At 68.4% G+C, this 47815-nt stretch carries 44 protein-coding genes and 8 pseudogenes; 25 read left to right on the forward strand and 27 right to left on the reverse strand.

The annotated features are described in order from the left end of the window. Positions 1–102: 102 nt before the first annotated feature. Positions 103–612, reverse strand: a pseudogene (locus ABZZ74_RS40460) (transposase); the annotation flags it as partial. A gap of 259 nt (positions 613–871) precedes the next feature. On the opposite strand from ABZZ74_RS40460, the gene ABZZ74_RS40465 reads away from it, so the two are divergent. Then, a complete protein-coding gene (locus ABZZ74_RS40465) occupies positions 872–1939 on the forward strand; it encodes a hypothetical protein (RefSeq protein WP_356949144.1) in 1068 nt (355 codons plus the stop codon). A 472-nt stretch (positions 1940–2411) separates the two neighbouring features. On the opposite strand, the gene ABZZ74_RS40470 is transcribed toward ABZZ74_RS40465, so the two are convergent. Further along, the gene (locus ABZZ74_RS40470; protein ID WP_356949145.1) at positions 2412–3002 is read right to left on the reverse strand and encodes a hypothetical protein; all 591 of its coding nucleotides are present in this window, start codon (positions 3000–3002) and stop codon (positions 2412–2414) included. Between the two features lie 92 nt (positions 3003–3094). After that, entirely contained in the window at positions 3095–3217 is a 123-nt protein-coding gene (locus ABZZ74_RS40475) for a hypothetical protein (RefSeq protein WP_356949146.1), read from the reverse strand. Positions 3218–3723: 506 nt separating this feature from the next. Here ABZZ74_RS40475 and ABZZ74_RS40480 point away from each other — a divergent pair. Beyond that, positions 3724–4071, forward strand: coding sequence for a hypothetical protein (locus ABZZ74_RS40480; RefSeq protein ID WP_356949147.1), 348 nt, complete (start codon positions 3724–3726; stop codon positions 4069–4071). A 1369-nt stretch (positions 4072–5440) separates the two neighbouring features. Here the strand turns inward: ABZZ74_RS40480 and ABZZ74_RS40485 are convergent. Continuing rightward, positions 5441–5860: a nuclear transport factor 2 family protein gene (locus tag ABZZ74_RS40485; RefSeq protein ID WP_356949148.1), complete on the reverse strand. Its 420-nt coding sequence runs from the start codon at positions 5858–5860 to the stop codon at positions 5441–5443. Positions 5861–6051: 191 nt separating this feature from the next. Here ABZZ74_RS40485 and ABZZ74_RS40490 point away from each other — a divergent pair. Then, positions 6052–6357 (forward strand): annotated as a pseudogene (locus ABZZ74_RS40490) (transposase); the annotation flags it as partial. An 8-nt stretch (positions 6358–6365) separates the two neighbouring features. Here ABZZ74_RS40490 and ABZZ74_RS40495 read toward each other — a convergent pair. Further along, on the reverse strand, positions 6366–6563 hold the full coding sequence (locus tag ABZZ74_RS40495) for a hypothetical protein (RefSeq protein WP_356949149.1): 198 nt from the start codon (positions 6561–6563) through the stop codon (positions 6366–6368). A gap of 711 nt (positions 6564–7274) precedes the next feature. Here ABZZ74_RS40495 and ABZZ74_RS40500 point away from each other — a divergent pair. Both ABZZ74_RS40500 and ABZZ74_RS40505 read left to right on the forward strand, forming a co-directional pair. Next, positions 7275–7544: a hypothetical protein gene (locus ABZZ74_RS40500; RefSeq protein WP_356949150.1), complete on the forward strand. Its 270-nt coding sequence runs from the start codon at positions 7275–7277 to the stop codon at positions 7542–7544. A gap of 122 nt (positions 7545–7666) precedes the next feature. After that, complete coding sequence (locus ABZZ74_RS40505) at positions 7667–8176, forward strand: hypothetical protein (RefSeq protein WP_356949151.1); 510 nt, start codon at positions 7667–7669, stop codon at positions 8174–8176. A gap of 37 nt (positions 8177–8213) precedes the next feature. Here the strand turns inward: ABZZ74_RS40505 and ABZZ74_RS40510 are convergent, their stop codons facing one another. From ABZZ74_RS40510 to ABZZ74_RS40520, 3 genes are all read right to left on the reverse strand, one after another. Then, positions 8214–10361, reverse strand: a complete 2148-nt coding sequence (locus ABZZ74_RS40510) for an MMPL family transporter (RefSeq protein WP_356949152.1) — start codon at positions 10359–10361, stop codon at positions 8214–8216. Positions 10362–10423: 62 nt separating this feature from the next. Continuing rightward, complete coding sequence (locus tag ABZZ74_RS40515; protein ID WP_356949153.1) at positions 10424–10744, reverse strand: hypothetical protein; 321 nt, start codon at positions 10742–10744, stop codon at positions 10424–10426. Between the two features lie 235 nt (positions 10745–10979). After that, positions 10980–11207, reverse strand: a complete 228-nt coding sequence (locus ABZZ74_RS40520) for a hypothetical protein (protein ID WP_356949154.1) — start codon at positions 11205–11207, stop codon at positions 10980–10982. Here ABZZ74_RS40520 and ABZZ74_RS40525 point away from each other — a divergent pair. Together ABZZ74_RS40525 and ABZZ74_RS40530 are read left to right on the forward strand one after the other, a co-directional pair. Next, the gene (locus tag ABZZ74_RS40525; RefSeq protein ID WP_356949155.1) at positions 11206–12087 is read left to right on the forward strand and encodes an SDR family oxidoreductase; all 882 of its coding nucleotides are present in this window, start codon (positions 11206–11208) and stop codon (positions 12085–12087) included. The genes ABZZ74_RS40520 and ABZZ74_RS40525 overlap by 2 nt on opposite strands. Before the next feature lie 134 nt (positions 12088–12221). Next, the gene (locus ABZZ74_RS40530) at positions 12222–13031 is read left to right on the forward strand and encodes an NAD(P)H-binding protein (protein ID WP_356949156.1); all 810 of its coding nucleotides are present in this window, start codon (positions 12222–12224) and stop codon (positions 13029–13031) included. A 268-nt stretch (positions 13032–13299) separates the two neighbouring features. Here ABZZ74_RS40530 and ABZZ74_RS40535 read toward each other — a convergent pair whose 3' ends face one another. The 5 genes from ABZZ74_RS40535 to ABZZ74_RS40555 all read right to left on the reverse strand — a co-directional run bounded on the left by ABZZ74_RS40535 (position 13300) and on the right by ABZZ74_RS40555 (position 17983). Next, positions 13300–13845 carry a DoxX family protein gene (locus tag ABZZ74_RS40535; protein ID WP_356949157.1) on the reverse strand — a complete coding sequence of 182 codons (546 nt, stop codon included), beginning with the start codon at positions 13843–13845 and terminating at the stop codon, positions 13300–13302. A gap of 146 nt (positions 13846–13991) precedes the next feature. After that, entirely contained in the window at positions 13992–14762 is a 771-nt protein-coding gene (locus tag ABZZ74_RS40540; protein ID WP_356949158.1) for an SDR family oxidoreductase, read from the reverse strand. Beyond that, the gene (gene hisD, locus ABZZ74_RS40545) at positions 14759–16060 is read right to left on the reverse strand and encodes a histidinol dehydrogenase (RefSeq protein WP_356949159.1); all 1302 of its coding nucleotides are present in this window, start codon (positions 16058–16060) and stop codon (positions 14759–14761) included. Before hisD ends, ABZZ74_RS40540 begins: the two co-directional genes overlap by 4 nt. Before the next feature lie 28 nt (positions 16061–16088). Continuing rightward, entirely contained in the window at positions 16089–17024 is a 936-nt protein-coding gene (locus ABZZ74_RS40550) for a VOC family protein (RefSeq protein WP_356949160.1), read from the reverse strand. Then, a complete protein-coding gene (locus tag ABZZ74_RS40555) occupies positions 17021–17983 on the reverse strand; it encodes a fumarylacetoacetate hydrolase family protein (RefSeq protein WP_356949161.1) in 963 nt (320 codons plus the stop codon). The genes ABZZ74_RS40550 and ABZZ74_RS40555 overlap by 4 nt, the downstream gene beginning before the upstream one ends. A gap of 252 nt (positions 17984–18235) precedes the next feature. Here ABZZ74_RS40555 and ABZZ74_RS40560 point away from each other — a divergent pair, with 252 nt between their 5' ends. From ABZZ74_RS40560 to ABZZ74_RS40595, 8 genes are all read left to right on the forward strand, one after another. Continuing rightward, positions 18236–18541, forward strand: a complete 306-nt coding sequence (locus ABZZ74_RS40560) for an antibiotic biosynthesis monooxygenase (RefSeq protein ID WP_356949162.1) — start codon at positions 18236–18238, stop codon at positions 18539–18541. A 37-nt stretch (positions 18542–18578) separates the two neighbouring features. Beyond that, entirely contained in the window at positions 18579–19703 is a 1125-nt protein-coding gene (locus ABZZ74_RS40565) for an FAD-dependent monooxygenase (protein ID WP_356949163.1), read from the forward strand. Continuing rightward, positions 19700–20713 carry an amidohydrolase family protein gene (locus ABZZ74_RS40570; RefSeq protein ID WP_356949164.1) on the forward strand — a complete coding sequence of 338 codons (1014 nt, stop codon included), beginning with the start codon at positions 19700–19702 and terminating at the stop codon, positions 20711–20713. Before ABZZ74_RS40565 ends, ABZZ74_RS40570 begins: the two co-directional genes overlap by 4 nt. Next, complete coding sequence (locus ABZZ74_RS40575) at positions 20710–21678, forward strand: cyclase family protein (RefSeq protein WP_356949165.1); 969 nt, start codon at positions 20710–20712, stop codon at positions 21676–21678. Before ABZZ74_RS40570 ends, ABZZ74_RS40575 begins: the two co-directional genes overlap by 4 nt. After that, entirely contained in the window at positions 21675–23057 is a 1383-nt protein-coding gene (locus tag ABZZ74_RS40580; RefSeq protein ID WP_356949166.1) for an FAD-binding oxidoreductase, read from the forward strand. Before ABZZ74_RS40575 ends, ABZZ74_RS40580 begins: the two co-directional genes overlap by 4 nt. A 3-nt stretch (positions 23058–23060) precedes the next feature. Beyond that, complete coding sequence (locus ABZZ74_RS40585; RefSeq protein WP_356949167.1) at positions 23061–24017, forward strand: fumarylacetoacetate hydrolase family protein; 957 nt, start codon at positions 23061–23063, stop codon at positions 24015–24017. Positions 24018–24207: 190 nt separating this feature from the next. Then, positions 24208–25191: a LysR family transcriptional regulator gene (locus tag ABZZ74_RS40590; protein WP_356949168.1), complete on the forward strand. Its 984-nt coding sequence runs from the start codon at positions 24208–24210 to the stop codon at positions 25189–25191. Positions 25192–25229: 38 nt separating this feature from the next. After that, the gene (locus ABZZ74_RS40595) at positions 25230–26000 is read left to right on the forward strand and encodes an SDR family oxidoreductase (RefSeq protein ID WP_356949169.1); all 771 of its coding nucleotides are present in this window, start codon (positions 25230–25232) and stop codon (positions 25998–26000) included. A 414-nt stretch (positions 26001–26414) separates the two neighbouring features. Here ABZZ74_RS40595 and ABZZ74_RS40600 read toward each other — a convergent pair whose 3' ends face one another. Genes ABZZ74_RS40600 through ABZZ74_RS40610 form a run of 3 tightly spaced genes read right to left on the reverse strand, consistent with a single transcriptional unit; the run spans position 26415 to position 29173 of the window. Next, positions 26415–27950 (reverse strand): MFS transporter, encoded by a 1536-nt coding sequence (locus ABZZ74_RS40600; RefSeq protein ID WP_356949170.1) that lies wholly within the window; start codon positions 27948–27950, stop codon positions 26415–26417. Continuing rightward, positions 27947–28396, reverse strand: coding sequence for a VOC family protein (locus ABZZ74_RS40605; RefSeq protein ID WP_356949171.1), 450 nt, complete (start codon positions 28394–28396; stop codon positions 27947–27949). Before ABZZ74_RS40605 ends, ABZZ74_RS40600 begins: the two co-directional genes overlap by 4 nt. Before the next feature lie 6 nt (positions 28397–28402). Then, complete coding sequence (locus tag ABZZ74_RS40610) at positions 28403–29173, reverse strand: SDR family NAD(P)-dependent oxidoreductase (RefSeq protein ID WP_356949172.1); 771 nt, start codon at positions 29171–29173, stop codon at positions 28403–28405. A gap of 495 nt (positions 29174–29668) precedes the next feature. Here ABZZ74_RS40610 and ABZZ74_RS40615 point away from each other — a divergent pair, with 495 nt between their 5' ends. Further along, the gene (locus tag ABZZ74_RS40615) at positions 29669–29917 is read left to right on the forward strand and encodes an integrase core domain-containing protein (RefSeq protein ID WP_356949173.1); all 249 of its coding nucleotides are present in this window, start codon (positions 29669–29671) and stop codon (positions 29915–29917) included. A 353-nt stretch (positions 29918–30270) separates the two neighbouring features. Here ABZZ74_RS40615 and ABZZ74_RS40620 read toward each other — a convergent pair whose 3' ends face one another. Continuing rightward, a complete protein-coding gene (locus ABZZ74_RS40620) occupies positions 30271–31407 on the reverse strand; it encodes an ABC transporter substrate-binding protein (RefSeq protein WP_356949174.1) in 1137 nt (378 codons plus the stop codon). A gap of 90 nt (positions 31408–31497) precedes the next feature. On the opposite strand from ABZZ74_RS40620, the gene ABZZ74_RS40625 reads away from it, so the two are divergent. From ABZZ74_RS40625 to ABZZ74_RS40640, 4 genes and pseudogenes are all read left to right on the forward strand, one after another. Next, a complete protein-coding gene (locus ABZZ74_RS40625) occupies positions 31498–31992 on the forward strand; it encodes a MarR family transcriptional regulator (RefSeq protein WP_356949175.1) in 495 nt (164 codons plus the stop codon). Between the two features lie 756 nt (positions 31993–32748). Beyond that, positions 32749–32907, forward strand: a pseudogene (locus ABZZ74_RS40630) (aminoglycoside phosphotransferase family protein); the annotation flags it as partial. A 190-nt stretch (positions 32908–33097) separates the two neighbouring features. After that, complete coding sequence (locus ABZZ74_RS40635) at positions 33098–34432, forward strand: vanadium-dependent haloperoxidase (RefSeq protein ID WP_356949176.1); 1335 nt, start codon at positions 33098–33100, stop codon at positions 34430–34432. Positions 34433–35009: 577 nt separating this feature from the next. Further along, entirely contained in the window at positions 35010–35396 is a 387-nt protein-coding gene (locus tag ABZZ74_RS40640) for a hypothetical protein (RefSeq protein WP_356949177.1), read from the forward strand. 3 nt (positions 35397–35399) lie between these two features. On the opposite strand, the pseudogene ABZZ74_RS40645 reads toward ABZZ74_RS40640, so the two are convergent. Next, a pseudogene (locus ABZZ74_RS40645) lies at positions 35400–36023 on the reverse strand (NAD(P)H-dependent oxidoreductase); the annotation flags it as partial. A 29-nt stretch (positions 36024–36052) separates the two neighbouring features. Here ABZZ74_RS40645 and ABZZ74_RS40650 point away from each other — a divergent pair. Together ABZZ74_RS40650 and ABZZ74_RS40655 are read left to right on the forward strand one after the other, a co-directional pair. Further along, positions 36053–36202 (forward strand): luciferase family protein, encoded by a 150-nt coding sequence (locus ABZZ74_RS40650; RefSeq protein ID WP_356949187.1) that lies wholly within the window; start codon positions 36053–36055, stop codon positions 36200–36202. Between the two features lie 1022 nt (positions 36203–37224). Beyond that, positions 37225–37545 (forward strand): hypothetical protein, encoded by a 321-nt coding sequence (locus ABZZ74_RS40655; RefSeq protein ID WP_356949178.1) that lies wholly within the window; start codon positions 37225–37227, stop codon positions 37543–37545. 60 nt (positions 37546–37605) lie between these two features. Here ABZZ74_RS40655 and ABZZ74_RS40660 read toward each other — a convergent pair whose 3' ends face one another. Further along, positions 37606–38151, reverse strand: coding sequence for a hypothetical protein (locus ABZZ74_RS40660; protein ID WP_356949179.1), 546 nt, complete (start codon positions 38149–38151; stop codon positions 37606–37608). Between the two features lie 293 nt (positions 38152–38444). On the opposite strand from ABZZ74_RS40660, the gene ABZZ74_RS40665 reads away from it, so the two are divergent. From ABZZ74_RS40665 to ABZZ74_RS40675, 3 genes and pseudogenes are all read left to right on the forward strand, one after another. Beyond that, positions 38445–39008, forward strand: a complete 564-nt coding sequence (locus ABZZ74_RS40665) for a hypothetical protein (protein WP_356949180.1) — start codon at positions 38445–38447, stop codon at positions 39006–39008. A gap of 909 nt (positions 39009–39917) precedes the next feature. Next, positions 39918–40208 (forward strand): annotated as a pseudogene (locus tag ABZZ74_RS40670) (helix-turn-helix domain-containing protein); the annotation flags it as partial. 126 nt (positions 40209–40334) lie between these two features. Continuing rightward, positions 40335–40619 (forward strand): annotated as a pseudogene (locus ABZZ74_RS40675) (IS256 family transposase); the annotation flags it as partial. Positions 40620–40713: 94 nt separating this feature from the next. On the opposite strand, the gene ABZZ74_RS40680 reads toward ABZZ74_RS40675, so the two are convergent. The 8 genes and pseudogenes from ABZZ74_RS40680 to ABZZ74_RS40715 all read right to left on the reverse strand — a co-directional run. Next, positions 40714–43353: an ABC transporter permease gene (locus ABZZ74_RS40680; protein WP_356949181.1), complete on the reverse strand. Its 2640-nt coding sequence runs from the start codon at positions 43351–43353 to the stop codon at positions 40714–40716. Beyond that, on the reverse strand, positions 43350–44093 hold the full coding sequence (locus ABZZ74_RS40685) for an ABC transporter ATP-binding protein (RefSeq protein ID WP_356949182.1): 744 nt from the start codon (positions 44091–44093) through the stop codon (positions 43350–43352). The genes ABZZ74_RS40680 and ABZZ74_RS40685 overlap by 4 nt, the downstream gene beginning before the upstream one ends. Before the next feature lie 27 nt (positions 44094–44120). Beyond that, entirely contained in the window at positions 44121–44561 is a 441-nt protein-coding gene (locus ABZZ74_RS40690; protein WP_356949183.1) for a hypothetical protein, read from the reverse strand. Between the two features lie 141 nt (positions 44562–44702). Then, positions 44703–45377, reverse strand: coding sequence for a response regulator transcription factor (locus tag ABZZ74_RS40695; RefSeq protein WP_356949184.1), 675 nt, complete (start codon positions 45375–45377; stop codon positions 44703–44705). Beyond that, positions 45374–46606: a histidine kinase gene (locus tag ABZZ74_RS40700; protein ID WP_356949185.1), complete on the reverse strand. Its 1233-nt coding sequence runs from the start codon at positions 46604–46606 to the stop codon at positions 45374–45376. The genes ABZZ74_RS40695 and ABZZ74_RS40700 overlap by 4 nt, the downstream gene beginning before the upstream one ends. Positions 46607–46751: 145 nt before the next feature. Next, positions 46752–46901 carry a zinc ribbon domain-containing protein gene (locus ABZZ74_RS40705; RefSeq protein WP_356949186.1) on the reverse strand — a complete coding sequence of 50 codons (150 nt, stop codon included), beginning with the start codon at positions 46899–46901 and terminating at the stop codon, positions 46752–46754. 346 nt (positions 46902–47247) lie between these two features. Beyond that, positions 47248–47694, reverse strand: a pseudogene (locus ABZZ74_RS40710) (transposase); the annotation flags it as partial. Between the two features lie 10 nt (positions 47695–47704). Continuing rightward, a pseudogene (locus ABZZ74_RS40715) lies at positions 47705–47815 on the reverse strand (IS5/IS1182 family transposase); the annotation flags it as partial.

Raw genomic sequence — 47815 nt, forward strand, 5'->3', positions numbered from 1 at the left:
CATGAACGCCGTCCTATCAGGCAGAGGCAGGGAAATCTGCCAGACGCCGACCCTTCAGCCCCACACACCGGAACTAAGCAGCGACACGCTACTAGTGCCGCATCAGGCAACGTTTGCTCTGTTCACGACCTCGCGTAGCCGTTCGTCGGTGGCGTGCTTGTTCCGCGAGATGATGTAGCGGCGGATCATGCTGCCCTGCTCCTTGTGGCTGGCATGGTCGGTGGCGTCGAGAGCGAAGTAGCGCAGGGCCGTGAACTGGGCCTCGATGCGGTTGAGCCAGGAGCTGTTGGTCGGCGTGCAGGCGAACTCGACGTTATTGTCCGCTGCCCAGTCACCCACCAACCCGGGCGTCCTTCTTCGTGGTCAGGTGCGGGGAGAAGTTGTCGAGCACGATCGCGATGCGCATCTCGGGCGGGTAGAGGCTGCGCAGGTAGCGGCAGACTCCAGGAATCGGCTCCGGTTCTTCTTCGGCTTGCTGTGGCCGTAGAGCCTGTCCCGGGCCAGGTCGTAGGCGGCGAACAGGTGGCGGACCCCGTGTGGTCGTGTGTAGGTCGCCCGGCGTCGGGGCCGGCACCCGCGGCTGGGATCCTTGTGCTTCCCACCGCGCACGGCTGATGCGGCACTAGCCTGACTTCACCTTTGGTGAGGATCAGGTCGCGGACAGGCGGCGGCAACATGCCGGGGATCTGGAGGACATGCCATCGGCAGCCGGGGACCAGGCGGTCGAGCGGCCGCCGCACGTAACCGCTCGCTCCCATCCGTTACATGACGGTGCGCCCGGACTCGGTCAGATCGAATCGGGCACGCCGTGGGCGAACGGGCGGGCGATGACTGGCGACGGCGAAGCCCGATGCCCGGGGTGGGCGGTCCGGTGACCACCGTCGGGACCGGCGGCACCGGGTTGCGAAATGGCGAGACCACTGCGTCTGCAGCAAAATGGGGGAAAGGGGGGCAGGGAGGGAGAAAGGGGAAGATCATGATGTCCCCCGGAATCCCCGATCATGACCTGCGTTTCCAACTCCACGTCGCCAAGCACCCGTACGAACGCTCACGGCTTGTAATGGCCGTGTGCTGGTTGGCACTCCTCTACGCCATTGCTCTGGGGGCAGCCGTGAAAGCGGGTGCCATCTCTGTGCTTGTTCTACTCCTCGTCATCGTCGCTGTCGTGGCGGGCCACTGGCTCATCATGCGGTTCTGGAACGCCCGCCTCCTCGGACGCGCGGTTAAGGTGACGCCCGAGAGCTTTCCAGATCTACACGCCGAGATCGTCCACCTTCAGCGAAAACTCGACTATCGCCGACCCATCGACGTCTATGTGGCCGACCAGGTCGAGGGGAAAATAACGATCACCAGCCTGCTGGGGACACGCGTACTGCTCATCGAGGGAGCATTGGCGGCAGATCTCAAAGCAGAAGGCACCGAGCCACTCCGCTTCCTCTTGGGCAACTTCATCGGTTACCTCAAGGCCCGGCACGGGCAACTGGCCCTCTTTGTGATCATTCTAGATTATATGAAGTGGGCTCGGTTCGTCGACCCGTGGATTTTGCCCTACCGGCGCGCCGCCGAGTACACCTGCGACCAGATCGGATATCTGTGTGCTGCAGACCTGGACGCTTCGCTCGGAGTCATTTCTCGGCTCACCGTCGGGAAGGAAATGGCCGGATCGATTTCACCCGCGGGTGTTCTCGAGCAGGCCTTTCGAGTGGCCCGGAGTCGATTGTCGCGCTGTGCGGAGGTGTTCCAGGCTGGTCCGCACATGGTCAATCGCTACGCCAACCTATTGACCTATGCGGCAGAGGTGAAGCCGGTGGAGTTCGAGGGGTACCGGGCCGGTCTGTCTGACAAAGGCCGACAGCTACTTGGCGCACTGATCATGCAGTCACCGCATCACCAAACCGCCACATGGAGTCCCGGCCAGCCGGCCGCCGGCCGAGGCTGACCGGCAGGCGGGTCCGTGCGTACGAAACGATCTTGGAGCCGGTGGCGGGGGGCGCGATACGGCGGGCGGCGGGCATGACGGTCCTTCACGGGCAGGCGACGGCTGAGCAGATGCTCCCCCATCGCCGCCTGGCCCTACCGCGCGAGGAACGGCGTACTGGCGCACGACGGAAGGGTCAGTGTCCGCGGGCGGTTGGGCCGGGACATGCCACGAGCCTCATCCCGAAGGCGCGGGATGAGGCTCGCGTACGGAGCGCCGGGCAGGCCTTGCACCCGCATTTCCCCGCAGGAAGCGGGGCGTCTTTCCCTGGACCACCAACGCACCACCGAACGTGCGGAGTTGGGCGACCAGCTCAAGATCCAGTACAGCGCGATCACCAGACTGTCAGGCCCGCGGATACGGCGCGTCCACGATCTCACCAGCGTACGGGCCAGTTCGCGGGCTTTCATGCCGTCCCGAGCCGGCGTGCTTGTCACAGAGTGTCGCCGGATTCGACGGAGTAGGTAGTGGTGTACTCCTCCACCGGCACGGCCATCGATGCGGCGTACTCGGCGCGCTGCTGCCGGTCGGCTTCGGTGATCTCCGGGTGAAGCGGGGCGCTTTCGGGAGACGGCCACAGCTGGATGAGGTGGCGCTCGCCGTGGTCGCCGATGCCGGGTTCCGGGTCATCGGCTTGGCAGTACAGGCGCATGCGCACCCAGGTGCCGCCGTCCGGGGCGGCCGGGAGCTGAAGGGGCGGCTCCTCGTCGGGCCACGCGTCCAGGATGTCGCCCGACTCCAGGGTCGCGAGGTGGAGGCTGGGCAGGTCGGCGTGCAGGCTGAGTTCCTCGGCCGGCTCCCACCCGCCGTCGGTCTCCTGGGGCGGCGGGGCGTCGTGGAGTTGAATGGTCACGTCAAGGGGGCCGGTGTCGGTGGTGGTCAGGACGACGGCGTTGGCGTCGGTGGCCGGGCCGCAGCGCCAGCCGAAGGACATCTCGGCGGGGTAGTCGTAGTTATCGGTGAAGCCGATGAGGTAGCCGTTCTCGCCGAGTTCGACCGTGAACGAGGACGCGCGGACCAGCATGAGGGGCCTCCTGGAACGGGTAGGGTGCCCCGCCTCCCGCGGTGCAGCGGGAAGCGGGGCACCCTGGCCAGCTTGGCGGGGGTGTAGCTAGATCAGGCGATCACGTAGAACCGGTCGGCGCGCAGCGAGGCGATCTCCTCGGCGTGTTCCTCGACGAGGCGGGCCAGGTCTGCTGGAGCATGCGAGCACCGAACTGGAACACGTCCAGCAGACAAGTGGTGGGGCAGCATGTTCCGCCATGTCTGGCGAACCAGGCAAGTACAATCCGCCGCGAACGCGGTGGTTGCCGTGGGCGCGATCTTCCCGTACGCCATATACGCCGGCACGTACCACCTGCGCCGTCGCCTCAGCCGTCGTCACCGGCGCGGGATGTATGGCCGTGCCATGCGGAAGTTCGAGTACTACAACCTTCGAATAGACGAAGGGCTGGACTCGTTCAAGCGGCACCACCTCGGAAGGAATGAGAGTAACTACGACGAGCACATCCGTGGTAGTTACTGTCCGAGATTCATGTACAGCTGGCCGTCGCAGTGCCGCAGCTGCGGCCATCTGTACGGATGGTTGCCCGGCTCGTACGGGAGGCATGGACGGGTCTACCAAGACCTCTGACGGATGATTTCCGGGGTGGGGGCTCCGCAAGCCCCCACCCACCCGATCTCAGATAGGACGACGACGATTGGCCAGGAAATTCAATCGGCCTCATCGGTACAGGAAGACTCTCGTGGCTGCCATCATAGGCGGACTCCTCGCGCTGACCGCAGCCGCATGCGCCGCCGACCCGACCGACCCCGGCAATGTGGCTCCCGTGCGTCTCCTCAACGACACCTCGGACAGGATCCACGTCTCCTGGTGCCCTGGTGATGACACGCAGTGCAAGGAGCGCCGACAGCTCGGTGATGTGAAGCCCGAAGGACGGGCGGTATACAAGATCTCTTCTTACGAGGTTGTCTTCCGCCTCGAGGCGGAAGACGGTGCGGCGAAATATCTCTGCAAAGACGGTGCGGAAGGTTCGACGATGGAGGTGTCGAAATCCGTTTCCGACCTCAAGTCGGCCTTCAAGAATTGCTGACCCGCAACAATGGAAGGCAGTTCACGGTGGGGGACCGATCCGGATCTTCGGTGGTCATTCCCGCCCGATCCTGGCGAACGAAATGCGTCGATTCGCAGCGCTGCTGATAGCACCCGTCCTCGTGCTCGTGGGGTGAAGCCGCAGCACCGCCGACGTCGCCGCCCAGGGCAGCGGAACCTCCCCCTACGACCAGCCCACCATCGACGCCGTCAACCAGCGCATCATCGCTCTGTGCACAAGGCCGTCAGCAGGCCGTACTGGCCGTATACACCGCCACGACCGGCGCCGCTCTCCCCGACCAGCTCACCCTCGACCCGCAGGACCGGCTGGTCTACTTCACCCCCAACCCCTGACCTGCAGGAAGGCGGACAGCGGCGCCGAATTGTACGGTCCGAAGAGCGCCCGCTACGGAATCGACTGGCGGCGCCCACTACACCTTCCCCAACAGTCCTCCAGCGTGGGCCCAGACCGTGCACGGTCTGCGCCCACGCCCGTGTTCGTTTGTGCGATCGGTCCATGATGCTGGTCTGGTCCGTCTTGAGGTCCAGGTGAACCGCCCCGGGCTCGGTAGAGATCTCATGAGATGAAGGGCCTGGGGGCCGGGAGCGGGTCTGCGCGGCAACTGGGCCTCCGGCACCAACCTGCGCTCGCATGATCAACGACACCTGGACCGGCTCGCCCCCAGCGCCGTGTCCCGCAGCAAGCACGGGGAGCGGGTGCACGTCCAGCGTGATGAGGAGGGGCGGATCGTCGACGTCGGCGGCGAAGGTGACGGTGAGGAGCAGGAACAGTACGGAACCGACACCGCTGTCGAGTCGACCCCTCTCCTCTCTGAGGGACGCCGGCACCATCGACGCGTTCCTGCGCACCCCGGTCTACGGCCCAGAGTCCCTGGCGCAGGATGGAACAGGCCTCGGGTTTGTTTGCGTGGGCGGCAGATGGCATGCCCAGAACCGAGACTTCGCTCGGCATCAAAGCGTCGTCGCGTAGCCGTTCGTAGTCGCAGGCGTGACGGGCCGCACACAGCGACAAGCCCGCCGCCACCGCCACAGTCCTCTGGCTCACGACGTGTTCACCCCCAGCCGGACGGCGGCACGCGGCCCGTACACCGCCACGCACACCCCGTGCCCGGCTCAACAGCCTTAGCCTCACGCTTTCGCGAGTGTGAGGGTCCGAGGCTTGAACAAGTAAGCGAAGAGTGCGTCTGACCTCGGACGATGGGACTTGTCTAGGGGCCTGTTCCTCGTCAGTGAAGCTGCACCCCTCAGGTGAAGAAGAGTATCTGGTCGTATCCGTGCATCCGCGTCGAGGGCGATGGCCGCGGAGTCGGTTCGCGGACCAGTGCCGTCCTGCTAGTCGAGACCATGGGTTACGTCGACGGGGGCAGGTCCCCGAAAGTGTGGGCGAACAGCTTGCTGACCACCTTCCACGTTCCCTCGATACGCGCGAGCTGGAAATAGTCGATGAAGGACAGCGACCCCCAGTAGCCCTCCTCGGCCACCACGGCCGCGGCAGCGTCTCCCGTCTGCTGCACCGAGAGGATGCGCGCCCGATGGCTGCCCGTGTCACCCGGCTCCTTCGCCGCCAGCTCGATGAACTTTGCGATCGGCATGTCGTAGCGGGTACCGGCGACCGAGCCGAACATCCGGGCGTCCGGATGCGAGGCTTCCTTGAGCTTCGCGATGTCGCCCTTCGCCTCGCCGTCGAGGAAGAGCTGCACGACCCCGCGCACCTCGTCGTACTCGCGGACTGCGCCCTCGCCGGCCTGGCTGCCAGGTGCCTGGGTCATGACGCCACCTCTTTGCTTTCCCGGTGCCGCGTCAACAGCGGTTGAGCCGAGCGGTCTGTTACCAGCCTAACCAGCCTCGGGCCTTCACGCAGGGGGCTGTCCGGCACGTGATCGCATCAGCAGAAAGTGCCTCTGAGCAGCGAGATTGAGGATTGCTGAGGTCCTTGTTCCCACCTCGGAGGCACTTTCAGGTGAAGAAGCGTATCGGGGCCTACCCGCGTGTCCGCGTCGAGGGCGGCGGTCGCGGAGTGGTTTCACAGGCCGGGGCGGTGCTGCTGGTCGAGACGATCCGCAAGTCCGGTCTGGATGCGGCTATATCGGCGGCGCTCGTGCCGTGGCGCAAACCGCGAGCGGTGCATGATCCGGGCAAGATCCTGCTTGATGTCGCGCTCGCGATAGCGCTCGGCGGCGACTGCCTGGCAGACGTGGGCATGCTGCGGGCCGAGCCGGCGGTGTTCGGGCCGGTGGCCTCCGATCCGACGGTGTCCCGGCTGATGCCGCCTTCCTACTGGTAGCAGCCAGCGGCACACAGCACGGTGATCATGCCCGCCTCGCCAGCCGCCGTGGAGGTGCTCTGGGTGACGGCCGTGGGAGTCTTGCTGGTCTCCCAGGGCATGGGCGCGGCCACGGCCTGGGGAGCGAGGGCGGTGAAGGCGGCAGTGCTCATGAACACGGCGGCTATCGCGCGCTTGCGCAGACGCATCTGGACTCCTAGAACGATGACGGGCCAGCAAGAAGCAACTTCGCTGTGGTCGACGCTGTTAGGCCACACCGTAGGTGTCGCCTATGAACACCAGCCATCCTTTCGAGCACCGTCGAAACGTTGCCACATCGCGGCCAGTGGGACCCCCTCGAGATGTGACCCGTCGGGCTCGCGGAGCTGATGCCGGTCCTGCCGACCGGCGAGCAGCCGCGGTGTGAGATCAAGCTCGATGGCCATCGCACAGTTCTCTGGCGCCTGGCGGACACGGTGAGCTTGCAGGCGCGGTCGGGGCGGGATGTCACGGCGTCGTGGATGGACATCGCGCTTCCCGGGATGGACTTGCCACGGCCGTACTGGACGGTGAGGCCGTGATCGTCGTGGACGGTGTGATCTCGTTCGCGACGCCGTCGTCGATGGCGCGGCGGCTGTCGGAGGATCATCCGGCGCTGTTCATTGTGTGGGACGTCTTGCAGCTGCCGACGGATGTGCGCGGGCGCCTGTACACGGTGCGATGCTGCTGGACGTTCTCGCTGGTCTGCCGTCGCCGACGGCGCTTCAGGCCGTGTCGGCGACAGACGATCCAGAGGTGGCGCGGGCCTGGTAAAACTCGCTTCAGCCGACGGGGTCGATGGCGTCGTAGCGAAGCTGGCTTCGTCGCCGTACCGGGCGGGGCGGTCCTCGTCCCGGAAGAAGGTCCGGCACGCGGACACCGTGGATACCGAGGTCGTCGGCTTCACCGGGCCGCCGTCCAGGCCGCGGGCGTTGGCGGTGCGTCTCCCGGACGGCCGGACGGCGCTGTCCCAGCGCCTGGGCGCGCCCCTGGCAGCGCAGGCTGCCGTGTACCTGACGGGAGCGCCGAAGGGCGGGCGAGCTGGGCCGACGGCGGGTGACGCGTACGTGGCAGTTGAGCTGGGCCTGACCGTCAAGGTCCTGGCGGCTACGACGCGACACGCGGTCGTGACAGTTACGCGCCTGCGCTGACCAACCCCTGCCGTCCTCACGGCGGGCATTAATCCGGCAGTACTGCTGTTCCACCAATGGACGCCTGCCACAGCAGCCCCGACCGGCGTCTCCAAGGAACAGGCGAGAACGGAACGGGCGGCATGAGCGACACACAGACCGGCAACCTCATACGGGCCGCCGCACCGACTCTGGACAGTGATCTGCTCGAACGGGCACGCCGGCACCGGCGGCACACCCTGGAACTGCTGACCGTCTGCGCCGTCGCTCTCGTCCCCTGGACCGTGCTGCTGGCGGCGACGCTGCCCTCCGGATACCAGGTCCATCACTGGCGTGTCACCTGGGTGGGGTTCGACGTCCTGCTCGTGGTCGCGATGGCGTCCACCGCGCTTCTCGGGCGGCTGCGGCACCGCGCCGTCATCGTGGCGGCGCTCGCAACGGCCCTGCTGTTGATCTGCGACGCGTGGTTCGATGTGTCTCTCGCCTTCGGTACCCCGGAGATCTGGCTGTCGGCGGCACTGGCCGTGTTCGCCGAACTGCCTCTGGCCTTCTACCTGATCCGCCGGGTGACGGGGATGATCTCATTGGTGCAGTGGCCCTCCGCCAAGGCCGAGGCGTGCAGTGACGAGCAGGCCACCGACCGGGACACCTGAAGGATCCGCGGCACGGCGGCCGTCTGCTCCGCCGGGGTCAGCTTGTGCGCCGCTGCGCCGCGGGCGTCACCGACTCCGGGTACGCATACGACGGCGCCACCCGCAGCAGGCGGGCCGCCCAGCCGGGCAGATACCAGTTCCACGGGCCGAACAGCGAGACGAGCGACGGAACCAGCAACATCCGCACGATGGTCGCATCCAGGAGGATGCCGATGCCAAGGCCCGTCGCCAGCGTCTTCAGATCGGTGCCGGGGCCGGAGGCGAGCGCAGCGAAGGCGAGGAAGAGGATCAGTGCGGCGCTGGTGACCAGCCGGCCGGTGCGCCCGAGGCCCTCGATCACGGCGGCGTCGGTGGAGCGGCCGGTGTCGTACTCCTCTCGGATGCGGGAGAGGATGAACACCTCGTAGTCCATGGATAGTCCGTACAGGAACGCGAAAACCATCAGCGGGATCCAAAAGGTGATCGCGCCGGTGGCCGCGATGCCGAAGATCGCGTCGGAACCGTGCCCGTCCTGCCAGAAGATCACCATCAGGCCGAGGGTCGCCGCAAGGGAGAGCAGGTTCAGCAGGACAGCTTTGAGCGGCAGCAGCAGGGAGCGGAAGGCGCGCACCAGCAGGACGTACGTCAGCAGCGCGATGATGGTGAGCATCAGCGGGAAGTTGCCGTAGACGGCATGCATGAAGTCGATCTGTGCCGCGCCGATGCCGGCAACGCCGAGGACGCCGGGCAGGCCGTCCGCGGCAGTCTTGACCCGTTTGACCACGCCGACGCTCTTGGAGTTCACGGTCTCGTGGTCGGGGATGACGACGATGATGCTCCGCCCGGCGCGGTTGCCGGCCGGTCCGGACGGCACGAACACGCTGCTGACACCGTCGATGCCGGCGAACTTGGCCGCGGCTGTGCGGGCCCGGTCGGTCCGGACCAGGACCTCCATGGGGGTCAGGGCGCCAGTTGGCACACCGCCCCGCTCCAGGGTCTGCAGGGTCTCGTAGGCCGGGCCGCTCTTGGCCAGTGACTCGGACGAGGCGAGACCGATCTTGATGCCGAGGAAGACTCCGGCGAGTGCGAAGAGTGCGGCCAGCGCGGTGGCGGCGGCGATCCAGCGGCGTCGTACCACAGCAGTGGTCCACCGGCTCCAGAAGCGGCTGGCCCGGTTCTCGTGCCGGATCTTGGGCCAGTCGACCCTCGGTCCGATGCCGCCCAGGATCGCCGGGGTGAGCGTGAGCGTCGTCAGCACGCTCGCCAGCGGGATGAGGGCTCCGCCGTAGCCCATGCTCCGCATGAACGGGACCGGCAGGACCACCAGCGCCAGCAGACCGATCGCGACGGTGACGCCGCTGAACAGCACGGCGTGCCCGGCGCGTTCCATCGCGACGACGACCGCGTCGTGATTGTCCCGGCCGTGGTCACGCTCCTCGCGCCAGCGTGTGACGAACAGCAGCGAGTAGTCGATCGCCACACCCAGGCCGATCAGGGCGACCAGGAACTGCACGATGAACGACACATCAGTCGCATAGGTGATCGGCAACAGCATCACAAAGGTCGCGAGGATCGACACCGCGGCCACCACCAGCGGCAGCAGGGCCAAGAAGGATGCGAACACGAAGGCGAGTACGGCCAGAGCGCCGACGGCGCCGAGAAGTGTCTCCCCGAGGACGCCCGGCCCACCCCCGTTGTTGCCACCGGAGGCCAGGACGTCCTCCCCCGTCACGCCGACCGCAGACCCCGCCGGCACGGCGTGCTGCGCCGCCGACCGGATCGGATCGGTGAGCAGCTTCTGGCTGGGTGACGGGTTGAAGCGGTAGAACACCAGGGCGTAGGCCGTGCGGTCGTCCTTCGTCCGGAACGCCTTGTCCCCGGTGTTCGCCTCGTCGATCACCCGTAGGCCCGGGACGGCTGTGCCGGCGGCTGCGAACGCCCGCCCGACGTCCTGCTCGTGCCCGGTGACCGTCTGCCCCGCGGGGAATGTGACCGAGACCAGATAGGGGTTCGTGTCACCACCGCTACCGAAGGCGCGCTCGATGCGGTGGGCCGTCACCGTGCCGGGCTGACCGGGCAGGGAGAAGTCGATCGTCAGCCGGTTCGTCGTCCGGCCGGCCAGGAGGATGCCGGCGACGAGCACCAGTCCCCAGAACCCCACTACCGCCTTGCGATGCCTCAGAACGAACTCGGCCCACCGCCGCATGCTCGGGCCCTCCCCAGGTTGTAGGTTGCGGGAGTGTAGCGCTATGCACCCTTCCTTCACTATCAGGTAAATCGATAACTTTTGATGTGATCCAGTGCCGTGTCGCCCAGGGCCCATCGGGGACGACTGCCGTTCTCCGGCCAGTGCGGCTCGGGCTCAACGACCAGGTCCAGACGGTCGGTGCAGTCGGCGCACTTCCGGGACTTCACCCACATGCCCGGGTGGTTGCGGTGCTCGCTCGTGACCTCCCAGGCGAGATGCGCCCACTCGGGTTCCCCGTCGACCTGGTCGCGGGAGGCGATGGCCTCGCGCCGCCCGTCGCCGCACATCTCCGCGAAGCGCATGCCCGGCCAGCAGGTGCCGCACTTCACGGCGTGCGTCACCGTAGCCGCCCCACAACAGCCGCTTCGTCACCCCACGACAGCAACCAACGCCCTGTCCACAAACCGCTACCAGGACACCCAACGCCACGATTCCGCTGACGACCACCCACTGCCACCCCACCGCCCACTCACATGAGCAACTGTCGATGCGCAGCGCGACGGCTCGCCTTCAGGCCACCTACCGCCCACAAGACGTCCGGTCCGCCCCGGTCAGGTCAGGTCAGGTCAGGTCAGGTCAGGTCACCGGGCCCGTGGTCGGTGGTACGGGATCGTAGGCATCCCTCTCGGTGAGGTCGCGCAGGCGCCGCGATGCGGCAGTGAGCATCTCCCGGTGGCTGTTGTACAGGGCGTTGACGCCGAAGCGGAGCAGGTCGGGCGCGCGCATGTCCGCGATGACACCGCTCTCCGCGAGGGCGACAGCGAGACCGCGGGCGTGGGCGTGGCGGAGGGTGGAGAACTGCATGCACGTCTTTGTCACGGGTGGCACCGGTCTGGTCGGTTCCGCCGTCGTCGCCGAACTGCTCGGCAACGGCCACAGCGTCCTCGCGCTCGCCCGTTCCGACGCCTCCGCGCTGGCCGCCGAGGCGGCCGGCGCCGAGCCTCTCCGGGGAGCTCTCGCCGATCTGGACGTCCTTCGCTCCGGCGCCGCTCAGGCCGACGGGGTGATCCACCTGGCATTCGCCAACGATTTCAGCAGCCCCGACGCCGTCGCCAAGGCGGTCGCCGAGGAGAGTGCCGCCCTCGCGACCCTCGGCGAGGAACTCGTCGGCAGCGACCGGCCCTTGGTCACCTGCTCGGGTACGCCCCTTGTGCCGGGCCGTGCCTCCACCGAGGCCGACCCGCTGCCGACCGACGGGCCGGTCGGTGGTCGCGGCCGCGCCGTCACGGCGGTCCTGGGCCTGGCCTCGCGCGGGGTCCGGACCACGGCCGTACGCCTGCCGCGCACGGTCCACGACCAGAGCACGGGCGGGTTCGCCGGCTTACTGACCGACATAGCACGCCGGACCGGAGTGTCCGGCTACCCAGGCGACGGCACACAGCGCTGGCCGGCCGTGCACGCGCTCGACGCGGCAGTCCTCTTCCGGCTCGCGCTGGAACAGGCGGAAGCCGGCACCTCCTGGCACGCCGTGGGCGACGAGGGAGACCAGGTGCGTGACATCGCCGCGGTCATCGGCCGACGGCTGGGCCTGCTGGTCGAGTCGGTGCCGTCGCAGACGTACGGCCCTCTCGGCACGATCTTCGCGAACGACCAGCCCTCGTCCAGCGCCCGCACCCGGCAGACCCTCGGCTGGGAGCCGAAGCACCTCAGCCTCCTGGAGGACCTGGAGAACATCCAGCCCTGAGCAGCGACCGGAAGGCGCTTAGGGCGCTCGCGCCGACAGCGGCAGACCCTCACCCCCCACCCGCTCGGCATCGCCGCCGTGCCGCCATTCACGTCCACAACCAACAGGTCCACACCCAATAGGAGGCCCCCATCATGGTGGCAGTTGTCTTCGGCGCTCGCGGCAATGTCGCTCGTCATGTGGCCGATGGCCTGCTGGCCGCCGGTGAGCAGGTCAGAGCAGTCAGCAGGACCCCAGTCTCGGGCTCGACGCCCGGGTGGGAAGCCGTCGCCGCCGACCTGGACCGTCCCGAGACGCTGCCCGCGGCGCTCGACGGCGCGGACAAGATGTTCCTGTACGGAATGCTCGACCCCCAGAAGCCCTACGACATCGAGAAGGTCGCTGCGGCGGCCACAGCCGCGGGGATCCGGCAGGTGGTCCTGCTCTCGTCAGTGTCGGTCGTGAACCACGACGCCGACCACCCGGTCCCCCGCCTGAACCGCACGATCGAGCAGGCCATCCAACGGTCCGGCATGGACTGGACGTTCGTCAGGCCAGGGACGTTCGCGATCAACACCCGCACCTGGTGGGCCGAATCAATCCGCACGGACAACGTCGTCCGTCTTCCCTATCCGCTCGCACAGTCGGCACCGGTGCACGAGAAGGACATCGCGGCCCTTGCGGTGACCGCCCTGACCGAACCGGGTCACTCGCACCAGGCATACATCATCTACGGAGCCGAGTCCCTGACCCTCAAACGGCAGGTCGAGTACATCGGCGAGGCCCTCGGCCGCCGCATCCGGGTCGAACACGTCTCCGACGAGCAGGCTCGCGCGAACGTGGGCAGAACCATGCATCCGGTCGTGGCCGAGGCGATGGTGAGTCAGTGGGCCGCTGCCGACGGCGTCCCGGCCCTGACCTCCGTCATCGCCGAAAAGATCACCGGCACGCCAGCGCACACATAGCCCAGTGGGCCGTCGACCACGCCGACGACTTCCGCTGAGCTTGTCGGAGATCAGTGGCGTGGCGTCAACCACTTGTACCGATGTTCCCCGAAGCCGATGAACGGCTCGCCCCCATACTCGTGGACGACGTGCCAGTGCGGATTGTGGCGGGGGCTGTGGCAGCACTTCGGGTCCACCACCGGCCGCGCGACTGGTAAGCCCGCATGTTCACGTGTCGCGTATTCTCCGGTGGCTTCCGCGGCTTGATGGCGATCCCTTTTCGTGTGGACTAGTCCGCCGGCAACGGCTCTCGCGTCAGACCCTCACCGCTGGTCCCGACCTGCGGGGGCTGAGACGGCTTCGACTGCACGGCTTCTTCCTTGTGATCGAGCCCCAGCAGGGAGTCGAGCGACAGGGTGCCCGGTCCAAGCACCAGTACGGCAAGAAGCGCGGCGAGCATGAGGATGTCCACCTCCGCACCGCCGGAGCCCTTCGGACCGAGAACACCCAGGTGGAGGGCGTCGAGTTTGACCAGGACCGCGGTGCCCAGCATTTCCAGGCTGAGGAGCGCCGCGGCGACACGGGTCAGCAGTCCGAGCACGAGCAGGCCACCGCAGGCGAGTTCCATGGACGGCACCAGCCAGCGCAGCACCGAGGTGAAGGGCAGACCGGTCGGCCGCAGGAGGAAGTTCTCGAAGTTGTCGAGACCGAGAACGTTGATCTTGAAGAGGCTGTGCAGGATCATCAGCCAGCCGATCGTCGTCCGCACGACGACCATCAGCGGATCGTTGAGCCTGCTGAGCCGGTTCGCGGCTGAGGTGTAGAGACGCATCATTGAGTCCTTCGAACAGGTGGGTGTGGAGTGGAGGGTCTGCGTCGGGCAAGTGGTGTGAGGAGGTCCTGCGCTTGCCTCGATCACGGGGTGCCGCGTGACCGGCACACATACGTCTGGCGGCCAGAGACATGACGTGCCATCTCTGGCTAGGCCGGTGCGATCATCCCTGCCGACAGGTCGATGTCGGCTCCGCACAGCCCCGGCATGGCCAGCATGGCTACCAGGGCCTGGGCGACCTCGTCCTCCTCGACCAGCCGGCCCAGCGCTGCCCGTGAGGCGAAGTCCCGCTCGGCTTCCTCGACGGTGCCGCCCGTCAATTCGGCCGTCAGCCGGAAGTTGCGGTCCATCCGGGGGCCCCGGACCGGCCCGGGCGACAGGGAGTTGACGGCGACGCCCTGCGGACCGACCTCTCCCGCCAGCGTCCGGGTCAGACCCAGCAGCGCCATCTTGGAGGCTGTGTACGGGGTGCGGTTCAGCAGAGGGCGTTTGCCGCTCACGGAGGCCACGTTGACGATGTCACCGCGACCCGCTGCCAGCATGGGCGGCAGGAAGGCCCGGCACATCAGATAGACGCCGCGGACGTTGGCAGCGAACACGTTGTCCCACTCGTCCGGTTCGATGTCGACGAGGGGACGCACCGGGCCGGCCACACCCGCGTTGTTGACGAGCAACGACACGTCCTCGTCGGCGAGCTCGGCCGCGAGCGCACGCACCGCATCAGGGTCGGAGACGTCGCACACGGCCGTACGCGCCTGACCGCCTTCCTTCTCCGCCCGAGCCGCTGCCTCCGCGAGTGCCTGCTCCGTGCGGCCGACGAGGACCACCCGGGCCCCGGCCGCCGCCAGGGCGAGTGCGAAGGCCCGCCCCAGCGGCCCTCCGCCCCCTGTGACCAGCGCCGTACGGCCGTCGAGACTCATGCCGTGTTCCAGGCAAGCTCGTCGCCCGCCACCTTCGCGGCCCGGACGTCACCGGAGCGCGCGTGCCCCTCGAACAGCTCCACCCGCGCGGCCCGCCCGCACAGCCGGCCGAGCAGGGTCTGCGCGTCGGTGTTGGTGACCTCCTGGTAAGTAACGGTCTTCAGGTACTTACCGACCCACAGGCCGCCGGTGTAGCGGGCCGCGCCACGCGTCGGCAGGACGTGGTTGGTACCGATCACCTTGTCGCCGAAAGACACGCAGGTGCCCTCGCCGAGGAACAGAGCACCGTACTGCGTCATGCGCTCCAACGCGAGCCTCGGCTCGGCGGTGAGTACCTCCACGTGCTCGAACGCGAACTCGTCGGCGAGCGCGTACAGTTCGTCGACCGAGTCGACGACGTGCACCTGGCCGTGATCCCGCCAGGCGGGCTCGGCGAAGTCCCGGGTGGGCATGGTCGGCAGCAGCCGCTCCACCTCGGCGATGGTCCGCTCGGCGAGCTCGCGGGATGTCGTGATGAGCACGGCGGGCGAGTCCGGGCCGTGTTCGGCCTGGGAGAGCAGGTCAACGGCGCATACGAAGGGGTCGGCGTGCTCGTCTGCCAGCACCAGGATCTCGGTGGGACCGGCGAACAGGTCGATGCCGATCTCGCCGAACAGCTGCCGCTTGGCCTCGGCGACATACGCGTTGCCGGGGCCGGCGATCAGGTTGACCGGCTCCATGGTGTCCGTGCCGACGGCCATCGCGGCCACCGCTTGGACGCCGCCCAGCAGCCAGATCTCGTCCGCGCCCGCCAGGTGCATGGCGGCGACGGTGGCGGCCGGGATCTCGCCGCGGATCGGGGGCGTACAGGCGACGACCCGGGGCACACCGGCCACCTTGGCGGTGACGATGGTCATGTGGGCGGAGGCGGTGAGCGGGTAGCGGCCACCGGGGACGTAAGCGCCCGCGGCCTGCACGGGGATGTGCTTCTGGCCGAGCCAGACGCCCGGCAGGGTCTCCACCTCGAACTCCGTCATCGAGTCCAGCTGGTGGCGGGCGAAGGTGCGAACCTGCTCCTGGACGAAGCAGATGTCGTCGATGACCTGCTGCGGCACCGACGCGACGATCTTCTCGACCTCCTCCTCGCTCAGCCGGAAAGAACCGGGGCTCCACTTGTCGAACTTCTCGGAGTACTCACGCACGGCCTTGTCGCCGCGCTCGCGGATGTCCGCGATGACGCCGGCAACGGTCTCGCGGACCTGCCCGAGGGAGGCGGTCACCTCGGCCTTGGGGACGGCGTGCTTCAGGATCTCTGCCACAACTACGGCCTTTCTCAGAAGAGTCGGATCACACGGGCGGTGCTTCGAAAAGCACGTCGGGGTCGTTGAACTGCTCCTTGGCGACCGACTCGCTCATCGGGTCGGCGGTGCCCCACTGGTCCTGGGTGACCGGGTCGTCGACGTCGTGCCGGCCCGGGTGCCACAGGTCCTCTTCGAGGACGGCGAGCTCGGTGGTGTACTCCACTGTGTTGCCGTGCGGGTCGTGGAAGTAGGAGAAGGTGTTGTCGCCCGCGAGGTGCCGGCCCGGCCCCCAGGTCAGGCGCGTCCCGGCGCGCAGAGCCCGCCCGGTGCCGCGCATGTACTCCTCCACCCCTCGCATCTCGAACGACGCGTGGTGCAAGGAGACATGAGGCCCACGGGCGATGGCGAAGGAGTGGTGCAGGGGGCTGCACCGCAGGAAGTACATGAGGTCGCCCATGTGCGTGGAGTACAGGGTGTCGGTGAGCCGGAAACCGAGGTGCTCGATGTAGAAGTCCCGCAGCCCCTCGGGATCCTGGGAGTTGACGACGCAGTGCGAGAGGCGGACCGGAATCGCCTCACGTTCCTCGATCTTCCGGTGATCGCGGACGGCGACATCCGCGGAGACCTCGACGACCCGGCCGTCCGGGTCGAAGAAGCGGATGCCGTAGCCGCCGCCCGGTGTGTCCAAGGCTCGCGGCTCATGCACGAGCTGGACGCCCGCACGCCCGAGCCGTACCGCCAGTTCGTCCACGGCCTCCGGCGAGACAGCCCCGAAGGCCACCAGATCCATCCGCTTCCGCTCGTCCTTGCGGATGCGGACGACGTACTGCTCGGGGCTGCCCTCGGCGGCGAAGAACGCGAGACCGCTGTCGCTGGCGACCTCGGTCAGGCCCCAGGTGGTGCCGAAGAAGGCTCGCTGGACATCGAAGTCCGGCACGGCCAGATCGACATGGCGCAGATGGGTGATGGGCTGGAAGGTCACTGTCCGCTCCTGACGGTGTTGCGCTGCAGGCCCAGGCCTGTGATCTCGGACTCCACGACGTCGCCGGGCTTGAGGAAGACGCCCCAGTGCGCGCCGTTGCCGGCCGGTGAGCCGGTGAGCAGGAGGTCACCGGGGCGCAGGGTGGTGGTCGTGGAGACGTACGCGATGAGCCGCGGGATGTCGAAGATCATGTCCTTGGTGGACTCGTCCTGACGGACGACGCCGTTGTGCCGGAGGGTGATCCGCAGGTCGTTCGGGTCACCGACGAACGCGGCCGGGACAAGGAAGGGCCCGGTCGGCAGGAAGGTGTCGGCGTTCTTGGCGGTGAACCAGTCCGTGCCGATGGCCTTCAGGTCGGGCCGGTAGAGGCGGTCACGGGTGGTGAGATCGTTGCAGATGGTGTAGGCGGCGACGTACGACATCGCGTCCTCGACGGCGATGTTCCTGCCCGGCCTGCCGATGACCAGGGCGAGCTCCAGCTCCCAGTCGTGCTGCTCGCCGTGCGCCGGCAGCACGATGTCGTCGTACGGCCCGCACATGGCACGCGGCGAACCGAGGAAGACGTAGGGCACACCGCTGCGGATCCGCTCGTCCATCATGCTCTCGGCATCCGCGCGGGCCTCCTCGGGCGTGGCGCCGTGCACGCTCTCCTTCTCCGCGGCGACCAGGTCCACCACGTGCTTGCGGTAGTTGGCGCCGCTCTGCAGGATCTGGCCCGGCTCGATCGGGGGCAGCACGTGCAGGGCGGTCAGGGGGTGCCAGGGACCGTCGGCGGACCGGGCGAGTGCGTCCAGGCGGGGCAGCCAGTTGTCCCAGTCCTCGACGAGGGCGCGTACGGACGGCACCAGGTCGGACAGGTCGCGCACCCGCGCCCCGCTGACAAGGCCGGGGAAGGCGCCCGCACTGTTGCGGAACGCGCCGAGCGCGAAGGGTCCGGTGTGGGTGAGTGGATCGGGCACAGGCGGCTCTCCTCGTACGGGTGGGGTCGCCTTCGACGCTAGGCACCACGCAGGGACGGCGGAAATGGCCGTTCGCGATGCCTGCCATCATCGGGCCGCGCCGCTGCCTGCAACGATGTGCGGCCCCACCGCGCGGCGGCTCCATCGGCGTACGGGATGGATGACGTCCTCCTTGCCGATGCCTCGATCCGTTGACCCCCGTACCCGCCGCCGATCAGGCTCGGAGCTCCCCAACCACCCCGAGGAGCACACGTGGTAGTCGAGCATGCCGAGCTGACCGTGGAGGCCGGCCGGGAAGAGGAATTCCAGGAGGTCTTCGGCAAGGCCCGTGAGCTGCTCGCCGAGGCAGACGGGTTCCGCTGGGCCGAGCTGCTGCGCTGCGACGAGCGGCCGCGGACGTTTCTCCTGCTGGTCGGCTGGGAGTCGGTCGAGGCGCACACGGCCGGCTTCCGGGAGTCGGAGCGCTTCGCGCGCTGGCGCGCCCTTGTCGGGCCGTTCTTCACCGAGCCGCCGGCCGTCGAGCACTACCACGAACTCGGCCCGCGTTTCAGCGGCTGACCGCTGCCCCCCTCTTCTACGTTCGCAAGGATCGCTCATGCCCGTACACAAGGTGCTCGTCGTCGGCGGCGGCATCACTGGAAGCGTGCTCGCCCTCGCGCTCGCCCAGCGCGGTGCCGACGTCGAGCTCGTCGAGATCTCCCCCCAATGGTTCGGTGTGGGCCACGGCATCACCCTCCAGGGCAACGCTCTCAAGGCGCTGCGCTCGGTGGGCGTGCTGGACCGGGTGCTGGCGCGGGCGGTGCCGTTCGACGTCCTTCGGCTCCGGCGTGCGGACGGCGAGCTCATCACGGAGCTGCCCACCCCCCACACCGGCGGGCCGGACCTGCCCGCGACGGCGGGGGCCCTGCGCCGCGACCTGCAGGACGCGTTGTGTGACGCCGTGTACGCGCACGGCGTCACCGTCCGTCTCGGTCTGAGCGTCGAGCGCCTCGACCAGTCGCCCCGACACGTCGACGTGGCCTTCACGGACGGCTCCACCGGCCGCTACGACCTGGTGGTGGGCGCCGACGGCATCAACTCGGCCATGCGCTCTGTGATCGGGATCGTGGAGAAACCGCGCCCGGTCGGCATGTCGATCTTCCGTGTCGTCGCCGACCGCCCCGCCGAGATGGACTGCCACGAGGTGTACTACGGCGGCCCCCGCTACAAGGCCGGCTACAGCCCGATCTCCCCCGGTCAGTGCTACACCTACCTGCTCGACGAGAACCTGGACGCATCCCTGGTCGGGCCGCGCGCCTCCCTCTCCCTCCTGCGCGAGCGCGGCGCCGGCTACGGCGGTACCTGGGGCAAGATCATCGCGTCCCTGCCCGACGACACCGCCGTCGACTACCGCTGGATCGAGGCGATTCTGGTCGACGGGCCGTGGCACCGAGGCCGCACGCTCGTCATCGGCGACGCCGCGCACGCCTGCCCGCCGCTGATCGCGCAGGGCGCGGCCATGTGCATGGAGGACGCCGTGCTCCTGGCCGAGCTGGTCACCGGGGAGGAGCCGTTGGAGAAGGCCCTCGACCACTTCATGTCCCGTCGGCTGCCACGTGTGCGGACGGTACTGGAAAACTCGCTGCAGCTGGCCGAGTGGGAGATCAACCCCGACACGCCGGGTGCCGATCCCGCGCGGATCATGTCGGAGACGCTCGACTCGCTGACGGCGGCGGCATGACCACGGCGAGCATCCCTGTCGTCGACGTCCACGGCCACCTGGCCGTGCCCGCCGCCGACGCCCTGTGCGCGGGGCAGTCCGGCCTGACCGCCGAACTGGCTGCCGAGCAACGCGCCCACAGCCCTCAGTCGCTGGCCGCCAACAGGGCTCAGCTCCAGTCGCTCGAGCCAAGGCTCACGGACGTGGGCTCGCGCCTCGCCGATCTCGACGCGATGGGCGTCGACATCCAGGTGGTCGGCCCGATGCCGATGCACCACTACTGGGCGGACGCGGACCTCGCCGTACGGCTGGCCCGCACGGTCAACGAGACGGTCGCGGAGCACTGCGCCGAGGCGCCCGAGCGGCTGTACGGCCTTGGTACGGTGCCGCTCCAGCATCCGGACCTGGCGGTGGCGCTGCTGGACGAGGCGGTCACCGAGTACGGGTTGTACGGCATCAGCGTCTCCACGACCGTGAACGGCCGGGAGCTGGCCGACCCGGCCCACGACGAGGTGTGGCGGAAGGCCGAGGAAGCCGGCGCGGTGGTCTTCGTGCACCCATGGGGGTGCTCACTCGGCGAGCGGCTCGCCACGCAGTACCTCGGGAACACGGTCGGACAGCCGGTCGAGACCACCGTGGCCCTCTCCCATCTGATCTTCACAGGCGTCCTGGACCGCTTCCCCCGGCTGAAGCTCGTCGCCGCGCACGGCGGCGGCTATCTGCCGACGTACATCGGGCGCTCCGACCACGCCTGGCATGTACGGCCGGACGCCCGCGGGTGCGCCGAGCCGCCGAGCGCCTATCTGCGGCGGATGTGGTTCGACGCGCTCGTCTACACCCCGCGCGCTCTGCGCCACCTGGTCGAGGAGGTGGGTGCCGACCGGGTCGTCCTCGGCACGGACCACCCCTTCGACATGGGCGTCGACGATCCGGTGGCCCGGCTGGACGCCGCCGGGCTGCCGGAGGCCGAACGTGCCGCGATCGCCGGGGGCAACGCTCTCGATCTGCTGCTGAAAGGACGCACCCGATGAGCCTCGGTCCCATAGAGGAAGAGCTCGCCAAGGCCCGTTCCGCCTACCGCAACTGGGGCCGCTGGGGCGAGGACGACGTACTGGGCACCCTCAACTTCATCGACGACGCGATCCGCGCCCACGCGGCGGGACTGGTCCGCCGGGGCCGGTCGCTCTCACTCGCCCTGGAGTTCAACGAGAACGGCCCGCAGCGTGGATTCCGCGGCCGGATCAACCCGGTCCACTACATGAAGGACACCGGCTCCGACGCGGCCGCCGGCACGCAGGGCTTCCCGCACGGGTTCGGCGGCGCCGACGACCACGTGGTCATGCCTCTCCAGGCCTCCACCCAGTGGGACGGGCTCGGCCACATCTACGACAACAAGCAGGCCTGGAACGGCCGTCCGTGCACCATCGTGAGCGGCGACGGCGACTCGGTCACCGGCATCGAGCACATGAGGGAAGTCTTCACAGGGCGCGGTGTCCTGCTGGACGTGGGCCGCGCGGTCGGCGACGAGCACGGGGAACTCCCCGACGGATTCCCCATCCTGGAGGAGCATCTGCGCGCCACCATCGAGGCGCAGGGCGCGACCTCCACCGTCCGCCGCGGCGACCTCGTCCTCGTGCGCACGGGCCAGCTGGGCCGCGTGAGGCGGCTGGGCAAGTGGGGCGGCTACGCGGCCGGTGACGCCCCTGGCCTCTCCTTCACCACCCTCGGCTGGCTGCACCGCACCGAGATAGGGGCGATCGCCTCCGACACCTGGGGACTGGAGGTACGTCCCTACGAATTCGCCGAGCCCGCCATGTCCCCGCTGCACCAGATCGCGATCCCGAACATGGGCCTTCCGCTGGGCGAGATGTGGGACCTGGAGGCACTGGCCGAGGACTGCGCGGCCGACGGCGTCTACGAGTTCCTGCTGGTCGCCGCTCCGCTGCCGGTCACCGGCGCGGTCGGCGCGCCCGTCAACCCGATCGCGATCAAGTGAGCAGCGCAGTGAAAACCCACCGATTCTCCGGCACTCTCCACCTCCCCGGCGACGAGGACTTCGATGAGGCATGCTTCGGCAGGGTCTTCAACGCCCGCCGCCCGTACGACCGGACGCCCGCCGCCGTACTGAAGGCCGCCACCGAACAGGACGTCGTCGAGGGAGTACGACTGGCCCTGCGGCGTGGCTGGCAGGTCGCCGTCCGCTCCGGCGGACACAGCTGGGCGGCCTGGTCGGTACGGCAGGACGCGCTGCTGATCGATCTCGGGAACTTCCGCGAGATGGCGTACGACCCGCAGACCGGCATCGTGACAGCGACGCCCAGCGTGAAGGGCGGCGACGAACTCAACCCGTACCTCGCCGAGGCCGGGCGCTTCTTCAACGGCGGGCACTGCCCCTCCGTCGGCATCGGCGGCTTCCTGCTCCAGGGCGGTCAGGGCTGGAACGCGCGCGGCTGGGGCTGGGCGGCGGAGAACATCGTGGCGATCGACGTCGTCACGGCCGAGGGCGAACTCGTGCGGGCCGACGAGACGCAGAACAGTGACCTGCTCTGGGCGGCGCGTGGCGCCGGGCCCGGGTTCTTCGGTGTCGTCACGCGCTTCCATCTGCGCACCCGCCCCCTGCCGAGGCACCTGGCGCACACCGTCCACGCCTACCCGCTTGACCTCTTCGACGAGGTCATGACCTGGCTGCAGGGCATGCACCACACGGTGTCGGACCTGGTGGAGATCGTCGCCGTCACGCAGACGCCACCGGGCGCGGAGGAACCGGTGCTCCTGGTCACGGGCGTGTCGATGACCGACACCCCCGAGCAGGCCGCCAATGCCCTGGCCCCGCTGCACGCCAACCCGTACGCCGACCGGGCCCTGTTCCGCGTCGAAGCGCAGCCCACCACGCTGGCCGAGCAACTCGCGGGTCAGCGCACCGCCAACCCCGAGGGCCACCGCTACCTCGTCGACAACGCATGGTTGACCGGGCCCGCCGAGGAGGTCGTCCCGGCGATGCGCAAGGCGTTCACCGAGCAACCCACCCGGCAGACCTTCACCATCTGGTTCTCCATGGCGCCGCTGCGTGAACTGCCCGACATGGCTCTCTCGTTGCAGTCGGAGATCTACTGCGCGACGTACGTGATCCACGACGAGCCGGAGCGGGACGCGGAGCTGCGGGCCTGGCTGGACGAGGCGATGAGGGCACTGCAGCCGGTCACCGTGGGCCAGTACCTCGGGGACTCCGACCTGACCGTACGGCAGTTGAAGTTCATGGGTGACGAGCAGTGGCGCAGGCTCCAGGAGATCCGCGACGTACGCGATCCCAAGGGCCTGTTCGTGGGCTACCTGAGCGCAGGGTCTGTCACCAACACCAACCACTGGGAGCAGTGAGGCATGCGTTTCGCGACATACGAGTACGAGGGCGTGGAGCGCGCCGGTGTGGTCCGGGACGGGGTGGTGCACCCGCTTCCTGAGGGAGTCACCGTCCTGGCGCTGGTCGAGCAGGAGGTCTTGTACGCCGCGGGGGCCGAAGCGCTCAGCGCCGCCAGCGAGCTGACGGTGGATCAGGTGCGGCTTCTGCCGCCGCTGAAGCCGCCGTCCATCCGGGACTTCGTCGGTTTCGAGGCACACATCGAGGGGGTGTCCAAATCGCTGGACGGCCTGGAGCACGTCCCGCAGGAGTGGTACCGGGCGCCGAACTTCTACTTCACCAACCCGCACGCGGCATACGGCGCGCACGACGACGTACCCGTTCCCGCGGGCTGTTCGGTTCTCGACTTCGAGCTGGAGGTCGGGGGGGTCATCGGTCGCAGCGGACGCGACCTCACGCCCGAGCAGGCGCGCGAGCATATCGTCGGCTACCTCGTCTTCAACGACTGGTCGGCGCGCGACCTGCAGAAACCGGAGAAGAACCTGGGCCTCGGCTTCTCCAAGGGCAAGGACTTCGCGAACACGCTCGGCCCGTACCTGGTCACCGCCGACGAGGTGGAGGACCGGCGCGACCCGGACGGCTTCCTGGACCTGGAGATGACCGTCACCCTCAACGGCGAGCTGATCGGCCGGGACACCCTCGCCAACGTCTCCTGGACTTTCGAGGAGATGATCGCCTACGCCAGCCGGGACGCCTGGGTGCGCCCCGGGGATGTCCTCGGCTCGGGCACGTGCGGTTGGGGCGCGCTCGCGGAGCACTGGGGACGCCTGGGGGAGCGCACCCCGCCGCCGCTCACGCCCGGCGATGAGGTGGAGCTGACCGTGGAGCGGCTGGGGACGCTGCGCAACCAGGTCGTTCCGGGGCGCGCGGACGTCTACCTCCCGCGAGCGAGGAAGCGGGGGCGGACGCCCCGACCCTAGGACGTCGAGCTGTGTGGGGCCAGTGCCCAGCTGTTCGGGCACTGGCCCCTTGACGTGTGGGTATGGCTTCGCCGAATGGCTCTCATCGCATCTTGGTGAAGGTTCGACCCCACTCTTTTCCAGACCGCAATATGGTGGTTACGCTCCCGATTCACCGATGCTTCAAAGACGTGGCCGGAAGGGGACATCCGTGATCCTGGGAGCGATCGATCTCAATCTTCTGCTTGCGCTGGAAGCGCTCCTGGAGGAGAAGAACGTCACCCACGCCGGTGTGCGCCTGTGCACCAGCCAGTCGGGGATGAGCGGCTCGCTGGCCCGGCTGCGCCGGCACTTCAACGACGAGCTGCTGGTGCGGGTAGGCCGCGAGTACGAGCTGACGCCGCTCGCCGAACGGCTGCTGCCGATCGTCCAGGCGTCCCTGCACAAGGCGGAGGAGGCGCTGTCACTGACCCGGCACTTCGATCCGGAGCACAGTCGGCAGCGCTTCTCGGTGGTGATGTCGGACTACGTGATGACGGTGTTCGTGGAGCCGCTGCTGCGGGTGATCGCGCAGGAGGCGCCAGGCGTCCGCATCGACTTCCATCCCATCGTGGACGGGCAGCTGGAGACGGAGACGCACCTGCGGTGCCACGACCTGATGATCGCGCCGCTCGGTTACCAGCTCCCAGGGGTGAGCGAGGCCGTGATGCACGACCGGTTCGTCTGTCTGGTCGACCCGGACAACCCGCGACTCGTGGACGGGCGGCTCGGCCTGCGGGACCTCGCGGAGATGCCGCACGCCGCGTGCTCGATCGGCAGGGGCAACACGCCCGTCGGCCGTCAGCTGGAGACCCTCGGCATCACCCCGAAGGTGCAGGTCAGCACACCTGGCTTCAGCGTCCTGCCGTTCCTGGTCAGCGGCACCGACCTGGTCACTCTGGTGCCGGAACGGCTCGCCCGCCGCTACGAGGGCTTCGCGCGCTGTGTCGCCGTCCCCACGCCGTTCCCCGACGTACCGCTGGTCGAGGCGATGCACTGGCACAACAACCGGCACGCGGACCCCGCGCACCGCTGGCTGCGCGAGACCGTACGCAAGGTCGGCGCCTCGCTGGACGAGCCGCTGGCCCAGGAGATCACCGCCGTTGATACCACCCATGCCGAACATCCGTTTCCGGAGCTCAGCTCGGCTTTCTAGCGTGGTACGGGAGACATCCCGTATCCCCTGGAGGAGCCGTGAGCCCCATGCGCCTGGCAGGCCGTACCGTCGTCATCACCGGAGCCGCACAGGGGCAGGGAGCCGCCGAGGTGACCGCCGCGGCCCAGGAGGGCGCGCGTGTGGTGGCCACCGATGTGCTGGACGAGGCGGGCGAGAAGCTGGCCGCGTCCCTACGCGCCGACGATCTCGACGTGCGCTTCCGGCACCTGGACGTGACGTCGCCCGAGGACTGGTCGGCGCTGGCGTCGTCGCTGGAGACCGTGCACGGGCTGGTGAACAACGCAGGCATCCCCATGCGAGCCCGCCTGGGCGAGGTCGACCTCACCGACTGGAACCGGGCCTTCACCGTGAACACCACCGGCGCGCTGCTGGGCATCCAGGCACTCGCCCCGCTCATGCCCGTCGGCGCGTCGATCGTCAACGTGGGCTCGGTCGCCGGCCTGACCGCCCACCACGCGGTCGCCTACACGACCAGCAAGTGGGCCCTGCGGGGCCTGTCGAAGGTGGCCGCGCTGGAACTCGGCCCGCGGGGGATCCGTACGAACGTGATCCACCCCGGCTACATCGAGACCCCGCTGATGGCGACGGCGAACCCAGTTTTCGTCGAGGCGCATCTGTCGATGACACCGCTGGGCCGCGCCGGCCACACGGACGAGGTGGCCCCCCTGGTGGTGTACCTGCTGTCCGACGAGTCGGCGTACGTCAACGGCGCGGAGATCACCGTCGACGGCGGGTATGCGGCCCACGGCGGAGTGAAGGCGATCACGAACGCCCTGGACACCCGCTGAACTCTGACGAGTTGGCAGGACCACGCTGCCGTTCCCTCGGCTCGATCAGCCGGTCATGGCGCAGCCGGACGACGACACTGGTCTTCCCCGGCTCCGCGTACGCCTCGCCGCACGCCCCGCCCACCGTGAGCGTCTGATCGGCCTGCCCGCACGCCGACGGCGGGCTTGCCGCAGTCGGGCCATGGACGGACGACAGCGGGGCCGTGCTTGCCTTCCGACAATGACCGTCCCACTGACGCGATCACCCCTCCGTGCCGTAGCACGGAGGGGTGATCGCGTGTGGAGTGAACGAAAACGGACGTCAGACGTGGGTCGGGCGCGCACGAGTGAGCGTGCGCGCCGCGGACATGGCGTCACCGCACAAGTGAGGAGGCCAGGGCTTCGGCCCTGGCCTCCCCTTCGCTACGTTGCCCGCTACACGGACGCGGTCATCTGGATCGCCGGCTCGCCCGCGCCGACGGCGGAGCGGGCGGTGCTCTTGCGGACCAGCAGCAGGGTGACCAGCACGCCGAGCAGGGAGGCGCAGCCGCAGACGATCACACCGAGGGCCATGCCGTGGGCGAGGGCGGTCTGGGCGGCGGCCTTGGCGCTGTCGCTGCCGACGTTGACCACGGCGAGCGGTCCCGCCGCCTGCTGTATGCCGGCGTCCTTGCCGCTGAGATTGCCCACCAGCGCCGAGGAGGCAGCGCCCATCGCGATCGTGCTGATCACGGCGGGGCCGAATCCCTGTCCGAACTCGCGCACCAGGCTGGTGGCGCCGCTGGCCATGCCGGTCATGTGGATGGGCACAGCGTTCACGGCGGCGGACGTCAATGAGGACACGACGCAGATGAAGCCGACGCCGAGCAGCAGCACCGGGCCGAGGAAGGCCGTGAGGGAGGTCGTGGTGATGGGCAGCGCGGCGATCCAGAACTGTCCCGCGGCCATCGGCAGGAGACCGCCCATCAGCAGCCAGCGCGGCTCGACGCGGGTGAGCATCTTGCTGAGCACCGGCGCCAGCAGCAGCGGGATCAGCTGGAGGATCACCAGCGGCAAGCCGGCGCGCAGCGCACTCAGGTGCATCACGGCGCCGAGCCGGATGGAGACGACGTACGCGGTGCCGACGAAGCCGAACATCCCGGCCAGCGCGACCACGGCCGCCGCCGAGAACGACGGGATGCGCAGCAGGTCCAGGTTGAACATGGGCGAGGCGGCACGCTTCTCGGCAGCGATGAAGGCGACGAGCGCCGCCGTGGCCAGGGCGAGCGCCCCGACGATCGCCGGGCTGCTCCAGCCTTGCTCGCCGCCCTCGATGATGCCCCAGAGCAGGGCGGTGAGGCCGACCGCGATGCTGATCTGGCCCGGCCAGTCGAGCGTGCGACCCTCGGGAGCCTTGGAGTCGGTGACGAGGAGCCAGCACGTGACGGCCACGGCCAGTCCGAGAACGACCGGCGGCACGAACGCCCAGCGGAAGTCGGCGATCGTGGCGAGCACACCGGAGGACAGCGGGCCCGCGGCGGAGGCGATGGAGATGCTCAGCGCCCAGGTGGAGACGGCCTTGGCCCGGTCTTTCTGATCAGGCGTGGCAGCCGCGATCACCGCCAGGGAACTGGGGAAGAGCGCGGCAGCGCCGATGCCGGCCAGCGCCTGCCCGACCCACAGCATGGTGATGTTCTGGGCGGTGGCGTTGAGGAGTTCCCCGAATGCCAGGACGAATCCGCCGAGCACCAGAAGGCGCTTACGGCCGAACAGGTCGCCGACCACACCGAAGTTCAGTTCCAGAATGGCGGTGGGGAGAATGAAGGCCGATGTCACCCATGCCACCTGGGACCCTGACGCCCCGAAAGCGGCCTGAATACTTCCGTTGATCGGCGCGGGCACGGTAATGCACAACTGTGCCACCGCCACGGCGAGACAACACGCGATAAGTGTTCCGCGGTCCAGTCTTCTCAGGGAGATCGAATCTTTCATTTTCCGTGCCCTCGCTCTGCGTTCTTGAGGTGGGTTCCGACTTGCTTTTCTATGAGTTCGATGAGATTTCCCTCGGGGTCGCTGACCCAGGCCATGCGCACGCCGGGCTCGGGGGACGGCCCGGGTTTCACGATCTCGCCCGCCCCGTGGGCCAGGAGGGCCGTGTAAACGGGGTCCAGTTTGGGAGTGGTGAGCGCGACGTGGCCGTATCCCTCGGTGAGGGCGGCGGTCATCGGGTCCGGTGCCCGCAGGCCCGGCGCCGAGCCGGGGCGGGCGAGGAGTTCGACACGCCAGCCATGGGGATGTTCCAGTACGACACCGCGCAGCCCCGGGATTTCAAGGTGGAAGTCGAAGACGCGCTTCAGCCCGAAGGCGTCCTGGTACCAGGCGGTCTGTGCTGCGAGATCGCGCACGTTGACGCCCACGTGGTCGAGTCGGGTGGTCACGGCCGCTCAGCCCGCCATCGCGCTGTCGCCGCCGTCGGCCATGAGGTTGGCGCCGTTGACGAAGGCCGCCTCGTCGGAGCAGAGGAAGGCGGCCGCGCGGGCGATGTCCTCCGGTTCGCCGACCCGGCCGACCGGGATGCGCGCCTCCATCCGGGCCCTGGGCCCGTCGGGGTCGTCGAGGAAGGGCGCGGTGGCGGAGGTGCGGATCATGCCGGGGGCGATGGTGTTGACGCGGATGCGGTGCGGGGCGCCGGCCGCGCACAGGTGCTTACTCATCGCCAGCACTCCGCCCTTGGCGGCACCGTGCGGCACCATCGGCAGGAATGGCGCGCCGCGCACGGCGGCCACGGAGGCGACGTTGAGGACGGCCCCGCCACCGCGCGCGATCAGGTGCGGCCAGGCCGCCCGCGTGCAGAAGTAGGGAATGTCCAGCTCGTTGCGGAGGGTGAAGTACCAGTCCTCGACGGGCTGGGTGTCGAACGGACCGTTCCGCAGCGCGGAGGCGTTGTTGTAGAGGATGTCGATCCCGCCGAAGGCCGCGATGCCGGCCTCGATCCACTCCCGTGAGCCCTCCTCGGTGGAGAGATCGACGGGCGCCAGGGACCGCATGACTCCCCCGGCCTTCTCCACGATGTCGACGGTCTCGGCCGCACTCTCCTTGTCGATGTCACAGCCGAATACAGTGGCGCCTTCGGAGGCGAATATCCGGGCCGCGGCACGGCCTATTCCGGCTCCTGTTCCACTGATGAAGGCGATTTTCCCAACCAGTCGACCCATATGACTTCCTGTGTCCCTTGTCCCATTCCGCCCAGGCGCGGTGGTGGCAGCGTAGGGAGGGGACTGGGCTGTAACAAGAAGAAGGTCAGTGATAGGGCATCGGACGTTCGTATGGCAGGTATGGGCGGTGGCTCACAGCCGCACGGAACGCGTCCGTACGCCGTTTTGCCCACGAGGCCGGTTGACGGAGCAAGTCACCTCGGAGCAAGGCGAGTTGCCACCTGGGAAGCGCGCGAACAGCCGCTCTGGCGCCGTGACCGCACAGATGCCTGACCTGGGGGGACAGAGCTGAGGGCGGTACGCGGTTCGGCGACGACAGTCGTCGTTGGCAAGCGCGTCGAGGTCGCAGGTTGTCTGCGTAGGGTTGGACCGCACGCCGAATCCGCCGCCGGCCGGGGGCGGGGAGCTGGTGGTGGCCTCACTCAACATGGCCGCGGCCACCCGGGGCGGCGACGTCCGCGGCGTGATCATGCACACCGACAGGGGCTGGGCATCGTGCAGTCGATGGGCAGAGTTGGATCTTACTTCGACAACGCCGTGAGCGAGGCGTTCAACAGCGTGCTCAAGGTCGAGTACGTCCATCGTCACACCTTCCGCACCCGCGCCGAGGCCCGCATCAAGATCGCCACCTGGATCACCGACTTCTACAACACCAGGCGGCTACACACCCTATGCGGGTTCAAGAGCCCGATCGACTACGAACGCGAGTACCGGGCCACCCTCGCAGAGGGACTGGCCGCATAGATCGTCTCCACGCTACGAGGGGATTGACACACGCATCGTGCCCCTCGAGCTGGCGCAACGCCCCCTCGGCTGTGCCCGAGTAGCTACCGACCGGCTCATTGGCGTGCGAGCCATCGAAATGGGACGCAGTCGGGATCCCGAACACATCGATCAGGTGCGCAAGCCGCCACGCGATCGTAGTCACAGGCTCGCGATCGTGCGGCGGCTCTGCATAGTCCATGGTGAACTCACCCGTCCCGAGCGAGATCGGCGCCGAGCTGCTACCCCGGCGGCTAAAGAGTTCACTCCACGTGGGCCCGCTACGGCGATGGGCGCCAGCCCTGTGGTCGGCGCCCACCCGGAACCGGGTCCGGTCAGAACTTGCCGGGAGTCAAGCCGAGGGTGTTGGTCGGGTCGGCCGGGTCCGGACCGACGACCTGGCCGACGTAGAGCTGCACCTGCGAGCGGAACCGCTCCACCGCGTTCCGGTCGCTCATGAACGCCTGAAACCCGGCCACATTGGTCTGGTGATACGTGGCCAGCGGCCGCAGCCCGGCCGGTGGGGCGACGTCCTTGCGCACCGACCAGGTCCACGGAGCGATCAGCTGTTGCTGGGCCGTCCGCGACGTCAGCCAGCTCAGGAACAGCTTCGCGGCGGCCTTGTGCGGAGCGTTCTTGAAGATCGCACCGTGCTGCACCCAGCTGTTGAACGGGTCGTTCGCCGGGAAGATCATGGTCGCGTTCGGCGTCGGATCGCCCGCCGTGCCGAGCGTCGCCAGGTAGTCCCCGGCCGCCACGGGTCCGGCCGAAAACGGCGTGCCGCGCACGAACGCGGGGTTCTGCGCGACCAGGGAACGCAGCCAGGTCCAACCGTACTTGTCGACGGTCAGCTTGAAGTCGTAGAGCACGGCGTCGTCATCGTTCGGGTACGTGAAGATCAGCTTCTTCTTGAACTCCGGCTTCAGTAGATCGGCCGCGGTGAACGCGGACGGATCCGACCCGGCCGCCTTGGTGTTCACCATGTCGGCGAAAGCGCCGTAGAACACGCCGGTCCAGTAGCCCTGCGGGTCCTTGGCGTTGTCGAAGACCTCGTCGGAGCCGATGGGCCGGTACTTCAGCAACTGGCCGGCGCTCTTCCAGCGGTCGAAGTCCTGCACGGTCTGCAGCACGGCCACGTCAGCCACTTGGTTGTGGGTGGCGATCTGGTTGTCGATCCGAGCGTCGTGGATCTTGCTCAGATCGGTGACCAGATGGATTTTGACGCCGGGGAACTGCGCGGCGAACGCCTTGGCGATGAAATCCCACTGTCCCGGCTTGTCGCCGCCCATGTACACGGTCACTCCGCCGCCATCGGCCTCGGCCTGGCGGTAGAGCGCCTGCAGCTTCGCCTGTTCGCCCGACGCGCCGGCCGTTGCCTTCGTGCTCGCATCGGCGACGGCGTAGCTCGCGCCTGCCCCCATCGCCACGACGGCCGCCACCAGCGCGGTCCCGGCCTTCCTGGTGATCCTCATGACATCTCCCAAGAGTTTGAGCTCTCAAACATCTGGATCGACGATAGCCCAATTTGTTTGAGAGTACAAACCTTCGGATATGCTGGTGTGATGAGCGACACCCCCTGGCTCTCCGAGGAGGAGATGCGCGCCTGGCTGGCATACATCGACCTCTCAACACTGCTGGGCGACTACCTGGAGCGGCAGCTGCAACGGGCCGCCGGCCTGTCACACGCGACGTACAACCTGCTCAGCCGGTTGTCCGTGGCCCCCGACCGGTCGCTGCGGATGAGCGACCTCGCCGAGCACCTGAAGGTCACCCGCAGCCGGCTCTCGCACGCACTGTCGGCGCTGGAAAAACGCGGCTGGGCGAGACGCACCGACGACCCGACGGACCAGCGCGGCCAACTCGCCGTGCTCACCGACGAAGGCTTCGCCGTCCTCGCCGCCGCAGCCCCCAGTCACGTCGCGGCGGCGCGCCGGGCGATGTTCGACCACCTCACGCCTGACCAGGTCCGCCAGTTCGCAGAGATCGGCGAGGCCATCATCAAGGGTCTCACCCACGAGGACGACTATCAGGCTGAGCTCCCTTGGCGGCGCAGATAGCGCGCACCGGTCTGCCGACTGGAGAAGGCGCTCCTGGAGCGCTCACATGCCGGTGCCATCCGACGTCGGCGCTGCGCTGGCCGACTGGCTGCGCCACGGTCGTCGTCCTTCGACCTGCCGAGAGGTGTTCACTTGCATCCTGGGTCCGGTGGCGCCGATTAACAGGCGCTGTCAAAACTCATCAACATCTCAAGGCCGGCTGACCCTCGACCGCTGCCAGAATTCATCGACAGTGCTGTCGCTTGTCATAGACGAAGCCAGGCTGCCTTGGTTCGGAGAAGGGCTTTCATCGTGGTGAGGAGGGCTGTCTCCGCGGCAAGCCACTGCCCGCGGACGCGATCGGGGCGAGGGAGTCCTTGTTCCAGGCTGCGCGGACGAGGGTCGGGTGCGCGGAGCTGTCGGCGAGCCACGCGCCCCCGGGGTTCGGCTGGAGACGCGGGCGTGCGCGAGCCGAATCTCCATCGGCACGGCCGGCGCCGCAAGCCGCTGGGCGGGCAGCGCCGTCCAAGCGGAGCCAGGGTTCCGTACGGCGGGGGTGGCGACGTGGAGTTCGGAGCGCAGGGCGAGTACGAGCTGGAGGCGGGCGGTGTGGTACTTCACCGCGACTTTGTTCGAGGTGGTGCGGCAGGGCGAGCCTGGCGGGGCCTGGCACGTGGACATCGGGCAGGCGTGCGATTCCACCAGCTTGTGCACGTCGTTGATCTCGTCGAGATCGTTTCAGGGGTGCGTTTCACCGGTCAAGAGGAAGGAAACGCGTGGGAGGGCTGCGGGGTGCTACGCGGGGCCCGCGAGACGGCGAGTTACGCGTGGGTGGCCCAGCATGCGCCGAGCAGCCCGAAGGCACTGGCCGAGTTCGAGCGCCGGGTGGCGTCGCTGCGGGACGGGGACGAGACGGTGCGGTGGCACTCGTTCTGAAAGAGCGACATAGCGTCGCAGTACAGCGCAAGTTGCATTACAACCGTCGCGTACCGCACAGGTTTACCGGGAAGTCCGCTTTCCATGGGACGCCGGGGATGAGTGCCTTGCCTAGCTTGAGGGCATGTCTTCGACAACCTTGACAGAGTTAACGAAAGCGGGGACGCGCCTGAGCCGAAGAACACGGCTCGTGCTGTGCGTCGTCCTGGCAGCGCTTCTGGCACCGCTGGCCGTGACCGCCCACCCGGCGGCAGCAGCCTCTTCCGCAGCGCAGGCCGACACCTTCGACGGCAGGCCCGTGCAGTTCTGGAACTCCGTGCTGCTGGACGTCTTCAAGCGGCAGACGAAGGTCGGGCCGGGCCCGCTCGCCCGGGCGGCCGCGATGATGAACACCGCGATCTACGACGCCGAGAGCGCCTATCAGCGCACCTGGCACACCCAGCAGTACGAGCCGTATCTGTATGCGCCCAAGTACTCCGGCGCGCCCTTGCTGGAAGGGCCCGCCGAGGAGGAACGCGTCATCGGGCACACCGCGCGCAACCTCCTGGTGCGGCTCTTCCCCGCCCAGCAGACCTTCATCAACACACGCTTCCAGCAGCGCTTCGGTCACGACTGGCAGGACTTCGACATCCTCAAGCCGCTGGTGGCCGAGCCGATCGCCGACCGGATATGGCAGGACCGGTACACCGACGGCTCACGCAACCCCGCGTCGTACACCGCGGACAACAAGCTCGGTGCCTGGCGACCGACGGGTGGCCCGGGATGCACCGCCGAGAGCGACGCCGTCGACCCGAACTGGGGGCTCGTACGGCCGTTCGTCCTCGCCTCCGGTGCGCAGTTCCGGCCCTCGACGCCCGAGACCTTTGGCACCTACGAGGCACTGCTGGCGAGTCCTGCCTACCAGGCTCAGGTGGACGAGGTGCGCAGGCTGGGGGCGGCGACCTCGTCGGAGCGCACCACGGACCAGACCGCCGCGGCCTGGTTCTGGTCCAACGACGCGGACGGCACCTACAAGCCCCCGGGTCAGCTGCTCGACATGACCCGTATCGTCGCCGACCAGCGCAACCTGGACATCTATCCCGCCGCGCGGCTGTTCGCCCTGGTGTCGCTGGCCATGGCGGACGGGGCGATCGCCGAGTGGGACGTGAAGTACCAGACCCCCATCGACCTGTGGCGGCCGGTCTCGGCGATCCAGGTGGGCCTCAACGACCCGAACTGGCGACCGCTGGGCAACACCCCGTGCTTCCCCGCATGGGCGTCCGGCCACGCGACCTTCGCCGGTGCCTGGCAGGTGGTGATGACAGAGGTTTTCAAGACGGACCAGATCTCCTTCACCGCGACCACCGACGACGGCAACTCACCGGTCAAGAACCGCACGTTCAGCCGCTTCAGCCAAGCCGCTGAGGAAGACGCCTACAGCCGCCTCTGGCTCGGAGTGCACTACCGCTGGGACGCCGTGGACGGGCTCAAGCTCGGGCGGAACGTCGCATCGTACGTCGTCCAGAACAAGTTGAAGCCGCTCTGAACGCATGGGGTCTCCCGGCAGTCGTCGGGTCTGACAGCGTCTCAGGCTAAGCTTGTTATTTTTCCCCCTGCCTCGAACGGTGTCTCGAACTGGGTCGCTCACCTGGGGATTCACCGGACGTGAGGGCGGCCTTCGTCTGATCCTGTGCTCCGACCAAGGTGCACGTGACCAAGACGAAGGCCGTGAGGGTGAGTCTGCTGCCTGATGCTGTCCGGAGGGAATCGTTCGCGGAAGCGTCACGCTTCGCTACGTTGTTCTGCGGGATGAAGCAGCCCGATGGCGGCAAACCCCGCCGCCCAGCTCAGGCCGAGGGCGAGGTGGCTCGTCATCGAACTCTTCGCCCCTGCAGGCACGTTCGACCAGGCCCTGGGCCAACGCCTCGGCAAGCCGCTCATCGAGGCACTCACGGGAGCGAGGACGCCCAAGCCGAGGCCGTCATGGACTCCGCACGCGCCCTTCCAGGTCCTCATCCACGAGCCCGCCCGCCTGGATCACCGGCGACCGCCACCTGGTCGACCCCGCCGACCCACCCCGCTACCTGATCCGCGTCAGCGCACCGGCCGCCTGGCGCAAGGAGATGAGCGCCCACGCCGTCGAGCGCCTCACCCAGGTCCTCGCTGAGACCGAGGGCGAGGGCGGTCGCGACGCAGACCGGCTCCGCGACCAACCACACGCCGTGGTTCAGGTCGTCGGCAACGCCGAGGGCGGCCTCGGCCTGTGCGGACGCCCCATGGGCAGCCTCGATCCGAGCCACCACATGACCGCCCCGCACCGCGAGACCATCGCCCGCCTGCCCACCGACGAACTGCCGTCCGGTACCGTCATCGACCCGGTGTGCGGCATGACCGTCGACCTGAACACCACCGCCCTCACCTTGGAGGTCGACGGAACGCTCCACGGCTTCTGCAACAGCCAGTGCCGGCGCATCTTCACCAACGAGCACGGGGCGCCACTGAACGCATAGGGCTCAGCGGTAGTCCGGGTTGGGCGCGTCGAGGCGGCAGCCCGCGTCCACTCCGAACGCTGGTTGCCGTGGGCGGGGATGCCCTTGGCGCGCTTCAGCATCTCCGCCAGCTGCATCAGGTTCCAGGTCATGAAGGTGGTGTTGCGGTTGGTGAAGTCGTTCTCCGGGCCGCCCGAACCGGGGTCCAGGTACGACGGTCCCGGTCCCGCCGGTCCGATCCAGCCGGCGTCGGCCTGCGGCGGGATGGTGTAGCCGAGGTGCTGCAGGTTGTACAGGCATCGCGCAGTGCTTGACGCCGTCCTCGTTGCCGGTGATCAGGCAGCCGCCGACGCGGCCGTAATAGGCGTACTGACCTTCGGAGTTGAGGAGCCCGGAGCAGCCGTACAGGTGCTCGATGACCTTCTTGGTGACCGAGCTGTTGTCGCCCAGCCAGATGGGGCCGGCGATCACCAGGATGTCGGCGGTCATCACCTGCTCGTACAGAGCCGGCCACTCGGCCGTCGCGAAGCCGTGCTCGGTCATGTCCGGGTAGACACGGGTGGCGATGTCGTGGTCGACCGCACGGATCTCGGATGTCGTGACCCCGCGCGACATCATGATCTCCGCGCTCTTGTCGATCAGTCCCCGATCTCGCCGAGGCGGAGCCGAGCTGCGGCATTGGTCGAGCCCTCCGCACGGCACACGGCGAGATCGCCCATTTCCACCCCGACGACCACGTTGACCTGTACCTCACGGCCCGTGCCATCCGGCGCTTCGAAGAACACCTCACGGCAGCGGCCGCCGTCCAGCTGGTGCCCGGCTCGTAGGGGTGACGCTGCGCCTCGACGCCAACGCGGACGTCCATCTGGTCATGACCCTGGTCAGCCTCGCCCTCCAGACACATCAGGCGTGGCCGGTTCCAGACGACGTTCCGCGGGCGGAATGCAATGATCACCGCAACGCGGTACACCCGCGAGAGAATCTCGGCGGAGGCTGAGAAGCACCTTTCCAGGCAGGTGGGGCTGTGGCTGACAAGGCACGCGAGGACGAAGCAGTCGTGGGGTCATGGAGCGCCTGACGGGCGCTTACAGTGCAACGCACAGCTCAGCCGAGGTCGAGGCCGCAGTAGCTCACGCGTCCTTCGCGGACCGGCCCGTGCGCGAATTTCGTGCCCGTACTGGTCGAACGCAAGGCGCGGGCGCTGTTGAGCGAATCATCCGGCTAGCGACCTGCGGGCTCCAGCCGTGCGGGCTCTTACCCACGACCTGAACGACGTCTGCCATCGCTGAGCGGCGTGACCAGTTGCGGTTGAACACGGACGCGAGACTTCTGGTTTCAACTGATGAAGAACTTGCCCGGGGGTCGGGTTCCACGAGCGGTCGTCCACCGCACCGACACGCCTTGGCCGCCGCAATGCCTGTACAAGGTCACAAGGCGAGGGAGGATCTGGTGGTGATCTATACAGTGGGGATTTGGACGGCTCAGGCTGGGCACGAGGATGCCTTCGTGGCGGAATGGAATGCGTTGGCGGAGTGGACTCTGTCGCGGTTCCCGGAGGCACACGGCACCCTGCTACGTGACCGAGTGACGCCCAATCGGTTCATCAGCTTTGGTCCGTGGCCTGACGAAGGGACCGTCAGCGCGTGGCGCTCCGACCCCGTGTTCGGGAACCATGTCGCTCGTATGCGGGAGCACCTCGACGATTTCCAGCCGGGGACGTTTGACGTGGTCAGTGCGGCCGGGCCTGAGCGGTCCTAGCAGCCCATGGTGGCGATTCTCGAGAAGACGACCGACGTTGCCCCTCGCCTCACTTGATCTGGTTATCAACGGCTCGGGATGATTGGCATGCGTGATATTGACGGCGATCCGGTGTTGCCTGGTCGATGAGGTAGGAGGGTGTGTCCCGGCCCTGGTCAAGGCTGTTCGGTGCTGCCGGTACCGCAGCTGGGACATCAAGGAAGGCCGGCGCGGCCTGGAAGGCGTCATCACCTGCGACCACCCCGCGGTCCGCTACGTCCTGGACGGCACCCGGTCTCACCTGATCCGGCCGCGCCGGGGAAAGACCCTCCGATTCGTGGTCGACGGGCAGGTGGTGTTCTCCGCGTACGCCAGGCATCCCGGCACGCGGCCGAACAACTCCCTTGCGAGGGCCCTGCGCCTGGGGCGCTGAGAAAGAGGGACGATGGCCGATGTGCACCCGCGCCCCTCTTCACAGCGCCGTTGACGCCACTCAGCAGTTCTTCACCCAGTGGACCCAGTACCAGGGTGCATCGTCGTCATCGTTGTAGGCGCCGCCGTCATTCCAGCGTGAGACGCCGCTGTCGTCCAGGAAGTTCGCGACGGTCCCGGTGGTCTGGTTGTTGATCCACGATCCGTCGGCCGTCCACGGGATCCTGTAGCGGGCGCAGCTGTACATGGGGATCGACGTGCCCGTGAAGTTGATGCCGCTGTAGGCGCAGAAGTATCCGTAGGGAATAATATCGTCGCAGACGTTGAGCAGCGCCCCCTTGGTCATGTCGCGGGGGTGAGCTTCGCCAGGAACAGCCACGAACATGAGGTTCTTGCCGCCCAGGTCGATCACGTTGGCGGCCACCTGCTTTCCGCCCATCTGGGCGAGATACCGGTCCACTTCGTTCTGGAGTGCCGAAGTCTGAGAGGCGGTGAGTCCCGCCTGCTTGGCCTGGGAGGCGTAGGGACTGGTGGCGCCCTCAGCACCGGCTGATGCGACGCCGGCGCTTAAGGTCAGCGCCAGAATGGCCACTGCAACCGCGAACATCGCCCTGATCTTTGACAATCTACTTTGCACTGGTACCCCCTAATGGTGCGTGCCAAGGAATGCTGCTCGGCGGTGGATTGCTGGACGCCTCAACTTAGGTGTCGCCGAATGGAGGGCACCAAGGTTTCGATTACCGTCGAAACGTGTTTGATGACTGAAGCGATCGCGAGGGGCGCGGTGTACGACGTCTCCGACCACGGGACCTACCTGACCCGGCCAGGCATGCGGCTACCCTCTGTGGTGCGCTGCTGGTTTCGGGCCGGGCGAAGGAGCGGGAGACAAGGACATGGCCCGTGCGGAAAACCATTCAGCTTCACACCGAGCCTCACGTACTTGAGGTCGGCGACGCCGAGTTGCTGCTGGAACCGGAAGTGATGGGCGCCTCGTTCGTGGATGCGTACGCCGAGCTCGCTGAGGCTCAGAAGGCGAGGGGTGTCGACCTGGAGAACCTCGGCGACGCCGACCCGTCCGCGCTGCGCAAGACGCTGCGGTCGGTGCGGGTCTTCCTGGCCCGGCAGATGCTGCCGGAGTCGGCGGAGCTGTTCACGCGGCTCGACGTCATCCAGGACGGCGAGGTCCTCGACTCCTTCCACGAACTGGACCAGGCGGAGGAGTTCGCCGCCCAGCATCCCGGGGCGCGGATCCAGGACGCGCTGCGTCTGCCCACGCGGGCGGTCGCGGAGATCCTGGAGTGGGTCGTCGAGCCGTACGGAGACTGGGATGCGTGGGACGGCGTACTCGCCCTCCAAGGCGTCGACCCGCACGCGTGGCCGCTGAAGCGGTTGCTGAACGCCGCCGAGGCGGCGGTGGGTGCGGCCAGCCCAGGACGAGAGCGAACGAGTCCGCAACCGGGCTGAGCGGTACGCCCCGCCGAAGGGCGTACCGGCCCGCAAGGGGCCGTCCGGGCGCCCGCGAGCAGCCGCGATGGATCTGGGGCAGGCGAGGGCGCTGATGGCCTCCACGGCGGCCGAGGACGCGGGGGCCGAGGACGCAAATCTGCCCAGGCGACACGGCGGACAATCTGAAGATCACCGGCTGCCCCTGCGGCGGCTGAGCCGACTGGTTAAGGGCGGGGCAACCACACACGGAAGCGGGGTTGCCCGGTGGCTGGCGACGACGAGGACCACGACTCAGGACTCGTCGCCAAGAGCCAGGCGCTGCGCACCAAGCAGGGCTCTTCCGTCTTCTACACTGCCGCGGACTCCTCGCGCGGCCCCAAGCCCCCTCCGGCGACGAGGCACACCCCGCACGCGCCGGCCGGTAGTGCTGCTCCGCAGAAGTTCGTGGAGGTGTCAGGCTGCTGTGCTGTCGAGGTAGAGACCCCAGCACAGTCCAGGCGCTGCTCGGGGCTGCCGACGGGTAGCACGTTGTCGGCGTAGACGTCTCGACTGGCGAAGTAGAGTGCGAAACCCCAGGTGTACAGGACTCCGGTGAAGCGCAGCCGACATAGCGGCAGCCGTTCGGCGTTCTTCAACCTGCCTTCCAGGTAGGCGAAGCCAGCTCGGAAGCAGGCCTGGGCCCGGCCAGTTGCGGCCAGCGCTCGCTGGCGTGCGCGTTCAGCCGCAGGCGTAGGTGGTGCTGCATGGACTTGGGTGGGTTTTTCGGCACGGCCCTATCCGGCCGCCCGGCCGGCATCCCCGCCATGATCACTGATCATGGCAGAGAGTGCGGGACGGTGTGCGGCGGCGGTCATAGAGGTGGACGAGGAGACGCGCGGTACGCTGCAGCGGACCGTCTCCTCAGTGAAAGCCCAGGTCAAGCAGGTGCTCCGGGCCAGGATCGTGTTGGCCGCGGGCAACGGGGCGATCGCGCGCCGGTTGGCGGTGAGCGCCAACACGGTCCGCAAATGGCGCGGGCGGTTCGCCGCGCGCGGGCTGGAAGGCCTGAAGGACGCCGCCCGCCCCGGTCGGCCGCGCCGCTACGACGACCTGGTGCGTGTCGCGGTGGTCGCCGCGGCCACCAGCACCCCGCCCGGACCTGCCGCGACCTGGACCCACGCCTCGATCGCCGCCCAGCTCGCGGGCACCGTGTGCGCGCCGATCTCCGCCGCCCACGTCGGCAGGATCCTGGCCGACTTGGACCTCAAGCCCCACAAGGTGCGCGGCTGGCTCACCCGCCGGGGGCTATGCAGCCTTGTCAGTGACACCGGCACCACTGCCAACGGCTCCTCCTTGACCGACGAGATGGTCCGGGAGGGCGCGAGGCGGATGCTCGCGGCGACCTTGGAGGCCGAAGTCAACGCCTCCGTAGCCGCGTTGGCTGAGCAGCGGACGAGACCGGCCGATGGCTCGTGGTCCGCAACGGCTACCACCAGCCCCGGAAGGTCACCACCGCTGCCGGGGTGGTCCAGGTGAAGGCCCCCGCGGGTGAAGGTCAAGCACGTTGACGAGGCCACGGGCGAGCGCAAGCGGTTCCCCTTGGCGATCCTGCCGCCGTGGTGCCGCAAGTCCCCGAAGATCAGCGAGGTGCTGTATGCGATGGGGGCGGTCAAGCAGTCACCCCGTCGTGCGTTGCTCGATTGTTGTCCGTGTGTTGTTCGCGGCGGCACCGGGTTGCGATGTCTCATTCGGTGCCGCCCAGCGCGGTCATCGGTGCGATGCGCGTGGCGCGGCGGGCGGGCAGCAGGCCGGCCAGCGCGGTGAGGACGGCCAACCCGATGAAGACCAGTAGGAGTTGGGCCACGGGCAGGCGCATGGGGGCGTCGGTGACGACGATGCGGACGAGGAGCCAGGCGTAGGGGATGCCGAGGGCCAGGCCGAAGGCGCCGCCGAGGACTCCGTACAGGCCGGCTTCGACGGTGATGGTCCGGCGCAGTGCGCCTCCGCCCAGGCCCAGGGCCCGTAGCAGTCCGAACTCACGGGTGCGTTCGATCGCGGTCAGGCTGGTGGTGGCGGTGACGCCGACGACGGCGATGAGCACGGTCAGGGCGACGAGCCCGAGTGCGGTGGTGCCAGCCGTGCGGATCGCGTCCTGGTCGCTGTCCCGGTCTTCCGCCAGGACGCTGATGGTCGCGTCGTCGGGGTCGGCGACGTGTTCCCGGACTACGCTCTCCAGTGCCCGCTGCGCCTTGCCGCGGGCGGCGAGGCCCTCGGCGGCGGCGTCGGCGAAGATGCCGGTCGCGTTGGTGGAGGCGCCCATCCGGTCGAGATCGGCGGGTACGACGAGTACGTTCGTCTGGCCTGGGCCCTCACCAGGCAACGTGGCGGCGACGGTCAGCCGGATGTCGCCGCGGCGATGGGGGTCCCCCCGCTCGAGCGAAGCCGAGGGTGGAGGAGTGAGAGTGATGGGGTCGCCCGCCCGCACGCCGAGGAGTTCGGCCACGTCGGATGCGATGACAGCCCTGCCCGGGCCCAGGTCGTTGAGGGAGCCGGTGGCGGTGTCGATGTACTTGCCGGTGGGCAGGGCGTCCGGATCCAGGTCCGACACCTCGAACCGGGTGCGGGACCCCCTGGGGCCAGCGGTGACCTCGAGGGTCCGGTAGCCGGTGACATGGGTGAGCTGCGGTGCGGCGGCGAACTGGCCCACGGCTGAGGAGTCCAGGCCCTTTCCGTTGGCCGCGACTTGGAAGTCGGCGGGGGCTCGGACGGCGTCGGTCCGTTCCAGGTAGCCGCTCAGACAGGCGAGGCAGACAAGGGCCCCGGAGACCAGGGCGACGCCGAGGGCGACGACCGCCGAGACGGCCGCGGCACGCCGCGGTGTGTCACCGACACCGCTGACAGCCAGCCTGCCGATGGTGCCCAACCGGCGCAGTGGCCATCCGGCCACCGCCAGGACGGGGCGGACCAGGAGCGGGCCCAGGGTGATCAGCGCCAGGAAGGCGAAGCCCGCAGAGGCGATGGTGACCAGCAGGGCGAAGTTGCGGTCGTAGTCCTCTTGGCCCGGCTGGGGCAGCTGATGCAGGAGCAGGGCGGCGAGCCCCGTGGCCGCGGTGGCGAGGAGAATTCCGGCGGTGAGGCGGGCGGTGCCGATACGGCGTTCGCCGGTGAGGGTGCCCGCGGTGCGCAGAGCCTGCAGCGGCGACACGCGGGCTGCCGACAGGGCGGGGGCGAGGACCGCGCCGACGGTGACAAGCACGGTGCCTGCGACCACCAGGATGGTCTGCGGCACGGGGAAGCCCGGTGCGGACAGTTTCTGTCCCGCCAGTAGACGGGCGGCCTGGGGGGCGAGGTGTCCGGCGCCCAGCGCCATCAGCACACCGATCGAGCCGGCGACCACACCTACCAGGGCGCCCTCGACGGCGAGTGCAGACACCAGCCGGCGCTGTGGGGCGCCGATGGCGCGCAGGAGCGCCAACTGCCGCAGCCGCTGCGCGAACACGATACGGAAGGTCGAGGTGGCGACCAGGGCCGCGGCCCCCACCGCCACGGCCAGGAACACCGAGACGAGCCGGAAGACCTCACGCAGGTCTCCTCCCACGGCCTCGTGTGCCTCCTCGGCCCGTACGGCGCCGCCGGACCTGAGCGACGCGTCGGAGTGCGCCGCGTCGAGCACGCCGCGCACCTGCTGGGACAAAGTGGTGTTCGGGATACCGTCCTTGGCGCGGATGTCCACGCGCTCATAGCCCGGCAGCTGCGCCAAGGGCCCGATGTGGGCGTCGGTGGTGTACCCGCCGGGCTGCTGCTCGGCGGTTGCGTTGCTCTCCACCACGCCGGTGACAATGACGGCGGCCTTGACGGTTTTTTCCGCGTTCTCACGGTTGGGGACGAGCAGGGTCGTACGGGTGCCGGGGGCGAGCGCGAGTTCTTCGGCGGCTCGGCGGTTGACCGCGATCTGGCCGGTGCGGTCGGGGTAGCTCCCCTCGACGAGCCGGACCTGGGACAGCGGCCCGGTGCCCGGGTCGGAGTGGAGCTCCAGCCAGCGTTCGAACGGACCGGCGATCGGCGCGCCGGAGTCCACGCGCCCGACGGCCTCCGCGACACCGGACAACGCGCGGATGCGCCGCAGAGCGGCACCGCTGATGTCGGGCGACGTGCCGTCGGCGGTGGCGACCAGACTCACGGCTTCGGGCGTGCCGCGGAAGCGGTCGAGGGTGGTGTTCGTGGTGATCTGCTGGGCCATGACGGTGGCGAAGACCACGAAGGCGGCCACCAGGACCGACATCCCGGTCGTCACCAGGCGGCCGGGCCGTTGGAGCAGTTCGGCCAGCTGCGATCCGAGGGCGCTCGCGCGCCAAGGGGTGTTCTCACGGCATGGGGAGTTCATCGGGCGGCCCTCCCCGCGGTCTGCAGAGCTCGCGTGAGATCGGCGCCGGCCGCCGCGTCGACGTCGTCGACGATGCGTCCGTCGGCCAGGACGAGCACGCGGTCGGCGCAGGCGGCGGCTCCCGGGTCATGAGTCACCATGACCACGCTCTGGCCGAGGTCGCGCACGGAGCGGCGCAGGAAGTCCAATATCTCTCCGCCCGACCGCGAGTCCAGGTTGCCGGTGGGCTCGTCGGCGAAGACCACGGCGGGCCGGGGCAGCAGGGCCCGGGCCAGCGCCACGCGCTGCTGCTGGCCGCCGGAGAGTTCGGCGGGCCGGTGGGACATCCGTTCGCCGATGCCGAGCACGCCGACGAGATGGTCGAGCAGGTCGCGGTCCAGGTGCCGGCGGGCCATGGTGACCGGCAGCACGATGTTCTCCAAAGCCGTCAGCTGGGGCAGCAGGTTGAACGACTGGAAGACGAAGCCGACCTTGTCCCGTCGTACGCGGGTCAGCTCCCGGTCGGACAGACCGGTCAACTCCGTCTCGTCCAGCACCACTTGACCCGAGGTGGCTGAGTCCAGCCCCGCCAGGCAGTGCATCAGTGTCGACTTGCCCGAGCCCGACGGGCCCGCGATGGCCGTGAACCGCGCGCGGGCGAAACCAACCGTCACTCCGTCCAGGGCCCTGATCCGTGCGGCACCCTGGCGGTAGGTCTTGACCAGTTCCACGGCGGCGACGATGCATTCGGTTGTATCCATGAGGTGAATTCCCCTTGCCGTGGCGCGTCAGGACGCGAGCGGCGGGAATGTGAGCGTGACCCGGGCGTCCGAGCAGTGGGCGTTGGCCTTGTCCGACAGTCGCCGCACTTCCTCTCCGGTCGGGACAGTTCCCTCGCCCTTCGCATGCAGGGCCGCCCACCCGTCGTAGACCGAGATGTTGGCGCCGAGGTACCCGTCATCGATCTGCGCCCTGCGCTGCCGCTCGTCCTTCTCCCACTTCGCGATGGCTGCCCTGTCGCTGGCGATCTTCTGCGCCGAGTCGACGAGTTGCTGCGCCAACACGCAGTCAGTCTTCGATGCCTGGCTAGGCCGGTTGTGCTCGTCCCACCAGACCTTGCCCGCTATCCCTGTACCCGTGAAAAGCAGCACCACCATCGCGGACAACAGAATTGCCTTGCTGTTTCGCATGGACATGGAAAGACTCACGACGACCTCCGAGAACTTCATTCCGAAGCTGTTTGCCGGCGTTTGCCGATCAGCTGTTGGTAATTCTCGGAGAACGGTCGTCGAGGCACATCGGTTCAGAACCTGATCTCCGCGCCGGTGAACTGCGACCGCAGTCGTAGTCCCACCTCCTGCCTCGTGCGGTCAGCTCGCGGGGGCCACGAGGCCCGAGTCGTAGGCGAAGATAACGGCCTGCACGCGGTCCCGCAGGCCCAGCTTGGTCAGGATCTTCCCGAAGTGGGTCTTCACGGTCGCCTCCGCGATGAACAGGCGAGCGGCGATTTCACTGTTGGACAGGCCCTCAGCGATCAGACCGAGGACCTCACGCTCGCGCAGGGTCAGCAGATCCAGCCGCTCGTCGTGGCGGGCCGAGGGCGCCAGCTTCCCCGCGAACCGGTCCAGGAGCCGGCGAGTGACGCGCGGGGCGACGACGGACTCACCGGCCGACACGACACGGATCGCCGTCACGACCTCCCCGGGCGGGGTGTTCTTCAGTAGGAAGCCGCTCGCCCCGGCCTGCAGCGCGGCGAAAGCGTCCTCGTCGGTGTCGAAGGTGGTGAGCACCAACACCCGTGGGGCGTCAGGAAGTCGACTCAGCCGCTGGGTCGCCTCGACGCCGTCCATGACGGGCATACGAATGTCCATGATGACAACGTCCGCCTCAGTACGGGCCAGCAACGCCAGGGCGTCCGCGCCGTTCTCCGCCTCGCCCACGACCTCGATGTCGCTCTGCGCGGCCAGCACCATCGCGAACCCGGCCCGGATCAGCGGCTGGTCGTCCACGACGACCACCCGTATCGGCCCGCCCATCTCACTCATCCCTTCGTCCTCAACGGAGGTTCCTGTACGGGAATCTCCGCGTCGACCTGCCATCCCGCGCCGAGGCGCGGCCCGGCGGAGAAGCTGCCGCCGGACACCTCCACACGCTCGCGCATGCCCACGAGCCCGTTCCCTCCGCTTGTGCCAGCCGCCGCTCTCGCAGAACCGGCCAGCTTGCCGGCCCCGTCGTCGACCACACTGATCAGTATCACGTCCTTGCAAAACCGCAGAGTGATGTCGACGCGTGCGCCGGGACCGGCATGCCGCAGCACATTGGTCAGGCACTCCTGGACGACCCGCAGCACGGTGAGTTGGTCCGCCGTCGACAGCCCGCCCCGTACACCCTCGACGACCAGGTCCACCTTCAGTCCCGCAGCACGGGCCCGCTCGGCCACCGTCTCCAAGTCGTCCATCGAGACCCGCAGGCGACCGGTCTCCGTGTCCGGGTCCTCGATCACGCCGGAGACCTTACGGCCGCTGCGCAGCACCCGCACGATCCGGTGCATGTCCGCCAGCGCGTCCCGACCGGTGTCGCCGATCACCTTCAGGGCCGAAACCGCCTTTCCCGGATCGGACTTGAGGACGTACCCGGCCCCGTCGGCCTGCAGGATCATCACGGCCAGACTGTGCGCCACCACATCGTGCAGCTCCCGGGCGATCTCCGCGCGCTCCTCGGCCGCGGCGAGCCGCACGAGGTGCTCCCGTTCCCGTTCGGCCGTGGCGGCCCGTGCCTCCAGGCTCGCCACGTACAGCCGACGTGTCCGCAGCACCATGGCGGTCAGCCACAGGGCCGTACAGACACCGCCGAAGGCGACCAGGCTGAAAACGTCCCCTTCCGCGTCCCGCGCGCCGGGAAGACCAAACCCGGCCTCCACCCCCACGCCCAGCAGGACGACCGCACCCGCCGTCCAGATGTGCCACATCGCCCGGGCGTGGGTGACCACCGAGACCATGGCGACGAGCAGCGCCGCGTCGTACGCGGCCGGGGCGGAGGCAAGCATCGGATCCGGGTACTCCGCCAGCACGTACTGAACGAGTGCGAGCCCGGCGACCAGCCCCATGACCGCAAACGGCCGACGCCGGCGGAAGACCAGCGCCAGGGCCATCGCCCAGCCGATGAGCTGGTCGCACTCCTCGCCGTAACGAGAGGCCGCGAAGCCCACCAGCACCGCGATCGAAATGTCATACGCCGTGTGTATCCACGGCAGTACCTGTATGCGGCGCAACATGGCCAACAGGCTAAGACACCGCTCGGTGCCGCATTCGTCAACTTGACCCGGCCCTGAAGCTTCGGGCTTGGAGGTAGTGCCCAGCTGGCTGCTGGGATGGACTCCTCCGTCCAGACACCCCTATGGGGTGGCAGGGGCGCGTGACTCACGCCCCGCATTCCACACACTCGCCACGGGTGGCGATGTTGTGGGAAGCATTCCGGTCGGCGTGGGCAACGACCCCGCACCCCCGGCAGATGAAAAGTCCCCGGTCGACACGCTTTCGTTTGTCGACGTGGCCGCACTCGGCGCACATCTGCGACGTGTACGCGGGCGGGTGGACCGCGGAATATCGTTTTTCGCGACCCCGTGACTATAGCTCGGCATCCGCCTCGCGGTGCCCGGGACCGCTCACGCTGCGACGTACCGCGCCAGCCACGTTCATCCTCGACAACCGCCTCGACCGGCTCGGCAATGCCGCCGGAAAGATGACACTCGCTCGCCCTGTTCCATCTGGCGCAGACACCACCAGGCAACAGCCCGACGCAACCACTCCCGACGACAGATCGCCGACGAGCCCACCGGATAGATCACGAAACCAGACTGGAGTAAAGACCGCCGAAGCGGCGCGAATTGCCAAGTAAGACCGACCGGCAAATGGATCACTTTGGGCGGCGGTTGGTGGGTCGGCCATCCCAGCGGTAGCGGCTGCGTGCCTGCCAGATCAGCATGCGAAGTGTGACGAGGGTAGCGGCGAGGTAGAGGTAGTAGTCCACGACCCTGTCGTTTCTCTCGGTGCAGCGCCGAAGCTTGCCGTAGCCGTTCATCCACGAATGCGTGCGCTCGACGGGCCAGCGCCTGCTGGCCTGGATCGGGGCGGGTACACCCTTGCGGGCGGTCTCGGAAGTGAACCCCAACTCGGCTATCAACGCACGGAACTTGATGCTGTCGTAGCCCCGGTCGAGGTTGACGTTCACGGTGTCCGGCAGCATGCCGACCTGCTCCTGCGCGGCGTCCAGGGTCAGTCCGAGCAGTGGCGAGTCATGCCTATCGGCCCCCTCGGAGACGACCCCCAGCGGGACGCCGCGGGCGTCGCGGCGGAGCGCTTTAGACGTCATCTCATTTGGTGAGTCTGCGGTAGCAGATGAGGGTGCAGGCGATGCTGGTGAAGGCCAGGAAGTGCTCGGCTTTGCGCTCGTAGCGGCGGTGCAGTCGGCGGCATCCGGCGAG

Origin of the sequence: Streptomyces sp. NPDC006476 (genome assembly GCF_040612015.1) — a bacterium.
Taxonomy (GTDB): domain Bacteria; phylum Actinomycetota; class Actinomycetes; order Streptomycetales; family Streptomycetaceae; genus Streptomyces; species Streptomyces griseorubiginosus_B.

What these genes read in the sequence shown, in the direction of transcription:
- ABZZ74_RS40470 (WP_356949145.1), bottom strand. Translation starts at nt 3,002, where the DNA reads ATGCTGGTCCGCGCGTCCTCGTTCACGGTCGAACTCGGCGAGAACGGC.
- ABZZ74_RS40485 (WP_356949148.1), bottom strand. Translation starts at nt 5,860, where the DNA reads ATGACCCAGGCACCTGGCAGCCAGGCCGGCGAGGGCGCAGTCCGCGAG.
- ABZZ74_RS40495 (WP_356949149.1), bottom strand. Translation starts at nt 6,563, where the DNA reads ATGCGTCTGCGCAAGCGCGCGATAGCCGCCGTGTTCATGAGCACTGCC.
- ABZZ74_RS40505 (WP_356949151.1), top strand. Translation starts at nt 7,667, where the DNA reads ATGAGCGACACACAGACCGGCAACCTCATACGGGCCGCCGCACCGACT.
- ABZZ74_RS40510 (WP_356949152.1), bottom strand. Translation starts at nt 10,361, where the DNA reads ATGCGGCGGTGGGCCGAGTTCGTTCTGAGGCATCGCAAGGCGGTAGTG.
- ABZZ74_RS40525 (WP_356949155.1), top strand. Translation starts at nt 11,206, where the DNA reads ATGCACGTCTTTGTCACGGGTGGCACCGGTCTGGTCGGTTCCGCCGTC.
- ABZZ74_RS40520 (WP_356949154.1), bottom strand. Translation starts at nt 11,207, where the DNA reads ATGCAGTTCTCCACCCTCCGCCACGCCCACGCCCGCGGTCTCGCTGTC.
- ABZZ74_RS40530 (WP_356949156.1), top strand. Translation starts at nt 12,222, where the DNA reads ATGGTGGCAGTTGTCTTCGGCGCTCGCGGCAATGTCGCTCGTCATGTG.
- ABZZ74_RS40535 (WP_356949157.1), bottom strand. Translation starts at nt 13,845, where the DNA reads ATGATGCGTCTCTACACCTCAGCCGCGAACCGGCTCAGCAGGCTCAAC.
- ABZZ74_RS40540 (WP_356949158.1), bottom strand. Translation starts at nt 14,762, where the DNA reads ATGAGTCTCGACGGCCGTACGGCGCTGGTCACAGGGGGCGGAGGGCCG.
- ABZZ74_RS40565 (WP_356949163.1), top strand. Translation starts at nt 18,579, where the DNA reads ATGCCCGTACACAAGGTGCTCGTCGTCGGCGGCGGCATCACTGGAAGC.
- ABZZ74_RS40570 (WP_356949164.1), top strand. Translation starts at nt 19,700, where the DNA reads ATGACCACGGCGAGCATCCCTGTCGTCGACGTCCACGGCCACCTGGCC.
- ABZZ74_RS40575 (WP_356949165.1), top strand. Translation starts at nt 20,710, where the DNA reads ATGAGCCTCGGTCCCATAGAGGAAGAGCTCGCCAAGGCCCGTTCCGCC.
- ABZZ74_RS40585 (WP_356949167.1), top strand. Translation starts at nt 23,061, where the DNA reads ATGCGTTTCGCGACATACGAGTACGAGGGCGTGGAGCGCGCCGGTGTG.
- ABZZ74_RS40600 (WP_356949170.1), bottom strand. Translation starts at nt 27,950, where the DNA reads ATGAAAGATTCGATCTCCCTGAGAAGACTGGACCGCGGAACACTTATC.
- ABZZ74_RS40610 (WP_356949172.1), bottom strand. Translation starts at nt 29,173, where the DNA reads ATGGGTCGACTGGTTGGGAAAATCGCCTTCATCAGTGGAACAGGAGCC.
- ABZZ74_RS40620 (WP_356949174.1), bottom strand. Translation starts at nt 31,407, where the DNA reads ATGAGGATCACCAGGAAGGCCGGGACCGCGCTGGTGGCGGCCGTCGTG.
- ABZZ74_RS40625 (WP_356949175.1), top strand. Translation starts at nt 31,498, where the DNA reads ATGAGCGACACCCCCTGGCTCTCCGAGGAGGAGATGCGCGCCTGGCTG.
- ABZZ74_RS40640 (WP_356949177.1), top strand. Translation starts at nt 35,010, where the DNA reads ATGAGCGCCCACGCCGTCGAGCGCCTCACCCAGGTCCTCGCTGAGACC.
- ABZZ74_RS40660 (WP_356949179.1), bottom strand. Translation starts at nt 38,151, where the DNA reads ATGTTCGCGGTTGCAGTGGCCATTCTGGCGCTGACCTTAAGCGCCGGC.
- ABZZ74_RS40680 (WP_356949181.1), bottom strand. Translation starts at nt 43,353, where the DNA reads ATGAACTCCCCATGCCGTGAGAACACCCCTTGGCGCGCGAGCGCCCTC.
- ABZZ74_RS40685 (WP_356949182.1), bottom strand. Translation starts at nt 44,093, where the DNA reads ATGGATACAACCGAATGCATCGTCGCCGCCGTGGAACTGGTCAAGACC.
- ABZZ74_RS40690 (WP_356949183.1), bottom strand. Translation starts at nt 44,561, where the DNA reads ATGAAGTTCTCGGAGGTCGTCGTGAGTCTTTCCATGTCCATGCGAAAC.
- ABZZ74_RS40695 (WP_356949184.1), bottom strand. Translation starts at nt 45,377, where the DNA reads ATGAGTGAGATGGGCGGGCCGATACGGGTGGTCGTCGTGGACGACCAG.
- ABZZ74_RS40700 (WP_356949185.1), bottom strand. Translation starts at nt 46,606, where the DNA reads ATGTTGCGCCGCATACAGGTACTGCCGTGGATACACACGGCGTATGAC.
- ABZZ74_RS40705 (WP_356949186.1), bottom strand. Translation starts at nt 46,901, where the DNA reads ATGTGCGCCGAGTGCGGCCACGTCGACAAACGAAAGCGTGTCGACCGG.